The organism is Achromobacter sp. F4_2707 (genome assembly GCF_047501535.1).
Taxonomy (GTDB): domain Bacteria; phylum Pseudomonadota; class Gammaproteobacteria; order Burkholderiales; family Burkholderiaceae_B; genus Yanghanlia.
Genome location: NZ_JAZDRJ010000008.1, coordinates 56,944 through 114,614 on the forward strand (window position 1 = coordinate 56,944; position 57,671 = coordinate 114,614).

Consider the following 57,671-nt stretch of genomic DNA (forward strand, 5'->3'; position numbering starts at 1 on the left):
AGCGGGCCGGAATCCCCGTCCGGGCGCAGGCGCAAATCAGTGCGAAACACTTGGCCGTCGGCATCGAGTTCCGAAAGCAAAGGCATCATGCGCCGGGTCAGGCGAGCATAGAACTCATGATGACTCAAGGGGCGGCGGCCTGCCGTTTCGCCGTCTGCGCCGTAAAGCATGATGAGGTCGATGTCAGAGGAAACGTTAAGTTCTTGCCCGCCAAGCTTACCCATGGCGACCACAATCAGTTCTTGGGGTTTACCAGTTTCAGGGTCATGCGGGATGCCGTAAATATCTGCCAGGTTGCTGAGCGAGCACCGATAAGCCTGTTCCACTGCCAGGTCTGCCAGGGCTGTCATTGCGCCTAAGACCTCTTGAAGTGGCGCTGCACCGGCGATATCGCGCACTGCCAGCGTGTAAAACACTCGCTGGCGCAACTGCCGTAATACCCGCCGCAAAATTTCGGTTTCCATGGTTTGGTCCGGCAGGCCGCCCAACTCAACAAACCATTGTGTCAACCGCCGGGCGTCCACAGGCTGAGCGGCTGCGTGCTCCAGCCATTGGCCGAATTCAGGGTGAGCGTCGATTTTGCGCCGTAACGCGCCTGACCAGGAAAGGGCGGGCTCTAATATAATGGTCTGCGTCATAACGAAGGAAACTGAACCGGAAAGGCGATGCCAGTATCGAAAGATACTGTAAACCAGCCTTCCGCACACCACCGTGCAGAAAATACTACGCCGCCTGTGCAAATGGATCGGTTTTATCGCGCTGGGCTGCTATGTCTTCCTGGGTGTGGCCTTTCTTGGCATTCGTTATTGGGTTCTGCCCAATATTGATCAGTGGCGCGAACCCCTACAGCGTGAAATTTCTGAGCTTCTGCCCGGCCAAGTGGAGCTTGGCCAGATCACGGCCCAATGGCGGGGGCGCCATCCCAGCATCAGTCTGCGCAACACCACTTTACGCGATGAACAGGGCCGGCTGTTACTCAGCGTGCCGACGCTGAACGCAGTCGTGTCGTGGTCCAGCCTGTTCACGCGTTCTCCACGTTTCTTGGAACTCAATGCGGACGGTGTGGCACTGTCTCTGCGCCGCGACACCCAGGATCGTATCTCTCTCATGGGCTATGCGCTGGAGGCTACCGACCAACAGGACACAAGCGAAGAGGCCGGGCTTTTGCATTGGTTGTCTGAACAGCGCCATGTCAGCTTTACCAACGCCCGCATTGTATGGCGAGATGAAATGCGGGCCGCACCCGCCCTGGAGTTGCGTGATGTGGATTTGAGCCTGGGCACCGAGGGGGCGGATTATGTGGTGTCCATCAAAGCGCGCCCGCCGGCCGACCTGGGCACATCATTCATGCTGCTGGGGCGGGCCCAGGTCACGCTGCATGACAACCGCCCGCTGTCACTAGCAGACATCAGCGGCTTGTTTCACATCAACGTGGAGCAGATGCAGCCCGCCGGCTGGCAGCCCTGGCTCGACGTATACAGCCTCTTGGAACAAGGCCGGGTCAGTTGGCGGGGCTGGCAGCAAGTGACGGGCGGGGAATTGGGGCGCCATGTTTCGCAAGTCCTTGTGCAAAATGGTGTGTGGCGATCGGCGTCGGAGTTGGGAGTGGCAGCCGAGTCGACCCGACTCTATGTGGCGGGGGAATGGGCGGCGTTGGAACAGGCGTTTTCTCCCGGATCCGCTCACAGGGAATCACAAACGGCTCTTCCGCATTCACCCGTACGTGTGGCAGTACAGATGAAAGGCCTTCAGGTGGAAGCCGGTGAGGTTTTCGAGTCGCCTTTGCTGTTTGATGAGGTGGCGGTACTTAGCGGCGTACAGCGCGATGCGGCCACGGGCTTGCGGCTGGAATTCGACCATGCTCAAGTGCGCAATGCCGATATGGATCTTGTCGTTCAGGGAAACTGGCAAGAGAAAGGCGGTGATGCGGGCTTGATTGACCTGCAAGGCCGTTTTGAGCGGGCGGAGCTTGCCGCCATCGTTCGCTATTTGCCTGCCGTGGTAAATGATGATGCTCGCATATGGTTGCGTCATGGCTTGTTGGCAGGGCGTTTGCTTGAAGCACCGGTACGCCTGCAAGGAGACATGGCGTATTTCCCTTTTGGAGAACAGCCGGATAGCGGTGATTTCATACTAGGGGGAGCAGTCAAAGGCGCTGTCATTGATTATGCGCCGGCTGCTGTGGTGGGGGAGCCAGGTTGGCCGCGGCTGGAGAACCTAGACGGCTATGCGCAGTTGCATAAGGTTGACCTCACGATACGAGCCGACACCATGCAGATGCGCCCTGGTGGCCAGACGATTCAACTGAGCGACGTAGACGCCCGCATTCCGAATATCGAGTACGACTCCGTGCTGGAGGTGAAGGGTCACGGGCAGGCTGAAGCAGGCGCTTTCTTGGCATTAATGCGGGAATCTCCCTTAGGTGATCTGCTAGACGGTATGTTTGATGCAGCCAGAGGTGAGGGGCAGTGGCAAGTACCGATAGCGCTCACGATTCCATTATTGAACACCGATGACAGCCGGGTGGAGGGCGAGGTGGTGTTCGATCAAGGGGGGCTGGAGCTGGATGATACGTTCCCAGCCCTGTCGGGCCTGACAGGAAGGCTAGCCTTCAGTGAAGAGCACTTGAGCGCGCAAGGTCTCAAGGGGCAGGTGCTGGGAGGGCCGGTGACCATCGGCGGTGGGATAGGCCGGGAGCATAAAGCGCTGCTGTTTGAAGGGCGATTGAGCGCAACGGGCTTGAATGAGTACCTGGACGGCCAATTGAATGGGGTGCTGGAGGGCGCGACCGACTACCGCCTCAGTTTGAAGCGTAGCGCCAAGGGGGCGTATGGCATGGAACTGAAATCAGCGCTCGAAGGCCTGACTATCAACCTGCCCGACCCATTTTTTAAGTCAGGCGAGCGGCGCTGGCCATTGCGGGCGGAATGGGAGCCTGCATCGAGTAAGCGCGATGCCACTTTAAAGGTTGAGCTCGCAGAAAATATTCAAGCTGTGTTTGCGCATAATGAGCAGCACAAGGACAGTTTTTTTCATTCTGCCGCACTAAGCGTGAACGGCAAGGCCGAGCTGCCCGCAAGTGGTCTGGCCGTGGATCTTCAAGCGCCGTTACTTGATCTGGATATCTGGCGCAAGAAAATGGATGGGCTGGGCGCCAACAGCGTGGCCGGCAACCGGCCACTCTTTCCGTCCGTGAGCGATATACGCCTGCAGGCCGATAAAGCACGGGTCTTTAACACAGAGCTCGACCACCTCACCTTTACCGCGCGACGGCCGCAAGGCGACCGCTGGCGGGTGGATGTCAGTTCTACGCAGACGGCAGGCACTTTGTTCTGGCAAGAAAAGCGCGGCCATATACAAGGGAATATCGATGCCCATTTCCAACGCCTGGCAATAGGTGCGGAGCGTTCAGCGCCGACGCTAAAAAAGAACGACAAAGATGCTGTTTCATTCAAATTGGATGATGACATCAAATTTCCCGGGATCCAGTTGAAAATCGACCGCCTGCGCGTGTCCGGGCGCGAGATCGGCTCCTTGTCCGTGGTGGGGGTGAACGAGGCGCAGGGACGGCGCTGGAGGCTGGAGCAGCTTCAGTTATCTGGCCCACATGCGAGTTTGCAAGGCAATGGTATGTGGTTGTTGGATGGCCCTGGACGCGGTCTGACCCTGCAAGCCGAAGCCCTATTTGATGATTTAGGCGCCTATCTTGCGCACATAGGGTTCAACGGTGTGATGGAGGGCGGCCATGGCCATGTGCGAGGTACGGTAAAGTGGCGCGACCTCCCGTGGGGCTTTGAGCTTTCTGGCTTGCAGGGTGATCTCGATGTGGAGTTCTCCAAAGGACGCTTTCTCAGTATGGGCTCTCGTTCCGCGCGTCTGCTGGAGGTGTTGTCACTGCAGTCGGTACAACGCCTGGCCAGTTTCAACTGGAACCCCGCAGGGTTGCTGAAACAAGGCTTTCCCTTTGATACCTTACTCGGGCAGATCAAGCTGGAGAACGGTGTTATGCATAGCGAGAACTATCGCGTCACCGGGCCGGTTGCCACCATCATCATCGCAGGCGACGTCGACCTTCCGCAGGAAGGGCTGGATCTATACGCGATTGTCGTGCCTAATCTGGATGTCAGTGGCGCGGCCATTGCGGCGGGTATTGTGGTCAACCCGCTGGTGGGTGTGGGGGCCTTCCTTACACAATGGTTGCTGAAAAGCCCAATGAGCAAGGCCATGACGATAGAGTATCAAGTCAAGGGAAGTTTTGACGCACCACAGATCGACGTGGTGGATTCAAACGCTGCAGGTAAAGCCGGCAAGGCGCCCTGAAAGGCGCCTTTGCCGCTTCTTAAAGAAGATGGCTCAGTAAACGCCTTGTTGCAGCATGGCGTCAGCCACTTTGACAAAGCCTGCAATGTTGGCGCCATCTAGGTAATTGACTGTCTTGCCTTTGGGGGCGTGATGCAGGCAGTTTTCGTGAATATTGCGCATGATGTTGCGCAACCGTGAATCCACCTGTTCACGTGTCCAGCAAAGTCGTTGTGCGTTCTGGCTCATTTCCAGACCCGAAACCGCCACACCGCCGGCATTGCTCGCTTTACCAGGCGCATACAGAACACCTGCCTCGATAAACGCATGAGCGGCTTCCAGGCTGGTGGGCATATTGGCCCCTTCTGCAACGCAGCGTACACGATTCTTAATGAGCGTACGTGCATCTTCGAGGTCTAGTTCGTTTTGCGTGGCGCAGGGCAGGGCGACATCTACGGGCACGTGCCAGGGCCGCTTGCCGGCTTCGTAAGTGAGCTTGAATTCTTTGGCGTAGTCTTCGATGCGGCCGCGCTCAGTATTCTTGATATGGCATAGAGCAGCCAGCTTGGCGGGAGTGAAGCCCGCCGGATCAATGACCGTACCTTGGGAATCGGAAACCGTAACGACTCTGGCGCCCATATGCATGCATTTTTCAATGGCATATTGAGCGACGTTACCCGAACCCGATACCGCGACTTTCAAGCCTTCCAGAGACTGGGACGACTGCTTGAGCATTTCTTCAGCGAAGTATACGGTGCCGTAGCCGGTTGCTTCGGGGCGAATCAGGCTGCCGCCGAAGGTCAGGCCCTTGCCGGTGAAAACGCTGGCGGCCGAATTGGACAGCTTTTTCATCATGCCGGTCATGAAACCGACTTCGCGTGCACCGACCCCGATATCGCCTGCTGGCACATCTGTGTCGGGGCCAAGATGGCGGTGTAATTCGAGCATCAGGGCCTGACAGAAGCGCATGACTTCGGCATCGGACTTGCCCTTGGGGTCGAAGTCGGAGCCGCCCTTGCCGCCGCCCATGGGCAGGGTGGTGAGGGCGTTTTTAAAGGTTTGCTCGAAAGCCAGGAATTTAAGGATGGAGAGATTGACGGAGGGATGGAAGCGCATACCGCCCTTGTAGGGGCCGATGGCCGAGCTGTGCTGGATGCGGTAGGCGCGATTGACGTTGACTTTACCCTGGTCGTCTACCCAGGTAACGCGAAACTGGATCACCCGTTCGGGTTCAACCAGCCGTTCGAGCAAACCTTGTTCGGCGTACTGAGGGTTGCGTTTTATGAAAGGCCACAGGCTTGCCATGACTTCATGGACTGCCTGCATATATTCAGGTTGATGTGGGTCGCGGGCTTGTATGCCCGTTAGGAATTGATCTAGTTTCGCTAATCCCATGCTTATTTCTTCATCATGTCGAAAAATTCGGCGTTGGTCTTGGTTGCCCGGATCTTATCCAGGATGAATTCCATCGCTTCGACTTCGTCCATGTCGTGAATGAACTTTCGCAAGACCCAGATCTTTTGTAGAAGATCGGGTTTGATGAGCAACTCTTCCCGGCGGGTTCCGGACTTATTAAGGTTGATGGCCGGGTACACGCGCTTCTCGGCCAGGCGGCGCTCCAGGTGCACTTCGCTGTTGCCCGTGCCCTTGAACTCTTCATAAATGACTTCATCCATACGGCTGCCGGTTTCAATCAGGGCGGTGCCGATAATGGTGAGAGAGCCGCCTTCTTCCAGGTTGCGAGCGGCGCCAAAGAAACGCTTGGGGCGTTGTAGGGCATTGGCGTCCACCCCACCTGTGAGAACTTTTCCAGACGCCGGCACGACCGTGTTGTAGGCCCGTGCCAGTCGCGTGATCGAGTCCAGCAGGATCACGACGTCTTTTTTGAGTTCGACCAGCCGCTTGGCTTTCTCAATCACCATTTCAGCCACCTGCACGTGGCGGGTAGCAGGCTCGTCGAAGGTGGATGCAACAACTTCACCACGTACGGTGCGCTGCATTTCTGTCACTTCTTCAGGGCGCTCGTCCACCAGCAGGACAATCATTACAGCGTCCGGATTATTGGTGGTAATGGCATGGGCAATGTGCTGCATCATGACCGTCTTGCCGGACTTGGGGCTGGCTACGATCAGGGCACGCTGGCCTTTGCCAAAGGGCGCGAAGATGTCGAGAATGCGACCAGTGATGTTTTCTTCGCTTTTGATATCGCGTTCGAGCCTGAGTACCTCGTTGGGATGCAACGGTGTGAGGTTCTCGAACATGATGCGGTGTTTGATGGCCTCGGGCTGCATGCCGTTGACCTTGTCCACCTTCACCAATGCAAAATAGCGTTCGCCATCCTTGGGGGTGCGAACTTCACCTTCGATGGAGTCGCCCGTATGCAAGTTGAAGCGGCGGATCTGGGAAGGGGAAATATAGATGTCGTCGGTACTGGCAAGGTACGAAGTTTCGGGGGAACGCAGAAAGCCGAACCCGTCGGGCAGCACTTCCAGAACGCCGTCGCCGAAGATCTGCTCGCCTTGCTTGGCGCGCTTTTTCATGATGGCGAACATGAGTTCTTGTTTACGCAGCCTGCTGGCGTTGTCGATGTCCAGACTGGCCGCCATTTCGAGCAGCTGCGAAACGTGCTGTGCCTTTAATTCATTGAGGTGCATGGATGGTGAAGAGAGGGGGGTGAAGGGTTGTGGTGGTTGGCGAGCCCGGAGAGGGCCCGCGCGACTTAATTACTGGAACAGATGTTCTGTTCCGTGATTTACAGCGATTCGTCCAGGAATGCATTAAGTTGCGATTTGGAGATGGCGCCGACTTTGGTAGCGGCAGCCTTGCCGTCTTTGAAGAGCATCAGTGTCGGAATTCCGCGGATGCCGAACTTAGCGGCGGTATCGGGGTTGTCATCGACATTGAGCTTGGCAATTGTAACACGCCCTTGGTATGCCTTGGCTGCTTCATCAAGCAGCGGTGCAATCATTTTGCAGGGGCCGCACCATTCAGCCCAGTAATCCACCAATACGGGGATGTCTGATTTCAATACATCGGACTCGAATGAACTGTCCGTTACATTTTTAATGGAGTCTGTCATGGCAGGAAGGATTTGTAAGATGAAATAAGAGAGAGGCTTGAGCCTGATAGCAGGCTGGGGAAGCCCACGCACTGGGGCGTGTGATGAGATGGAACTTCCCTGTTTTTTTGCAAGCATACCACTAGCTACGAGGCCTCGCACAACGCGCTTGGCGCGGGAATCGTAAAATACGCCTTTCCCTGACGATCAAATTACGGAATCAAATTGTCCACATCCCGCTACGATGAAGCATCGATCCGGGTGCTAAAAGGCCTGGAACCGGTCCGGCAGCGCCCCGGCATGTATACCCGCACCGAAAATCCGCTGCATATCATTCAGGAAGTCATCGACAACGCTGCTGACGAGGCGCTGGCCGGTTTTGGGCGTTGCGTTAGTGTCACGCTCCATGTTGACGGCAGCGTGTCGATTGAAGATGACGGCCGAGGCATTCCGGTAGGGCTGCACGAACAGGAGCAGGCGCCTGTGGTCGAAGTGGTCTTTACACGTTTGCACGCAGGGGGCAAGTTCGACAAAAAAACGGGGGGTGCTTATGCGTTCTCGGGGGGCCTGCATGGCGTGGGCGTGTCGGTCACGAATGCCTTGTCCCGACGCATGGAAGTGCGGGTGACACGCGATGGCAGCGTTCATGAGATCGTGTTTGCCGGCGGCGAAGTTGAAACTCCCTTGGCTGTGGTGGGCACCGCGCCGCGCCGCGCTTCAGGCACGTGTGTCCGAGTGTGGCCCGATGCACAATATTTCGACTCTCCCGTTATTCCACTGGCTGATCTCATGCACAGCTTGCGCAGCAAGGCCGTGCTGCTCGCTGGTGTGCGTTTTGAGTTCCGCAATGAAAAAACCGGTGATGTTCAGTCGTGGCAGTATGACGACGGCGTGCGCAGTTATCTCGAGCAGGCGCTGGGCGACGCTGAACGCATTGTGCCGGCGTTTGAGGGAAGTCATTATGCTGGCCCCGATGACGAAACCTATTCCGAGGGCGAAGGCGCGCAGTGGGTGGTGGTCTGGACCGCCGACGGCCCGACCGTGCGTGAATCCTATGTCAATCTGATTTCCACAACCGGTGGCGGCACCCACGAGGCGGGGCTGCGCGATGGCTTGTTTAACGCGGTGAAGTCGTTTGCAGAACTTCACAGCCTCATCCCCAAAGGGGTGAAGCTGTTGCCGGAGGATGTGTTTGCGCGGGCCAGCTTTGTGCTGTCGGCCAAGGTGCTGGACCCTCAGTTCCAGGGCCAGATCAAGGAAAAGCTCAATAGCCGCGATGCCGTACGCATGGTCAGTGGCTACGTGAAGAACACGCTGGAGCTCTGGCTGCACGGCCATGTGGAATATGGCCGCAAGCTGGCGGAAAGCGCCATCCGGCAAGCCCAGGCCCGGGCACGTTCGGCGCAGAAGGTTGAAAAGCGTAAAAGCTCTGGGGTGGCCGTTTTGCCCGGCAAGCTGACCGATTGCGAATCCAACGATGTGTCACGCACTGAGCTGTTCTTGGTGGAAGGGGATTCTGCCGGCGGCTCGGCAAAAATGGGGCGCGACAAAGAATTCCAGGCCATTCTGCCGCTGCGCGGCAAGGTGCTGAATTCCTGGGAAGTGGATCGCGACCGGTTGTTCGCCAATACGGAGATTCACGATATCGCCGTAGCGATTGGTGTTGACCCGCATGGGCCTGACGACCACCCTGATCTATCCGGGCTGCGCTATGGCCGCATTTGCATTTTGTCGGATGCCGACGTGGATGGTTCACACATTCAGGTATTGCTGCTTACGCTGTTCTTCCGCCATTTTCCTCGTCTGATTGAGGCTGGCCATGTGTGCGTGGCCCGGCCGCCTTTGTTCCGCGTGGATGTCCCCGCAGCGGGTAAGCGGCCGGCGCGCAAGATCTACTGCTTGGATCAAGCAGAGCTGGACTCTGTCCTTGAAAAATTACGCAGCGATGGCGTGCGTGAAAGCAGTTGGGCCATCAGCCGCTTCAAGGGGTTGGGCGAAATGAGTGCAGAACAGTTGTGGGATACCACCATGAATCCCGATACCCGTCGCCTGCTACCCGTCGCTTACGGCGCACCGGGTCTGGACGCCACCCGCAAGATGTTCGGCATGCTGATGGGTAAAGGCGAATCGGGGCAGAGGCGTCAGTGGCTGGAGAGCAAGGGCAACCTTGCCGATGTCGATGTTTGAAGCGGGCCTGAAGCGGAGAATTTAAATGGATGCAACACAGGCGGGGATGCCCGCCGATGACGAAAACATCACCCTGGCTTTGTACGCCGAGCAGGCTTACTTGGATTACGCTGTATCGGTTGTGCGCGGCCGCGCATTGCCTGATGTGTCAGATGGCCAGAAGCCGGTGCAGCGGCGTATTTTGTACGCCATGCAGGCCATGGGGTTGGGGCCGGGTGCGAAGCCGGTGAAATCCGCTCGCGTGGTGGGCGATGTCTTAGGTAAGTACCACCCGCATGGCGATCAGGCTGCTTACGACGCCATGGTGCGCATGGCGCAAAGCTTTGTACTGCGTTACCCCTTGGTGGACGGCCACGGCAACTTCGGTTCACGCGACGGCGACAACGCGGCGGCCATGCGCTATACCGAAGCCCGGCTCACGCCTTTTGCGCGTGTTCTGCTTGATGAGCTCGACGAAGGCACCGTAGATTTTCTGCCCAACTATGACGGCAGCCAGAAAGAGCCCGCTTTGCTGCCTGCACGTTTGCCCGTGGTGCTGCTGAACGGCGCATCCGGGATTGCCGTGGGCATGGCGACGGAAATCCCCTCGCATAATCTGCGAGAAATCGCTGCAGCCTGCGTTGCCTTAATTCGTAATCCCAAACTGGACGATGACTCGCTGTACGAGTTGGTGCCAGGCCCTGATTTTTCCGGCGGGGGGCAGATTATTTCCTCTCCCGAGGAAATCCGGCAAATATATGAGCAGGGGCGCGGTTCCATTAAAGCCCGGGCGCGCTGGCACTTTGAAGAGCTGGCACGGGGTCAGTGGCAGATGGTGGTCACGGAGCTGCCGCCAGGCACGTCTTCTCAGAAAGTGCTGGAAGAAATTGAGGAACGTACTAACCCCAAGGTGAGGGCAGGCAAGAAAACACTTTCCAATGAGCAACAACAGACCAAAGCCCTGATGCTGAGTTTGCTGGATACGGTGCGTGACGAGTCGGGCAAAGAAGCGGCTGTCCGTTTGGTGTTTGAGCCCAAGAGCAGCCGCATTCCGCGTGACGAACTGGTCACGGCGCTGCTGGCTCAGACCAGCATGGAAACCAGTGTGCCCACCAACTTGGTGTGTATTGCACGCGATGGCCGCCCGGGTCAGACCAGCCTGCGTGGCATGCTTACCGAGTGGCTGTCCTTCCGTGCCGACACAATGACGCGGCGCACCCAGCACCGCTTGGATAAAGTCACCGATCGCATCCACGTTCTAGAAGGCCGCATGGTCGTCTATCTGAATGTTGATGAGGTCATCCAGACGATTCGCGAATCGGATGAGCCGCGTGCGGCGCTGATGGAGCGCTTCAACCTTAGCGAACGCCAAGCCGAAGACATTCTTGAAATGCGCTTGCGGCAACTGGCACGCTTGGAAGGCATCAAGATCGAGCAGGAACTTGAGCGCCAACGTGCTGAACAGAAGAAGTTGCAGGAATTACTCGATAGCCCGGCAGCCTTCAAGCGTTTGATGATTAAAGAAATCGAGGCGGATGCCAAAGAGTTTGGCGACGATCGCCGCACTTTGATTGAAGTTGCCGAGCGCGCTGTGCTTGAAACCAAAGTGGTTGAAGAGCCTGTTACCGTCATCGTTTCTCAAAAGGGCTGGTTGCGCGCCCGCCAAGGCCATGGGCACGATGCGAGCCAGTTTTCTTTCAAGGCAGGGGACAGCCTGTACGACGCCATTGAGTGCCTGAGCACACATGAGTTGGTAGCGTTTTCCAACACGGGGCGCGTATATACCGTGGCGGTGGCGAATCTGCCGTCTGCGCGTGGTGATGGCCAGCCGATTACGTCGATGATAGAAATCGAACCGGGCACGCGCATTGTGCACATGGTGGCCGGGCCTGCGGATAACCGCTACGTGGTGGCGGCCCAGAGCGGCCATGGCTTTATCGTGCGCCATGCGGATCTCACTACCCGGCAGCGGGCGGGTAAACAGTTCTTCTCGCTGGATAAAGGGGGCGTGTGGATGAAGCCCTTGTTGCTGAAACCCGATGACACCCATTTGGCCATGCTGGCTAAACAGGGCCGGTTTCTCATCGTTCCGCTCACCGAGCTCAAGACCATGACAGGTGGGCGGGGTACGCAACTCATGGGGTTAGACGCTGGCGACGCGCTGGCCCAGTGGGTGGCCATCGGCCCTCAGGGCCTGATCGCCCGGGGCATTTACCGCCGGAAGGAAACGGAGCTTGTCCTGGATATGGATGAGCTGGCGGACTACATCGGTAAGCGGGCCCGGAAAGGGCGGGCTTTGTCTCTTAAAATTCCTCAACCTAAACTATTGCGGCGTTCATAAGGGATTCCGGCCTGTGGCCATAAAATACAGGCAAAGAACTTTTACTGGATTTATCTAAGATATGAGTTTCAAGGTCACCGTACTGCCTAGTCAGCACGAATTTACTGTCGAAGACGGTCAGTCTGTGCTCGATGCTGCATTGGCCGCAGGTATTGTCCTGCCATACAGCTGCCGCAATGGCGCATGTTCGACCTGCAAAGGCAGGGTGGTTGAAGGTTCCTACGAAGGGGGGCCGAATACCGCCCAGATAGTCTCTGAAGAGGAGCGTGAACAAGGCTATACCTTGTTCTGCCAAGCCAAGCCGCTGAGCGACCTCACCATTGAAGCTCACGAAGTGCGTATGGCCAGCGATATTCAGATTCGCAAGATGCCTTCGCGCATTGTGGAAATGGAAAAGCTGGCCGATGACGTCATGGTGCTTAAAGTGCAGTTACCGGCGTCCGATCCGTTTCGCTTTTACCCAGGGCAGTATCTGGACTTCATCCTGCGCGACGGGAAACGGCGCAGCTATTCCATGGCGACGCCGCCCAATGAGGCCAACCTGGTGGAATTGCATATTCGCCACACACCAGGCGGCGCCTTTACCGACCACGTGTTTGGCGTTGGCGCGACGCAAATGAAATTGCGCGAGATCCAGCGTGTTGAAGCGCCGTTGGGCTCTTTTTTCCTACGGAAAAGCGATAAACCCGCCGTGTTTCTGGCCAGCGGCACCGGGTTTGCGCCCATCAAAGCCATGATTGAGCACATGATTGCGGTGGGCGACAAGCGACCCGTGCATTTGTACTGGGGCGGGCGGCGTCCGGTAGATCTTTACATGGATGGCCTTGCGCGCGAATGGGAAAACCAGCTGCCGGGCTTTCGATATTTTCCGGTTGTTTCGGAAGCCTTACCAGAGGACAATTGGCAGGGGCGCAGCGGGTTTGTGCACCGGGCTGTCATGGAAGACATTCCGGATCTTTCCGGCCATCAAGTCTATGCTTGCGGTGCACCTGTCATGGTAGACAGCGCTCGCCAGGATTTCACTACGCACTGCAACTTGCCAGAAGAAGAGTTTTATGCCGATGCGTTTACCACGGCTGCACACTCGGTCTGAGGCAGGGCAAGGCAATGATTCCGGCTCGTCCGCGCGGGCCGGAAGACAATGAGGTAATCACATGAAGATCGCGGTACTGGGCAGTGGCATTATTGGGGTTTCGACAGCGTGGTGGCTGAAGCAGGCTGGCCACGATGTTGTGGTGATCGACAGGCAGGCGCAGGCCGGTATGGAAACCAGCCGCGCCAACGGCGGGCAGATATCTGTTTCCTACGCTGAGCCTTGGGCCAACCCCCAAGCGCCTCTGAAATTGCTCAAATGGCTGATGCGCGATGACGCGCCTTTGCTGTTCAGGTTGCAGCCCGATGCTCGCCAATGGCTATGGGGGCTGAAGTTTCTCAGAGAATGCCTGCCCGCTCGCGTTACTCACAACGTCAGTGCTCTGGTGGCCATGGCGGAATACAGCCGCGGTGTTCTGCGAGATATGCGGCGCGAGCTGGGTATCGAGTATCAGCAGCAGGAACGCGGCATCCTCAATTTTTATCGCAGTACGGCTGAATTCGAAAGCTCGCAGAAGCTGGCGGAAATCATGCGCGATCACGGAGTGGATCGCCGCATTGTCAGTACGGACGAAATCGTGTCAATTGAGCCGGCGCTGGCTGCGGCGCGTCATACGATAGTAGGGGGGGATTACACCCCTGAAGATGAGTCTGGCGACGCTTTCGTGTTCACGAGCGAACTGGCTAAAAAAGCAGAAGCGGCTGGGGTGGAGTTCCGTTATCAAACGCAGGTCAGCCGCTTGGTGACTGTGGGTGGGTCGGTAAGCAGTGCCGAACTCATCGGGCCGGATGGCTGCTACGAGTCTTTGCGCGCCGATGCCTATGTAGCGGCTTTGGGCGCCTACACGCCGCAGCTTGTCACGCCGCTAGGTGTGGCGTGCCCGGTTTATCCCGCCAAGGGTTATTCCGCTACGTTTAACATTATTGATGAAGACGCTGCGCCGGTGGTGAGCCTGACTGACAGTGAGCACAAAGTGGTTTACACCCGCCTTGGCAGCAAATTGCGCATGGCAGGCACGGCAGAACTAGCAGGGTACTCCAGAGCACTGAACACAGCACGCTGTGAACAGATGTGGCGATTGGCCCGGGAACTGTTCCCAAGTTCCCTGGATTTTGATAATGTATGCTATTGGTCGGGGTTACGTCCTGCAACGCCCTCCAACGTCCCCCTTATAGGGCGGGCCAAAATTTCCAATCTTTACCTGAATACAGGGCACGGAACGCTTGGGTGGACAATGGGTGTCGGCTCAGGCAAGGCGCTGGCAGATCTCATCGACGGCCGGCGCCCTGAGCCCGAGTTTCCATTTCTGGGTTGAACGAGTTATGAATCGATCAAGGTTTGCACGCACCACTAAGTCGGCGCGCGTTTTCGCGTGGGCGTCCGCCACGGTGGCCACCATGATGGCTTTTGGCGCATCGGCAGCCACCGATATTCGGGTCTGGCACGCTTTGAGCCCGCACAATGCCAAAGTTTTTGAGGAGCAGGTCAAGGCATTCAACCGTTCGCAAGACGATGTCAGAGTCCGCCTCAAGGTGTTCAACTCCACCACTGAGCTCGAGCGCGCCATCGAAAGCGCTGAAAAACGCGACGACAAACCGCATATTGCCCAGCTTGAAGAAAACCGTGCGCCCGAAGCCGGTGCGCGTTCCTTTGTCCAGCCTTTACATGCTTTGCTGGCGCATCATCCCATCCCGAACGCCACCTGGTTTTCGAGTGGCAACAATGCCTTCGCGCGTGACGGCAAAGGCCGGTTGCTGGCTTTCCCGTACATGGCTGAAGTGCCAGTCATGTATTACAACATCGACGCCTTCAAGCGGGCGGGTCTTGATCCCAAACCGGAGCGTTCCTGGAGCGGTTTGCAAGATCAATTGGTCACGCTGGCAAATAATGGTTCGCGCCGTTGCCCGCTCACCAGCGATCAACCCGTTTCTATCAACCTTGAGAACCTGGCCGCCGTCAATAAGCAGCCCTATACCTCTGAAGGCAATGGCTTGAAAGGGCGCGGTACGCCCGCCTTCATGTTCGATGTTATGTATGTCAGGCATCTGTCCATGATGATCAGCTGGGTTCGTTCCGAACTCATGGTCAAGCCCGAATTCAACGAAGTCGCTACACAGCGTTTCGCTAATGGCGAATGCGCCGTGCTGCTGTCGGTTTCGGGAAATCTGGGCGAGTTCCGTGCTGCATCTAAACTGGATTTCGGGGTGACGGGCCTGCCGTACTACCCTGAAGTGACTTCACAGCCGGGCAACCCCTTCATGTCGGGTTCGGCCCTGTGGGTGATTGCGGGTCAGTCCAAAGAAGCCGACAAGGCCAGCGCATCCTTCCTGGCGTTTCTGGCAGACCCCAAACGGGCGGCCAAGTGGCACCAGGAAACCGGCTATCTTCCTCTGACCAAACAGGCTCTGGAAGAAACCGGCAGTACTTATTACAAGAATCTTGATCAATGGTCGACCATGGTAGCTGCGCACGCAGACTCCGCTGATGACACAGCACGCGGTTTCCGTGTCAAGAATTACCTGGAAATCCGCGATATGTTCCACCAGCAACTGACGCAGGCGCTTGCAGGCAACCAGCCGGCTATGACTACGCTTAAAACCGCCAGCACGGAAGCAGGCAAAATCATGAAGCGCTAAAAACACTGGAGCGAGCAACGTACCCCATCGCCCACCAGTCAGCAGATTTGTTGGCGTTGCGATAGTCGTGCTTATCTTCTTGAAACCCGGAATCACAGATCACTGATTCCGGGTTTTTCTTTTTTCCAGGTGGACGAATCCGCCCATCTGATCAAAAAATCTGTTCGTATATCTCGGTCTGGCGGCTCTGAACAGCCATTGGCATGATTTCGTCGTATGCCGGTTTTGGCTGTTATCACAAACTTTCATACAGATGCCAGGCCATGATTCTCGTCCGTCTTCTTATTCCGTTTTTTTTCATTCTGTCCGGCTGTGCGGGGCCGGAAGCGGGTTATGGGCCGGTCGGCTGGCCCTGGCCATTTTCTCCTCCTGGCCAGTCCGGCCGTTCTGCACCCATGGGAGCCGGCGGAGGCTATGCGCAATTCAGTTTTGATTGGCAACTGACAGGCGACCCTGAAATCATGCCGGTGCAAGTATTTGATGACGGCACATCGATGTGGCTGCAGTTTCAGCCCGAAGGCGCTTGGCCGGCCGTATTTGATGCCACCGCCGCCGGGTGGCGGCCGCTGACCTATCGGCGCGAGCCGCCCTATATGGTGGTTGACGGTGTTTATGAGCACCTGGAGTTACGCGGAGGGCATTTACGTGGCAGCATCAGCAGGAAGGGAAAAACCGTATCTACAGCTATGCCTTCCGCTGTGGCGGCTTCTTCAGCAATGCCGCCGCCGATGGCAGCGCAGCCTAGCGAGGCTGGCTACGCGGGGCAGCATTTCTCTGTGCCAGACTCGGAACAGACCTCCAGGTCTAGCAAAGAGGATGGGCAGGGCCTAGCTCACAGCCTAGCGATGACCATCCCCAAGGCGGTTGAAGTTAGCTCCTCGCCTGCTGACGGAACGGAACTTTACCCGGATTGGGCGGCGGTACCCGGTACCGAGGTCTCGACGGTCGCACAGGCCGCACAGGTTGCAGACGGGGCTGCCAGCTATTTGGGTGCGCCAATTCATCGCTACACCGTCAGCCCTGCCGATCAAACCATCAGGCAAGCCCTCGGGCGCTGGGCCGAGGGAGCCGGCTGGACATTCACGTCTGAGCACTGGGCGGTCGATGTGGATATCCCCCTGGTGGGAGCAGCCAGTTTTGAAACCGATTTCAAATCGGCGGTGCGCGAGCTGTTGGCTGCCACTGAGCTGGGTGATCGCCCATTGCAGCCGTGTTTCTATTCCAACCGTGTTTTGCGGGTAGTCCCCTACGCACAGGCATGTGATCGCCGTTCCGGCCGGGGGGCAGTGTCATGAACAACCACTGTAAAACAGGGCTGTCGCGTGTTGTGGTGCTGGCCGCGCTGGCAGGCTCATCGTCTGGGTGTGCATTGAATGAGCGCATGATAGAAATCGGCCAGGCCATCAAGGCGGCTGGGGAACGCATTGAAGCGGCGCACGAAAGCTTTACCGCTGCATCCGAGGCGCAACGCCATCGTGCCGCCCAAGATGTGGATCAGCCCTGGCTGGCAGGAAAATCACAGCCTTTGGCCCGTGAGGTCACCCTGCCAATGGCTTTGCGGGCCAATGTAGACACAACTTTACTGTTTGTTGGCGGCCCCGCGCCCCTGCCCGTTCTGGCGCAGCGCATCACCCGGGCAACGGGCATTCCTGTACACGTGCGGCCTGAAAGCCTGCTGCCGCTCGAAGCTTTCGTTTCGCGGCTGGGCCTGGGCGCAGGAGTGCAGCCTGCTTATTTAGCTGATAGCACCGTGAGTCTTGATGGGGGGCCCGAGCCCTTGGCGCATACGCTTGACCGTATTGGTGCTCGTTTGGGTGTCAGGTGGCGTTACCAAGATGAACGCATAGAGTTCTACCGAACCGAAACGCGTGCTTTTGATGTTCGCTTACTGACTTTGCAGGCCGCCGCAGATGCTTCTCTGGGTTTGCAGGAGACTTCCTCCCGTGAAGGTTTTTCAAGTACATCCCGCACTGAGCTGACTTTGCTCCGGCATGATCCGCTCGCATCTGTCAAAGCTCGGGTTGAGCCATTCCTATCGCGCGCTGGTTCGGTGGTGGCAGAGCCCGGAGCGTCAGCCATGCTGGTGGTCACAGACACTCCTGAAGTGTTGCGTGACGTGGCCGCATTTATTGAGCGTGAGAATCGCGCCCTGACACGCCGAGTACGCCTGCTGTTCGAAGAGCTTACCGTGCTGATCGAGGATGGCGCTGAAGCCGGAATTGATTGGAATATTGTGTTTACGGGCGCTCGGGCTGCTGCGGCTACGAGTATGGCGGGTGTGTCGTCGCCAGATGCGGGTGCACTCAGCGTGGGGGTGACAGATGGCCGCTTTCTCGGCAGCGAGCTTCTGGTTAAAGCTTTGGGTAAGGTGGGGCATGTGGTGCGACGCAACAGCCTGCCGGTGCTGACATTGAATCGTCGTCCCGTTACGCATGCGGTCCGTACCACTTTTTCTTATATAGACAAAGTAGAGACTGTTACCCAGCACACCAACTTTGATACTGCATTACCTTCCGTGTCGGTCAGTCAGCGCGAGGAAACCGTGGGTTCGCTGATTACTCTCATGCCTGACGCACAGGAAGATGGCCAGGTACTCCTGTCGGTGGCGTATGACAACACAGTGGCACAACCCTTGAAGTCTGTGACTTTCGGAGACGGTGACAACCCGCTGCAATTACAGCAGATCACGATTGACGGTAACGGCACGGTACAGCAGGTAGCGCTCATGCCTGGGCAGCCCCTGGTGATTTCCGGCTTTGACCGCAGCCGCCAGGAAACTGAAGCGCGACGACTGAACCCTGGTCTGCCGCTCGCCCTAGGGGGTAGCGATCGTGCGGGCAGCCAGCGGCTGACCACCATCATGGTGGTTACCGCTCATGTGGAAGAAGGGTTCTAAAGTTATGGGAGGATCTTCTCGCACAACGCTTGAGCGCCATGGAGTCAGCCTGGCTTTTGGTCTGGAATGGTTCCCCTTATTGGGTAATCACCCGCAGAATCAGGCGCGCGCGCTGGCGCGACGCCAAGGCGCCAGTCATTACGTAGTGGCGGCGGGGGCAGCGGCTTCGGCCGGGCTGTGGCGCGCAAGCTCCAAGATTCGTGGTTCACAACGCTGTTGTAGTGCTGCCGCAGTGTTGGCGGGCCTGCACCCTCGCGGAACCGTTGCCTTCATTCTTCCGTTGTCAGTCAACAGGCAATGGGTGGTAGCTGTGCATGAGGGCGCAGTCATGACGCGCACTGACCAGTTGTATGACGACCAGGCCGGCGCGCATCAGGCGCTTCAATTATTGCGGCAGGCTCACCCTGGCCTGATGGTGCATGATGAAAACCAAACGCAATCCGGGCTATTGGACACGCTTTTCAAAGCGGCCCAAGAAGGGGGCGAACTGGTGCGCAGCCGGCGGCTGTCGCCCAAGGGCTCAGCAGGCCTGTTACTGATCGGCCTGCTGGCGCTGGTTGCTGTGTGGCGCCCAGGCAGTGATTGGCCGGGCCGCAGGCAGCCCGGCGCTGATGCCCATACTGTCGACCCTCATCAAGCATGGCAGGAAGCCATGGCGTCCACGGCGCAGCGTCATCTTGTGCATGGGGTGGGCGGCTTGCAGACGCTGCTCAATGCTTTATATACGGTACCCGCTTATCTGTCTGGTTGGCTGCTCACACAAGTGGAATGCTGGCCTCAGGACACCGACTGGCAATGTCGGGCAAATTACCGGCGTGATGAAGCAGGGGATAATCAGAGCTTGCAGGATGCCGCTCTGCCAGGTTGGACGCTGTCGTTCGACCCCATGCAAGGCGCTGTGGCCGCCTGGTCTGTTCCCATGCAGGCCTTGCCGCTGGGAGTTGTGCGGTTACAAGGCTCACGTCATAACGAAATTCACCTTGTCAGCGCTGTGCAGGCCATGCTGCCCGCATTTTCAGAGTTTCGTCTCGAGGCGCCCGAACCCTTGCCGGTGGCCGCACCGCTGGATGCGCAGCAACGCCCAGTTCCGCGCTCGCCCGGCATCGTCGGTTATCAGAGACGATCAATTCATTTGCAGGCGCCGCTGCGCTCGCTCAGCCTGCTGTTGCCGGAAACTCAGCACATGAGTTGGCAGCGAGTCGTGTTGCAGGTGGCAGTGATGGATCATCCTTCATTGCGGGCCAGTGGCTTGAGTATTTCATTGTCCGGAGTGCTCTATGAAATCGATACCCCCCATTCTGTTGTGCCTTCCTTTGTTAATCGTGGCCTCGATGGCGCGGGCAGCTGATCCGGTGGGTGCGCAGGAGCATGCTTTTATTACCGTGCGTGAACTGATGCGCCTAGAAGGAGAACAGGCGCTGGCGGCAGCGCGTCAGCGGCGGGGCCAAGGGGCAATTGGCGAAAACAGTGCGCCCATGGGGACAGCCGTTATCAGTGGCGTCTCAGAAGGCGGGGATGCGCTTCAGTTGATTGGCATTTACGGCGTGGGCAAGCGTTTGTTTGCGGAAGTGCGCAGTGGCTCGCAAGCCTGGGTGTTCATGAAAGGGCAAAGCCTTCCTGTTGGGCATACCGCAGGTGCGGCAACCTACCAGCTTCGAGAAGTGGCGGGCGCTTGTGTGCGGCTGGAGCACCAGGGAGTGGAAACCGTTCTGTGTCTGCCGCGAGGGGGGAAGCAATAATGTTGAAGCGATTAGCAGGGTGGCGGTCAGCCGCGTATCGGGATACGACTTCGGTGCTGAGTGTTCGCGACGTCTGCGAGCTGCCTCGTTATGCGGCAGCCAGCGCTGGCACCTTACCCGATACGGAAGCTTTGTTGAATCTCAAGCCGGCGCTCCGGCGTTCATTAAGTACCCAGTTTGGTGTAGAAGGATTGGCTGCGCGCTTGTGTCCGGTCGAGCTGGAAGATGGTTCTGCGGCCATCTTTGCGCTGGCCGAGCATGTTGGAAGTGATCAGGCCGATGAGCTGGCGCGGCGCCTCAAACAGGCGGGCTATCTCATGGCGGAACCTGCCAGGTATGTGTTGAATGCCAGCCTGTTGCTGGCGGTGGCTCGTGATGCGTTTCGTACTTCAGCTGGCTTGGTGGAGGCTGTGGATGGGCGGGGTGCGTTGGCTGAGGCCTTTCACGAATTGGTCGAATGGGGTGTGGTGAACCGCGCCAGCGATCTGCATTTGAATGTCAATCTGCGCGAGCCGGAATCCGAGGTGAAGTACACCTTGTGTGGCCGCTACGTGGCGCCCGAGTGTTTCCGACGCATGCCGACACGCATGTTAATGGAAATGCTAGCAGTTGCTTGGATGGATATTTCCGGTGGAAACGGCGCCGTATTTGATCCGGGCATTGAGCAACAAGGCAGTCTTTCACGTACTTATGCTGGTCGTGAAGTTATGTTGCGCTGGGCTTCAATGGCCTCTGAAACAGGGCCCAGCGTGTGCTTGCGCCTGCTGGAAAAGAACCTGCTAGCCAATATTCCCCCGCTTGAGTCTTTGGGCTACCCACCCGCGCAGATTGCGTTGCTGGAACAGGCTTTGTGCTCAGGAGGCGGGGCGGTAGTGTTTGCCGGCACAGTGGGGTCGGGGAAGTCTACAACGCTGGCTTCTCTGATTGCGCGACTGCCGGCGGACCGCAAGGTCGTCACAATAGAAGACCCTGTGGAATACACCATTCCTGGTGCCATACAGAACTCCATAGCCAGACGGCTGGACACTGACGCTCATGCGGCGTTTGCCACCAAACTGCGGGCGCTCAAGCGATCTGCCATGAGTGATGTGCTGCTGGGGGAAGTCCGCGATCGGGAAACAGGACTGGCTTTTATGGATCTGGCCGGTTCGGGCGTCAATCTCTACACCACGGTGCATGCACCTTCGGCAGTTTTTATCCCTGAACGTCTGGCATCTGATTTCATCGGTGTCTCACGCGACTTCCTCGCCATGCCGGGCACACTGAAGCTTCTGGTGTGGCAGGCCTTGCTTCCCAAATTGTGCGATTGCGCCATGCCTATGTTGCCTGCGGTGCGCCGCAACCCTCGTCTTCAACAGCGTTTGGAATTCTTGAGCGTTGTTTTTCCAGGGCCTGTAGAAGGGTTGCGCCTGCGCAACCCGCATGGCTGTCCGGCTTGTCGCGTACAAGGGCTGTCTGAGCTCTATGGTTATCAAGGCCGTTCGGTGGCGGCGGAAATGATTGAGCCGCGTTCGCATCCCCAATGGCTGGAATGGGTGAGGGAGCGTGGTCGAGGAGGGTTTCCTGTGCCTGTACGCAGTGCCATGGCCAGCGCTATGGACGCCGCCTACAGGGGTTGGTTTGATCCGGCAGACATCGAACAGCATTTCCATCCGTTTTCGGTCGAGGCGCGGCTGCGCGCCGGCGCCAACCTTGCGTCCGGCGCCGTTGCCGCCGGAGGTGTAGCGGCGGGGCAGGCATGAGAGCACTACAAAGTAAGCGAGGGGCGGCTCCACGTCGGCAACCTGGTTCGCACAGGGCTTCACTTTTCTGGCAGGACCTTCAGCTTGCGCTGGATGCATGGCGTTTTAATCAAGGCAGGCGAGCGTACTACGACTACCTGGCGGCCTTGTTGCGCGGAGCAGCCGGAGCACGCACGCTTAAACAAATATTTGCGGCTGACGCGCGGCGCTACGGTGTTGATACCCCACGCGGGCGTTTATCACACCGCTGGCTCAGCCTGTTTCAGGCCGCCGGCGGAGATCTCTACGCGACTTGGTCCGGTGTGTTCCCGGTGACTGAGCTGGCGGTATTGCGCAGTGCCCAAGAACAGGGCAACGAGACTTTGATCGACACTCTGGGGGAACTGTCTCGAGTGTTGAAAGTGTTGGAATCGGCTAGAGCGATTCTGCGGGCCTCGTTGCTGACCGCCGTTGTCGCAGTCATGGTGATGGTGGCGACTCTCTTGGCCGTTCCTGGATTTACAGTGCCGCGCCTGCGAACCAGCTTCGAAGTCATCCCTCCTGAATACTACGGGGGCGCTATCCGTTCGTTGTTCGAGTTCTCCAACATGATTGAGCGGGTATGGCCTTGGGTGCTTCCCGCGTTGGTGCTGGCTTTGTGGTTGCTGCTGCAATCGTTTGGCAAATACGTTGGTTACTTGCGCCGGTATATGGATGCGCTAGGCCCTTGGCGCGTCTACAGGCAGGTGCATGCGCTGCGCTTTCTCGCTTTGTTGGCCGTTGCTCTGGGGCGTGGAGGTCACGGATCTACGCGTTTACGCATGGCGCTGTCGGTCCAGGTGCTTGGGGCTACGCCCTGGATGTCTATGCATGTGGAGTCCATGTTGAGCCGGATTGATTCCGGCAGGACAGGCGCGTCAGTTTTTGACACAGGCTTGCTTGACCCGCCTCAGCTTTGGTTCCTTGATGACATGGTTGCGGCGGCAGGCTTGGTTGAAGGCCTGCGGCATTGCAGCGCCTGGGTAGAAAACCATGTTCTGGGAACAATCGCCAGGCAGGCGGGGGTCATGCGGTGGTGTCTGCTGCTTTCCGCCGTGGCAGGGGTGTTGTCGGTGGCATTGTGGCACTACGCCGCAATTGATGATTTGCGTCGTGGGCTGGCTCTGTTCCATGCCAGTCAGTAGATCTTCCTAACAACCAGAAGGAGTGTTCTATGTTTATACAAAGTGTATTTAATGAGGGGCGTCGGCAAGAAGGCCCGATGAACAAGCCCGAGCACGATAAAGCCTGTCATGAGCAAGCAGGGTTTTCGCTGGTGGAAATCTCCGTTGTCATGGCGATTGTGTTGTTGCTGGCCATCATCGCCATTCCAACCGTCAGAAGCTATGTGATTGAAAGTAAGGTTCCCAGAGTGGGCGAAGAGTTGGCCCGTTTTGTACTCCATGCCAAAGTCAACGCTTCCGACGGCAGCGCTACGCCGTACAGCAGCATAGGTACGGCTAACCTGGCCAATATGCTGCGGGATTCCGGCATTTTTTCTATTACCGGCAGCGGTGGCGCTGCTACGGTGCGGCACGGCCTGGGCTCCAGTGGTGAAGTCAGCGTTGCGCAGGCGGATGCCGGGGCGGCTTTCACCCTGACACTGTCTGATGTTCACCACGCGGCTTGTCCGTCCATCGCATCCGTTCTGCAGCGTCTGGCCGACAGCGTCACCTTGACGCCTCAAGGCGGGGCGATGGCGGTGATCAAGGACGCCGGTACGTATTACAGCGCGGTGGAAACCGAATTGCGCTGTAGTCAGGGCGATAGCAACACCTTTGTCTTTAAAGTGAGCTGATGTCATGTGGCGCCAATGTGGTGGCGAGCATCAACAAGGCTATGCCTTGATAGAACTCGCTCTGGCCTTATTGATCGCGGCCTTGCTGGCTGCCTGGGGCACTCAGGCTCTAGTGAATCGGTTGAATGATGCACAAGCTCATGCCGCTGCCGTCTGGATGGAAACGGTACACAAGGCGGTAATGGCATATGTGCGGCTGCATGGTCCAGAAATCCAGGCAGCCGCCACTACCGATGCACTGGCCGCGCACGGCTATCAGGATTGGCGCCGGCCCTCACTAGCTGAACTGACACAAACAGGTTTGCTGGCATCGGGCCTGCCGCATACAACGCGGCTCACTGGTGCTGCGCGTGTGAATGTCTGGCGCCGCGGAGAATGCCCGGCCGATCCGTGTATTGTCGAAGCCTTGATCCATGGAGACCGGCCTGTATTGAGCACCGCGACAGGCGCTCCCGATGCAGCGATGATGGCTCAATGGCTGCTGGCGACGCAAGGCAAGGGTGGGGCGGTTCATGATAATGAGCCCAGTCGTATTCGAGGAGCCACCTTCGCATTCGACAGCCCCTTGCCGGATGGTGTGGAACTCCCTCCCGGCACCGTCGGCATGGCGGTGACAGCCGAACAGCAAGCACTGTGGAGTTTTCTGCGAGTGGGTGACCGCCGCGACCCGGATTTTCAAGGGGGCTTATCGGTGGCCGGGACAGTGCGTGCCGACGCAGATGCCAGCGTAGCAGGCCAGCTTGTCATAGGGGCTGAAGTCTATGAAGGTGATACCTGCATGCCTGACAAGGCCATTGCCCACAATGTGCAGGGTGGGCTGCTGGTTTGTCAGTGGGGCCGGTGGCGCTCGACCGGTAGGGCGGGCGGCGGCTTTAGCTATAACAGCCTTTATAAGTGCAAGACCCCAGAAGGGATCAGTACGGCAAACCCCGTAACAGGGGACTGTTCGTGCCCTTGGTACGCCGCTGCATTGCGCATCTACGACAGTGGGCCACAACCCACGGGGCAGGGGAGACAGACCGCCTTCCTGTGTGTCGGGTGATCATGCGTATAATGAACGGTTACGTATGGATCAAGCGCAACGCTGCAATGAAGACCTCTGAAATACGCCAGAAATTTTTGTCTTTTTTTGAGTCGAAAGGGCACCAGATCGTTCCCTCTTCTTCACTCGTGCCGGGTAATGACCCGACCTTGCTGTTTACCAATGCAGGCATGGTGCAGTTCAAGGATGTTTTCACAGGAGCGGAAACCCGCCCCTATATGCGCGCCACGACCTCCCAGCGTTGCGTCCGTGCAGGTGGCAAACACAATGACCTTGAAAACGTTGGCTACACGGCGCGTCATCACACGTTTTTCGAGATGCTGGGCAACTTCAGCTTCGGCGATTACTTCAAACGTGAAGCCATTCAGTATGCTTGGGAACTCCTTACCCAAGTCTACAAGTTACCCTCCGAAAAACTCTGGGTAACGGTCTACCACGAAGACGACGAAGCCTACGATATCTGGGCCAAAGAGATAGGCGTGCCTGAGTCCCGCATCATCCGTATCGGCGATAACAAGGGTGGGCGCTACGCCTCTGACAACTTCTGGCAGATGGCTGATACCGGCCCTTGCGGCCCCTGTTCGGAAATTTTCTACGATCACGGCCCGGATGTTTGGGGTGGCCCACCGGGTTCGCCTGAAGAAGACGGCGATCGCTATATCGAAGTCTGGAATCTGGTCTTCATGCAGTTCAACCGCGACGCCAGTGGCCATATGGAACCGCTGCCCCGGCCTTGCGTTGACACGGGCATGGGCTTGGAGCGTATTGCCGCTGTATTGCAGCATGTCCATTCCAATTACGAGATCGACCTCTTTCGCAACTTGATCGCTGCAGCAGCGCGTGAAACCGGCACGACCAATCTCCAGGAAAACTCCCTGAAGGTGATTGCCGATCATATCCGCGCCTGCGGGTTTCTCATTGTGGATGGGGTGATCCCCAGCAATGAAGGTCGTGGCTATGTGTTGCGCCGAATTGTGCGCCGCGCGTTGCGGCATGGTCACAAGCTCGGTCAACCGCGCCCCTTCTTCCACCGCTTGGTTGCAGACCTGGTGGCCGAGATGGGCGAGGCGTACCCTGAGCTGGCCAAACAGCAGGCGCGCGTTGAACAGGTGTTGCGTCAGGAAGAAGAACGCTTTATTGAAACGCTTGAGCACGGCATGAGGATTCTCGAGTCCGCTCTGGCCGACGTTCCGGAGCAGGGCGTTCTCGACGGCCAGACACTGTTCACGCTGTACGACACCTATGGTTTCCCGCTAGACCTGACAGCTGATATCTGCCGTGAGCGCAATATTGGCATCGACCAGGAAGGCTTTGACGCCGCCATGCAAAAACAGCGCGAACAGGCGCGTGCTGCCGGCAAGTTCAAGGCAACTGACGGCCTGAGCTACCAGGGTGACGAAACCCGTTTTCAGGGCTATGAAACCCTTCAGGCAGATGGCCGTGTCACGGCTTTGTATGTCAATGGGACTTCCGTTGAGGCGGTTCAGGCGGGGCAGCAGGCTATTGTGGTGCTTGATACCACCCCCTTTTATGCAGAATCCGGCGGCCAGGTAGGCGACAACGGTGTGTTGTCCGCTGCCGGCATGCGCTTCCAGGTGGAAGACACGCAAAAAATTCAAGCCAATGTATTTGGTCATCACGGTCAACTGCAGGAAGGCGAACTGCGTGTCGGCGATACGGTTCAAGCCCAGGTAGATGCCGTGCATCGCCGCGATACCGTGCGCAACCACTCAGCGACCCACCTTATGCACAAAGCTTTGCGCGAGGTGCTGGGCAGCCATGTGCAACAGCGTGGTTCCCTGGTTGATGCCGAGAAAACGCGCTTCGACTTTGCTCATGACGCGCCCATGACGCACGATCAAATCGCTGCGGTTGAACGGATTGTCAATGACGAAATCCTTCAAAACCGTGCGACTCAGGCCCAATACATGGGCTACGACGAAGCTGTACAAGGCGGTGCTGTGGCGCTGTTCGGCGAAAAGTACGGCGACGAAGTCCGCGTGCTGGATATCGGCTCTTCGCGTGAGCTGTGCGGGGGAACGCACGTAGAACGTACGGGCGACATTGGCCTGTTCAAAATCGTTTCCGAAGGTGGCGTGGCAGCGGGGGTAAGGCGCGTCGAAGCCATAACCGGCGCAAATGCACTTGCCTGGGTTCAACAGGTCAACGACACCTTGTTGCAGGCTGCGGCATCCGTCAAATCGCAACCTGCTGAACTGGTGGATCGCATCGGCCTGTTGCAATCGCAGCTAAGATCCCTGGAACGAGAACTTGAGCAGCTCAAAAGCAAACAGGCGGCTTCCGTTGGCAGCAATCTGGCTGACCAAGCGGTGGCTCTGGGCGATGGGGCCAAGCTTCTGGTTGCTACAGTAAGCGGTACAGAGCCCAAGGCGCTGCGCGGTATGGTCGATCAACTGAAAGACAAGCTCAAGTCGGCGGTGGTGCTGCTGGCCACGGCCAGCGACGACAAAATCAGCTTAGTCGCTGGCGTCACCCCCGATCTTGTCGACCGTGTAAAAGCGGGCGAACTCGTTGGCATGGTTGCCGGCCAGGTGGGCGGCAAGGGCGGCGGGCGCCCCGATATGGCCATGGGCGGCGGCAGTGATGTTGCGGCGCTGGCAGCAGCCACAGCAAGTGTTGAGGCCTGGGTACGTGAGCGGCTCGGGCAGCAGGTTCAGGCATGACAGCGCAATCCGGTACGAGTGGCGATTTGCCCGTCGCTGCAACTGAAGTCGATGCATCGGGCCTGAAATGCCCGCTGCCCATTTTGCGCGCCAAAAAGGCGCTTGCGCAAATGGAATCCGGCGCGGTGCTGAAGGTGATTACCACCGACCCTCATGCCGAACGCGATTTTCAGGCGTTTTGCAAGCAAACCGGCAACGAGTTGCTGGCTCAAGCCGGGCAGGGTGATGCTGTCTGGCACTTTTTGCGGCGCCGTTAGGCGCTGCGCAACAGCCCGGGCGGCCCGGGCTGTTGTAAGTTTTTAAATCGACATGGCTTTACATTGCTTGCCCCGTTGCTTACGGGCCGAGATCAATGTTAGAATGCTCTGTTTTTCATAACCCCTATTCAAAGGATTACCATGGTTGTAATTCGTCTGGCCCGCGGCGGCTCGAAAAAGCGCCCTTTCTACAATGTTGTTGCAGCCGATTCGCGTAATCGCCGTGATGGCCGTTTCATCGAGCGCCTGGGCTTTTACAACCCCGTAGGCAAGGAAGGCGTAGAAAATCTGCGTCTGGCACAAGATCGTGTCAACTACTGGATCGAAAACGGCGCTCAGCTGTCGCCTGCCGTTGCACGTCTGGTCAAAGAGTACAACGCTGCCCAAACTGCAGCCTGATTTCTTGCTCGCACTGGGCAAGTATGTCACGTTCTGAAGACGGCGCTACGGCAGTTGTTCCGCAAGACCTGGTTGAGCTCGGTCGCATATCCGGGGCTTACGGGGTAAGGGGTTGGGTCAAAATCCAGCCCCATGTGGCAGGCTCGGCGGTTTTGCTGAAATCCCGCACTTGGTGGTTGCGTCGCCCCGTTTCGCCTGCTCAAACGGTTGATGCCTCTTCGGCTTGGCCGGTTGAGGTGACCAAAAGTCGTACTCAGGGCAGCACCATTGTGGGCAGCTTGCAAGGTATAGCGGATCGCACACAGGCGGAAAAACTGCGTGGGTGTACGGTCTGGGTGCCAAGGTCGGCATTTCCCGCTGCGGCCGACAACGAATACTACTGGGTCGATCTCATCGGCTGCGTGATTTACGGCGAACAAGACGGTGTCGGCGCTTTGCTGGGCACTGTAGACGCCGTAATGGACAACGGCGCCCATTCGGTATTGCGGGTCAGGCGGCAGACGCTTGACGAGCAGGGTGAGGTTCAGCCCATGCTGGATGCAAAAGGCAGGCAGCTTGAAACGCTTGTGCCTTTTGTGGAAGCTCATGTCCATACGGTTGATCTCGCCAACCGTCGCCTCGATAGTAACTGGCCGGTCGACTTCTGATCCCCAGTTTTGGGGCATCCATGCGCATCGATATCATTTCCCTGTTTCCTGAAATGTTTTCCGTCGTCGGAGAGCTTGGCGTGACAGGGCGCGCTCAGCGACTAGGCCTGTGGTCCATGCATGTCTGGAATCCACGCGACTACACTCACGATGTGCATCGCACGGTGGACGACCGCCCCTACGGAGGCGGGCCGGGCATGGTGATGCTGGCAGAGCCTCTGGAAAAAGCGCTTGATAATGCTCTGGCGGCCAGAGCGTCGGCCGGCGCTATTTCCGTAGCGAGCAGCCACTCTCAGCAGGTTTCGCACACCGAAACCGGGACAGACACCCCAGTCATCCTAATGAGCCCGGCAGGGCAGCGCTTTGATCAGCATATGGCACAGCAACTGGCCGATAGTCCGGGGGCTGTGTTTGTCTGTGGGCGTTACGAAGGCCTGGACCAACGTTTTATCGACCGCCGCGTCACGCATGAAATCTCTCTCGGTGATTTTGTGCTTTCAGGCGGAGAAATTGCTGCGATGGCTTGCATCGACGCTGCTGTGCGACTGTTGCCTGGCGCGCTGAACGACGACGACTCTGCCCGGCAAGACTCGTTTAATGAAGCGACCAGCGGCTTGCTGGACAGCCCTCATTACACCCGCCCGGAAGTCCATCATGGCCTGGAGGTGCCGGGTATTCTGCGTTCCGGCCATCATGCCAATATCTCGGCTTGGCGCCGTGAGCAATCTCTTGCACTGACCGCCGCGCGCCGTCCTGATCTGATTGAGCAGGCGCGCCGTGCAGGCCGCCTGAGTAAAAAGGATGAAGCCTTCCTGCGTTCGCTAGGGGCGGATAAGAGCGAGTAAAAAAAGAGCGTCCAAAGACGCTCTTGTTGTTGTGCGCCCAGCATGGGCGCACTCCTGCGGGTGCAAGTCCCGCCATGAGTTGATCACAGCGAATGAAGTGAAGCGCAACTGCGTGAGGGCGACTGAGCGTGGGAAGGAAGCGTGGAGCATAAGCTGCGAGCCGAGGAACACGAATCGGATAGAAGGCGTTGCCAAGCAGGGCGAGCGGGCAACAAACCGTGAAGCTCTCGTGATCAAGGTGAGGTGGCGTAAATCCGGCGGTTGTGCAGTGAAGGAGTGTGTTCTTACCTGGGGAACCCTCGCCTTGAGCCTGAAAGGGTAACGGTGTCGAGCCGGAGCGAGGACTCAGCAGAGGTCATAGTAGTCGTCGAACGCGCGTGCCGGGAAGGCTGAGGGCGAGACGGCGAAGGACCGAACGAGAAGGAGTATGTCTCGACATGACGATGCAACTCGTACTGCCTCAGATGTCCACGTCAGTGGAGCGGGTGGGCGTAGCCAACGGTGAAGCCGTGGGTGAGCCTGCTAGCGAGGAAATGAATGGCCCGCGTCATGGCAATGAGCGTACAGGGTCAGCGCTGCTGCGAGTGGCGTTGACGAGAGAGAACCTGCAAGCCGCATTCAAACGAGTACGAGCCAATAAGGGTGCCGCTGGAGTGGACGGTTTGGACATTGACCAGACTTCCCGCTACTTGGTGACAGCCTGGCCTGGCATTCGCGAAGAATTGCTTGCAGGGACGTACCGGCCCAGCCCGGTACGACGGGTGATGATTCCGAAGCCTGACGGCAGCCAGCGCGAGCTGGGTATCCCGACGGTGACGGATCGACTGATCCAGCAGGCACTGCTGCAAGTGCTGCAGCCCCTGCTTGACCCCACCTTCAGCGAGCATAGCTACGGCTTCCGGCCCGGGCGTCGTGCGCATGATGCGGTACTTGCCGCGCAGTCGTACGTGCAATCCGGTCGCGGTATCGTGGTGGATGTGGACTTAGAAAAGTTCTTCGACCGGGTCAACCACGACATTCTGATCGACCGCTTACAGAAACGCATTCCTGATGCCGGAGTCATCCGGCTGATTCGAGCGTACCTGAACTGCGGCATTCTGGATGGCGGTGTGACCATTGAACGGTATGAGGGCACGCCGCAAGGCGGGCCGCTCTCGCCGTTGCTGGCCAACGTAATGCTTGATGAGGTGGATAAGGAACTGGAGCGCCGGGGCCATTGCTTCGTCCGTTACGCCGATGACTGCAACGTGTATGTTCACAGTCTGCGGGCGGGCGAACGGGTGATGGGACTCTTGCGGCGGCTATACGCTCGACTGCGGTTGAAGGTCAATGAGACCAAAAGCGCCGTCGCCAGTGTGTTTACCGATCGCAAATTCCTTGGCTACAGCTTCTGGTTGTCCCAGGGTCAAGTTAAGCGGGCAGTGGCCTTCAAGGCCCAAGCCACGTTTAGGCAACGTGTCCGGCAACTGACACGTCGCTCGGGCGGGCGCAGCCTGCAGCAGGTTGTGGACAGACTGCGTTCCTACATGTTGGGGTGGAAAGGCTACTTCCGGTTGTCGCAAACTCCGGGAGTCTGGCGAACGCTGGACGAATGGATACGCCACCGACTCAGGGCAATCCAGCTTAAGCAATGGAGACGCAGTGCCACGATCTACCGTGAGCTACGGGCCTTGGGTGCGCCGCAGTGGGTGGCTCAGAAGGTCGCGGGAAACTCGCGGTGCTGGTGGCGCAACAGCGCGAAGGCACTTAATGGTGTCCTAACACTGGCCTACTTCGACCGCCTGGGGCTGCCTCGACTCTCCTGACCTCAACTTCTCGAACCGCCCGGTGCGGACCCGCATGCCGGGTGGTGTGGCAGGGGCGCAGTTCAGATGAACTGCCCCCTATGCCGGTTCCCTGTTTTGAAACCCTGCGCCCGGAAAAAGGCGCAGGGTTTATTCGTCAGGTCAGGCTGTTGGAAGTTTTTCCAGTTGCTCACGCACCTTGGCGAGGGTTTCGCCAAATTGTGCGACGCGGGTTTTTTCCTGTTCCACGACCTTGGCGGGAGCGCGCTGTACAAAGCTTTCGTTCGATAGCTTTGCCTGGGCCTTGGCGATCTCGCCTTCCAGGCGCTGGATTTCTTTGTTCAGGCGAGCGCGTTCAGCCTCAACGTCGATCTCTACATGCAACATGAGCTCTGTCGTGCCCACGATCTGTACAGGCGCGCCCAGTTGCGGCAGGGCATCGACGATTTCAATTTCTGAAAGTTTGGCCAGCGCCTTCAGGTATTCGCTATTGCAGCCCAGCACTTCCTTGTCGCCGCGTGCGATCAGCGGTACGCGTTGTGCGGGGGAGAGATTCATTTCGCCACGCAGCGCCCGAACGGCTTCAACCTGAGCCTTGAGTTCCGCAACCTGTGCTTCGGCGGTGGCGTCGATGGCCTCGGGGTTGCTGCGGGGATAGGGCTGAACACTGATGCTGGTGTTTTCGTTTGCGGCACGTTTGCCGGCGACGATCGACACTTTCTGCCAGAGTTCTTCCGTGATGAAGGGAATAATGGGGTGCGCCAAGCGCAATACCGCCTCCAGTACACGGATCAGCGTACGGCGGGTACCCAGCTGTTGTGCAGGGTTGCCTTGCTGCAGCTGCACCTTAGCCAGTTCCACATACCAGTCGCAGTATTCGTCCCATGCAAAGTGGTAGATAGCGTTGGCGATGTTGTCGAAACGGAAGTCCTCAAAGCCGCGCTCGACATCCGCCTCAAGGCGTTGCAATTGACTGATGATCCAGCGGTCGGCGAAGGATGTCTCGGCCGTCACCGTTACGCCGTCAATGACCAGCGTTTCTTCTGTTAGGGCATGGCCTTCGGTGTTCATCAAAACGTAGCGGGTAGCGTTCCACAGCTTATTGCAGAAGTTGCGGTAGCCTTCGCAGCGCTTGAGGTCGAAGTTAATGTTGCGCCCCAGGGTGGCGTAAGCAGCCATGGTAAAGCGCAAAGCGTCGGTGCCGTAGGCGGGAATGCCGTCGGGGTAGTCCTTGCGGGTTCGCTTACGAATGCTTTCCGCTTGCTTGGGGTTCATCAGGCCGGTGGTGCGCTTTGTGAGAAGCGTGTCGATATCAATGCCATCGATGAGGTCGACCGGGTCAATGGTGTTGCCCCTGGATTTGCTCATCTTCTTGCCTTCCATATCGCATACCAAGCCGTGCACATAGACATCGCGGAAGGGAACTTTGCCAGTCATGTGCATGCTCATCATGACCATGCGGGCAACCCAGAAGAAGATGATGTCAAAGCCGGTGACTAGAACGCTGGAAGGCAAGTAGCGTTCTAGTTCGGCGGTGTTCTCAGGCCAGCCAAGATCGGTGAACGGTACCAAGGCCGAAGAAAACCAGGTATCGAGAACATCCTCGTCGCGGCGCAGTGGCCCGGTCACACCTGCAGCAGCGGCTTTCTCAAGGGCTTCTGCCTCGTTCCGAGCGACAAAAATGCGACCATCTTCAGCATACCAAGCCGGAATTTGGTGACCCCACCATAATTGGCGGGAAATACACCAATCCTGAATATTGTTCAGCCACTGGTTGTAGGTGTTGGTCCAGTTTTCGGGGTGGAAACGAATGCGGCCGTCGGCTACGACTTCAAGCGCAACGTCCGTAATGCTTTTCCCGGGATGGAGCGAACCCTCGGGGGCGGGTTTGCTCATGGCGACAAACCACTGGTCGGTCAGCATGGGCTCAATCACCGTGTTGGTACGGTCGCCGCGCGGCACCATGAGCTTGTGGGGCTTGACGCTTTGCAGCAAGCCTTGTGCTTCTAGATCTGCAACGATTTTCTTGCGGGCCTCGAAGCGGTCCAGGCCCTGGTAGGCGGCGGGCGCATTCTCGTTAATGCGTGCGTCCAGGGTAAGAATGTTGATGTTTTCCAGATTGTGGCGCTGGCCGACCGCGTTGTCATTGAAGTCGTGCGCAGGCGTGACTTTCACCACGCCGGTGCCGAACTCGCGGTCAACGTAGTCGTCTGCAATGATGGGGATTTCGCAGTTAACCAGCGGCAATACGACGGTTTTGCCGATAAGGTGAGCATAGCGCTCGTCTTCCGGGTGCACCATGACGGCGACGTCACCCAGCATGGTTTCGGGGCGGGTGGTGGCAACAACCAATGCATCCAGCCCGCCTTCGGGCTGGCTGAGTGGGTAGCGGATTTCCCACATGTGGCCGTCTTCTTCCTCGCTCACAACTTCCAGGTCGGATACCGCCGTGCCCAAAACAGGGTCCCAATTGACAAGCCGTTTTCCACGGTAGATCAGGCCCTGTTCGTAGAGACGGGTGAAAACTTCCGCGACGCCGCGCGACAGGTTTTCATCCATGGTGAAGTATTCCATGCTCCAGTCGCAGGAAGCGCCCAGGCGCCGGAACTGACTGGTGATCGCGCCGCCGGATTTTTCTTTCCATTCCCAGACCTTTTCCACGAATTTTTCGCGGCCAAGGTCGTGGCGAGTAATGTTCTGCGCGTCAAGCTGGCGCTCAACCACGATTTGTGTGGCAATGCCTGCGTGATCGGTGCCGGGTATCAATGCTGTGTCGTCGCCGCGCATGCGGTGGTAACGCGCCAGGCCGTCCATGATGGTCTGATTGAAGGCATGCCCCATGTGCAGGGTGCCGGTGACGTTGGGCGGCGGAAACTGTATGGCGAAAGGGCGGCTGTCGTGGCCGGGCAAGGGCTCGACATGGCGTCCTGCCTGGAAATAGCCGCTTTTTTCCCAGTGCGCATACCAGCGCGATTCAATTTCCTGGGGTTCAAAACTCTTGGAAAGAAGGTCGGAAGAAGTCTGTTCTGATTGGGTGGTCATGGTTTAATGATGGCTGGCGCAGTCGCGACTGCAGGAGACGGTCGCCTTTTTGTGCATTTAAGCATTCTATGCGTCGGAAACCGTCTATTTTATGATGGAGTGGCGCGCCCGGGGCGTGTTAAAATGCCCGGTTATCGTGAAAAGGCCCGAAGTGATTGTTTTCATTCAGGAATCCGCTTTTATCACGAATCCTTCGCAGCTTTGCAACCCATTAGATCAACAGTAACGGAATTTAAATGGCTATTGAACGCACCCTTTCCATCATCAAGCCCGATGCAGTCGCTAAAAACGTGATCGGCCAGATCGTCAGCCGCTTTGAACAGGCTGGCCTGACCATCGCTGCTGCGCGCCTGATGCAGCTTTCGCGTGCCGATGCTGAGCGTTTCTATGCAGTTCACAAAGAGCGTCCTTTCTTCAAGGATCTGGTCGATTTCATGGTTTCCGGTCCTGTGTTCGTGCAAGTGCTGGAAGGTGAGAACGCCATCGCCAAGAATCGCGAACTCATGGGCGCCACCGACCCCAAGAAGGCTGAGCCCGGCACCATTCGCGCCGACTTCGCCGACAGCATCGACGCCAATGCCGTGCACGGCTCCGACGCCCCTGAAACCGCTGCGGTGGAAATTGCTTTCTTCTTCCCTGAAAGCAACATCCACAGCCGCTAATACGGCTAAGCGCCGAAACTGCTTGCCGCTTTGAACGATATGCCTACCGTTATCGCCCGCCACAATTTGTTGGGAATGGACACCGCTGCGCTGACAGAACTCGTCGCGCAGTGGGGCGGCAAGCCGTTTCGCGCCAAGCAGCTCCAGCGCTGGGTACACCAGCGCGGCGTCAGCAATTTTGACGATATGACGGATCTCGCCCGCGACTTTCGTCAAACATTGCACAAACACTGCGAAGTTTCCGTCCCGCCCGTATCCACTGAACACCATTCCGCCGATGGCACGCGCAAATGGTTGTTTGATGTCGGAATGGGCAACGCCGTGGAAGCGGTTTTTATTCCTGAAGACGATCGCGGTACGCTTTGTATTTCCAGTCAGGCCGGCTGCACCGTGGCCTGCCCATTCTGTTCCACCGGTTACCAAGGCTTTAATCGCAATCTCACAACGGCGGAAATCATCGGCCAGTTGTGGCATGCGCGTCGTGAGCTGCAACGCGATATCACCGCAGCACGCCTGCCGGGCAGCGAGCCAGCAGCGCCTGAGCGCGTGGTTAGTAATGTGGTCATGATGGGCATGGGCGAGCCTTTGCTGAATTACGACCAAGTGCTGGCAGCCCTGCGTTTGATGCTGGACGATAACGCTTATGGTTTGTCTCGCCGTCGTGTAACGGTTTCCACATCGGGCGTTGTTCCCATCATGGATAGGCTGGCACGCGACTGTCCTGTTGCGCTGGCCGTGTCTTTGCACGCGCCTAACGATGAACTGCGCGATCGCCTAGTACCGCTGAACCGGAAACACCCATTGCGCGAACTGCTCGATGCCTGCAATCGCTATCTTGAGCATGCGCCGCGCGACTTCATTACATTCGAATACATCATGCTCGATGGCATCAACGATGCCGACGAGCATGCCAGGCAGCTGATAGAGATAGCGCGCCAAGTACGCTGCAAGTTCAACCTGATTCCATTCAACCCCTTTCCTCAGTCGGGCCTGAAGCGTTCGTCGCAGGCCAGGGTGCGGCTGTTCGCTCAGATCCTCATGGATGCCGGGGTAGTGACCACCGTGCGCAAGACACGCGGCGACGACATCGCAGCGGCTTGTGGTCAGTTGGCCGGCGACGTCAAGGACAGAACCCGCATCGAACAGCGCTTGCCTAATCGGGCCGCCATAGACATCACCCAGGAGCATGGATGACTGATCCCTTGCTGAAAGAAGAAAAACAACACGATGTCCCTCTTACAGCGGCGCTTCATGAGTCGGCGGGTGTCGGGATAACGCTGCGCACCTTGCGCGAATCGCAACGCATCTCGCTGAACGAGGCCTCGCAACGCCTGAAATTTTCAGTTCGCCAGATCGAGGCGTTGGAAGCAGAGGTATGGGACAACCTGCCCTCAGGGGTGTCGCTAAGGGGGTTCGTGCGCAACTACGCCCGCTACCTCGGCGCCGATGTTGATTCCATATTGGTTCTGCTGGACAATCAGGTCGGGCCAACCGCCCCTCCCAGCGTCATAACGGCGCCAGGCGTAGCGGCGCCTTCGGTGGCGGGCGATGCCGAATTGCCCACCACGGCCGAGACGCCTCAGCGTTCTTGGGGGTGGTTCTTCATTATTGTGGCCATTTTGGTTATTGCGGCCTTTTACGCCGTTGACCGGGGCTGGGTGCCTGAATCATGGCTGATTTTCGATTGGCTCAAGACCATTGCCAACAATGAATGACACTGAAAGCCGGGAAGCTCTGCCTTCCTCCGTGGGCGCCGCAGACAAGCGGCTGACGCGCCGTGCCGCCGTCCGTTGGGGCGAGCGGGTGGTGCATATTGGCGGCGATGCGCCGGTGGTGGTGCAGTCCATGACCAACACCGATACCGCTGACGCCATAGCCACCGCCATACAGGTTAAAGAACTGGTCACAGCGGGTTCCGAAATTGTGCGTATCACCGTGAATACGCCTGAAGCCGCCGAGGCAGTGCCTGCTATTCGTGAACAGTTAGACCGCATGGGCGTCGATACGCCCTTAGTCGGTGACTTTCACTTCAATGGCCACAAGCTACTGACACAATTCCCGGAATGCGCCCAGGCGCTTTCCAAATATCGCATCAACCCAGGCAATGTGGGTGGGGGCAAGCGGCGCGAAGATAACTTCGCTCAGATGATAGAGGTCGCCTGCCGCCACCAAAAGCCCGTGCGTATCGGGGTGAACTGGGGCAGCTTGGATCACGAGCTAATGGCCCGCATGATGGATGAAAACAGCCGCAGGGCCCAGCCATGGGAAGCGGCCGCCGTCATGCGTGAGGCCCTGGTGACATCGGCCATTGATAACGCCCGTCGGGCTGAAGCGCTCGGGCTGGCGCCCGACGCCATCATTCTGTCCTGCAAGGTCAGCCACGTACAAGATCTCATCACGGTGTATCGCGATCTTTCCGCTCGCTGCGATTACCCGCTGCACTTGGGGCTGACCGAGGCAGGCATGGGCAGCAAAGGGATTGTGGCCTCGACGGCTGCATTGGCTGTGCTGCTACAAGAAGGCATTGGCGACACCATTCGTATATCGCTCACGCCGGAACCCGGTGGCGATCGTACTCGCGAAGTCATCGTGGCTCAGGAGATCCTGCAAAGCATGGGTCTGCGGGCCTTTACGCCCATGGTGGTGGCGTGCCCGGGTTGTGGTCGTACCAGCAGCACATTCTTCCAGGAATTGGCCGACAGTATTCAATCGTATTTGCGTCGCCAGATGCCTGTTTGGAAGGGCCGCTACCCTGGTGTGGAAAGCATGAACGTAGCCGTCATGGGCTGCGTTGTGAATGGCCCGGGAGAAAGCCGCCATGCCGATATCGGTATCAGTCTGCCCGGCACGGGTGAAGTGCCTGCCGCACCGGTGTTTATTGACGGTGAGCGCAGCGTTACCCTCAAAGGCGACACCATCGCCCAAGAATTCCAGCAGATTGTCGAGGAATACGTCGAGCGCCGTTACGGCCTTGGCGCTACCGTTGAGAACCAAGCAGATTCATGACCCAGCAGTTTGAAAAAGTACGTGCCCTGACGGGCATGAAGGACATCCTGCCCCACGAAAGTGCGGCTTGGGAAACCCTCGAAGCCATTGTGCGTGATTGGTTGGCATCCTACGGCTATCGCAATATGCGCACGCCTGTTCTGGAACAGACCCGTCTTTTCGCTCGCGGCATTGGTGAAGTCACTGATATTGTCGAGAAAGAGATGTACTCCTTTCGCGATGCGCTCAATGACGAGCAACTGACTATGCGGCCCGAGTTCACGGCCGGCATGGTGCGCGCCACCATCGAACATAATCTGCTCTACGATCGCCCTCAGCGCGTGTACTGCATGGGGCCGGTGTTCCGGCACGAGCGCCCGCAGCGTGGTCGCTACCGGCAGTTTCATCAGATTGACGTTGAAGCGCTGGGCTTTGCCGGGCCGGATGTGGATGCCGAGCTCATCATCATGCTGGCGCGCCTCTGGAAGCGTTTGGGTTTGCAAGACATCCGTCTGGAGCTCAACTCACTAGGCCAGCAGGAAGAACGCGCGGCGCATCGCCAAGCCTTGGTAGAACACCTTGAAAAGCATATTGATGTGCTTGATGAAGAGGCGAAGCGGCGCATGTACACCAATCCGTTGCGTGTGCTCGACACCAAGAATCCGGCCATGCAGGACATGGCCAACCAAGCGCCGCGACTGTTCGATTTCCTCGGGCCGGAATCTCTGGCGCATTTTGAAGGGGTCTGCGCGCGCTTAAAGGATGCAGGCATTGAGTACACGCTTAACCCGCGTCTGGTTCGTGGTCTGGATTACTACAACCTGACTGTGTTTGAGTGGGTGACTGATCGTCTTGGGGCGCAAGGCACCGTATGCGGCGGAGGTCGCTACGACGGCTTACTGGAGCTTCTTGGCGGCAAGCCCGCACCGGCAGTGGGCTTTGCCATCGGGATGGAGCGCCTGTTGGATCTCTGGCAGCAGTCCGAGGCTGAAATCAAGGCGTCTGAGTGCGATATTTATGTCATTCACCAGGGCGACGAGGCTCAGCGCCGCGCCGCTTTGCTGGCAGAAACTCTGCGTGATGAAGGTTACCGCGTGTTGGTGCATGCCGGCTCAACAGGTTTTAAATCTCAATTTAAACGGGCGGATGCCAGCGGCGCTTCGGTGGCGTTGATCATCGGTCCGGACGAACTGGCAGCTGGTCATGCCAGCGTCAAATGGCTGCGTCAGCAAGAAGGCGACACACGTGCTCAGCAAGAGATGCTGGCGTTTGACGCGATCGCCGCAACACTCAAGACGAGGATGTAAATGGCATACGATCTAGAAGAACAGGAAAAACTCGATGCGCTGCGGGCCTGGTGGGAGCGTCATGGCACCACAGTCGCCGTGGCCGTATTTGTCATCGTTGCAGCCATAGTCGGCTGGCGAGGCTGGCAATGGTACCAAGGGCATCAGGCCAACCAGGCTATGGGGTACTTTGAAGCCTTGCAGGCAGCAGCCACTCAAGGTGGTGATGACTCCGTCGCCCGTATTCAGGCCGCTAGCGACACCCTGCGCAATAAATTTGCCGATTCTGGTTATAGCTCGCGAGGTGCGCTTGTAGCAGCTGCGGCGTTAGCTGAGAAAGGGCAGCTCGATGCCGCGCGTGAGCAATTGCAATGGCTGGCGCAGCGCGGCAAAGAGCCCGCGTTGGCTGCGCTGGCCAAGCTGCGTCTGGCAGGCTTGCTGCTTGAGCAGCAGCAGTACGATCAGGCGCTTGCACAACTGGCTGAAACACCAGCAGGTTTTGAAGGTCTTTACGCTGATCGCCGTGGCGATGTGCTGCTGGCTCAGGGTAAGATCGAAGAGGCGCGCGCCGAATGGCAGCGCGCTTTGAATGCGTTCGGCGCTGATCCGATCGCCCAAATTGTCCAACTCAAGATCGATGCCATCGCCGGAGCCTGACATCCATGCAGCCAGTCGTATCTCGCCGTGCCCTTCGCAATACCATTTTGGCCCTGGGGCTGCTCGCGTTGGGCGGTTGCTCCATGTTCTCGAGCAGTGATCCACGCTATGAGCCGGCCGAACTCACACAATATGAAGCCCGGGTCGGCGCCAATGTGCGCTGGTCAGCAGCCATAGGCAGTGGCAGCGGTTATGGTTTTGCGCCCGCCGTGCAGGGCGAGGCGGTGTATGCCGCCACACCGAATGCTCTGGCCAAGGTCGATCTGGTCTCCGGTAGAGTGCTGTGGCGAACCAGCCCGGGTATCACCCTGACCGCAGGCCCAGGTTCGGATGGCCGTACAACGGCGGTTGTGGCTCACGATGGTCATGTCATTGCTTACGATGACAGCGGTAAGGAAAAATGGCGGTCTCGCGCCAGCAGCGCCGTATTCGTGCCGCCGGTGGTGGGCAATGGCGTGGTGGTCGTGCGGAGCACTGATTACCGCATCCAGGCATTTGATGCTGAAACAGGCGAATACCGCTGGGATGTTCAACGCCCCGGTCCGGCGCTGGCGCTCAAGACAAGCATGCAGATGCGGGCCATTGATGGCGTTATTATTTCCGGGCTGCCCAACGGTCGGCTTATCATCATTGATGCCGACAGCGGGGCGGTGCAATGGGAGGCGCCCGTATCGGTTTCTCGCGGCGCGACCGATCTCGAACGCATTAGCGATGTGGTCGGGGCTCCGCAAATGGCGGGTTCGCTGCTGTGCGGCGTCACCTACCAGGGGCGTATCAGCTGCTTTGACCTCAGCCAAGGCGGGCGCCCGGCATGGGATATTCCCTTTTCCAGTCATTCCGGCATGACGAACGACGGCCGCTACGGCTACGTTGTTGATCAGCGCGATGATGTGCATTCCATTGATTTCGCAGACGGTTCCAAAGTCTGGGTTCAAGATGCATTGCGCAACCGCAAGCTGGCAACTCCAGCCGTGACGCCTGCTGCCGTAGCGGTGGCCGACCTGGAAGGCTATGTGCACTTTTTGTCGCGTAGTAATGGCGACTTGTTGGGGCGTCTGAACGTCGGCGGCGGCACCGTACTTTCTCCGTTGGTTGGCACACCGGCCGGTGTGTTGGTCCAGACGGGTAATGGCAACCTAGTTTTGGTTGGTGTGAATTGAGCAAATCCAGTTTCAAGCCTGTTGTCGCGCTCGTAGGGCGCGCTAACGTTGGCAAATCCACCCTGTTCAACCGTATTACGCGCTCGCGTGCGGCATTGGTTGCCGACTTCTCGGGCCTGACTCGGGACCGCCACTATGGCGAGGGCAGGGTGGGCAAACATCCTTTTATCGCCGTTGATACCGGTGGCTTTGAGCCGGTCGCAAAGGACGGCATTCTGCGTGAAATGGCGCGTCAGACGCATCAGGCCATTGCCGAAGCGGATGTCGTGATCTTTCTGGTGGACGCCCGCGCAGGTGTGAACGCGCACGATCACGAAATTGCGCAATTACTGCGTAAATCGGGCCAGAGAGTTTTCCTGGCAGTGAACAAGGCTGAAGGCATGCGGCACACAGCGCCGCTGGCGGAATTCCATGAGCTGGGCTTGGGTGAGCCGCGCGCCATATCGGCCTCGCACGGCGATGGCGTGGTCGAGCTCATCGAAGAAGCGCTGTCGTTCATGGATGAATATCCTGACGACGACACGCAGGAAGTCGCTGTCGAACAGTGGGATGATACAGAACCTGTCGAAGGCGGCGACGTGGAAGCGGCCGCCGCCCAGGACGACCTTACCGACGAACAAGCGCCCCAGGTGCAGCACCGTATCAAACTGGCCATTGTCGGGAGGCCCAATGTGGGCAAGTCGACGCTGATCAATGCGTTGCTCGGTGAAGAGCGTGTCATTGCCTTCGACATGCCGGGCACAACCCGCGATGCGATTGAAATTGAGTTCGAACGTGGCGGCAAGGCCTATACCCTGATCGACACGGCTGGGCTACGCCGCCGTGGGAAAGTGTTTGAAACCATCGAGAAATTCTCTGTCATCAAGACATTGCAGGCCATTGAGGCGTGCAATGTCGTGTTGTTATTGGTGGATGCACAGTCGGAAATTTCCGACCAAGATGCCCATATTGCAGGCTTCATCCTGGAAACGGGCCGAGCGCTAGTCGTCGCCATCAATAAGTGGGATGGCCTCGATGCCGATAAACGCGAGTGGATACGGCGCGAATTCGATCGCAAACTGCGTTTTCTCTCGTTCGCCCGCGTACATACTATTTCGGCGCTTAAAGGGCAGGGCCTGAAGGCAGTCATGAAATCTGTCGATGACGCGCATGCCGCAGCGTATCGGAAACTGTCCACGCCGCGCCTGACACGTACCCTGCATGCCGCCGTCGAACAGCAGCCACCGCCTCGCAAGGGCATTTTCCGCCCCAAGATGCGCTATGCCCACCAAGGCGGGCAGAACCCGCCGCTTATCGTCGTGCACGGCAGCGGGCTGGACGCGGTGCCAGAATCTTATCGGCGCTATCTGGAATCCCGTTTCCGTACTGCCTTCCAGTTGGAGGGCACGCCCCTGCGCATTGAATTCAAATCGTCGCACAACCCTTACGTGCAAGGAAAATCGTGAGTCGCTACTGGAGTCAACACGTTGCCGGCCTGACCCCCTACACGCCGGGCGAACAGCCGAAAATCGAGCGTTTGCTCAAGCTCAACACCAACGAACATCCTTATGGTCCATCGCCGCGAGCGTTGGAGGCCATTCGCAATGGTGCCGGTGACGAGCTGCGGTTGTACCCTGATAACGAATCTACTGCGCTGCGCAAGGCGGTTGCCGAATACTACGGGGTGGCGCCGGAACAGGTCATGCCTGGAAATGGCTCGGATGAAGTGCTGGCTCATGTCTTCAATGCCTTGTTCCGCCATGGTGACCGCCCCTTGCTGATGCCGGACATTACTTACAGCTTCTACAAAACCTATTGCAAGCTGTTCGACATACCGGCTAAGCTGGTTCCGCTGGCCGATGATTTTTCTATCTGCCCCGACGATTACCTAAATTTGTCAGAACAACCGGCGGGCATTATTTTCGCCAACCCCAACGCCCCCACGGGCATGGCGCTGGAACTTGAGCAGATAGAACGCATCGCCAGGGGCAACCCCGATGTTGCAGTGGTTGTCGATGAGGCCTACGTGGATTTCGGTGCGAAAACTGCGATCTCGTTGATAGACCGCTGCCCCAATATTGTTGTCATTCATACGTTTTCCAAATCCAGGGCGCTGGCCGGAATGAGGGTCGGGTACGGCGTGGCCTCACGCGAAATTGTCGAGGGCCTGCTACGGGTGAAGGACAGCTTTAATTCCTACCCCCTGGACAAGCTAGCAATTGCTGCGGCCGTAGCGTCCATGGAAGATCGCGATTATTTCGCAGCTCAAACGCAAAAAGTTGTGCAGGCACGAGAATACCTGAGCAAAGAACTTGAAACTATTGGTTTCAAGGTTCTTCCGTCAAAGGCCAATTTTGTCTTTGCGAGCCACCCTGGGCATGATGCGGCCAAGCTGGCAGCCGAACTGCGTAAGCAAGGTGTTTTGGTCAGGCACTTTCAGGCGCCGCGTATTGACCAGTTCTTGCGTATTACTGTGGGGACGCGGGAAGATTGCGAGCGGCTTTGTAATACCTTGTCCGAAATCACGCAGTAAACACACTAAAATTAATAGTGCGCAGTGGGCCGCAGCGTGCAATATTGGGGAAAACCCTGTAAAGTAAGCGTTTACGCCTTTCTCTTATAACAACATAACCGGAGCCTCGCCAATGAGCAATAAAGGGCAAACATTACAAGATCCGTTTCTCAATGCTTTACGTAAGGACCACGTGCCCGTTTCGATTTACCTCGTCAATGGCATTAAGTTGCAAGGTCAGGTTGAATCTTTTGACCAGTACGTCGTGCTCCTACGCAACACCGTTACGCAAATGGTATACAAACACGCCATTTCGACAGTCGTGCCGTCGCGCCCTGTCAATTTTCAAGTAGATGCTGCGACTGAATAAGCGTACGTTGACAGCCATCATTCATACAGCGCAGCCTGTTGCGGGTTCTTTCGCAATGGGCGGCGCTTCGTTCCGCTCATGAAGGCCCTGATTATCACGGTCGATATGGGCGAGCCCGACTACGAAGCCCATTCCGAAGAATTCCACATGCTGGCCGAAGGCGCCGGTGCGGAAATCGTCGAGACTTTGCGGGTCAAGCGCGGCAAGCCCGATGCCGCTCATTTCATCGGTTCCGGCAAGCTTGAAGAAGCGGGTCAGCTGGTGGCAGCTACCGACCCAGATGTGGTGCTGTTCGACCAGGCTTTATCGCCCGCTCAGCAGCGCAACCTCGAAAGAGTGCTGAACCGCCGTGTGGTGGATCGCGTCGCGCTCATTCTGGATATTTTTGCCCTGCGCGCCAAAAGCCATGAGGGAAAGCTGCAGGTGGAATTGGCTCAGTTGCAGCATTTATCCACCCGTCTTACCCGCCTCTGGACTCACTTGGAGCGCCAGCAGGGGGGGATAGGCATGCGCGGCCCCGGTGAATCGCAACTTGAAATGGACCGCCGTATGATCGGCGCAAAGGTCAAGGTTTTGCGTGAACGCTTGGCTAAGGTGCAGCGCCAGCGCTCCACGCAGCGCCGTTCGCGGGCACGAGGAGCGACGTTTTCAGTTTCGCTTGTCGGCTACACCAACGCCGGAAAATCCACCTTGTTCAATGCGCTCACCCGGGCGGGGGCTTATGCGGCTGATCAGCTGTTTGCCACGTTGGACACAACGACACGCCGCATCTGGATAGAAGGCGCGGGTCAGATCGTGGTGTCCGACACCGTAGGGTTTATTCGTGATCTTCCGCCAACCCTGATAGCAGCCTTCCGGGCCACACTGGAAGAAACCGTCCATGCCGATCTGCTGTTGCACGTCGTTGATGCGGCCAGCCCGCAGCGAGATGAGCAGGTAATGGAGGTCGATAAGGTTCTTGAAGATATCGGTGCTCACGAGATTCCACGCATTCTTGTCTATAACAAAATAGATGCGGCGGGTTACGAACCTCGGGTCGAGCGCGATGAACATGGTACGATTGCACGAGTTTTTGTAAGTGCTTTACAGCGCACTGGTTTGGACGGGCTGCGAGCTGCGGTCGCCGAATCAGCTCAAATCGCGGGAAACAATGCGTTCAATATCGAAAATATTCAACCTGAATGATCCAGGCTGGGGGCGAGGCGGCCGTAATGATGGCGGCCGTAATCAAGATGACTCTTCGCGTAGGCCTCAGAATGATGGGCCGCCCGATCTCGACGAGGTTTGGAAAGATTTCAATAACCGCCTAGGTTCGCTGTTTGGCAACAAGCGTGGCGGAGGCGGCCCGCGTGGGCCGCGTCCCGGGGGCTCCGGTGGAGGCGTGCCTTCCTTGCCTTCGGCGTCGCCTAAGCTATTGGCCGGGCTTGCCTTGGCGGGCGTGGTGATCTGGGGCTTAAGCGGCTTTATGATCGTGCAGGAAGGCCAAGTAGCCGTGGTGACGCGCTTTGGCGAGTACAAAAAGACGTTGCCACCCGGCTTGCAATGGCGCATACCGTATCCGATTGAAGATCACCAAATGGTGAACATCGCGCAATTGCGTACGTTTGAAGTCGGCTTTCGTGGAACGGCGCGTAATAAGGTGTTGCCGGAATCCCTCATGCTGACCACCGATGAAAACATCGTCGACGTTCAGTATGTGGTGCAGTACCGCTTGAATCCGGACGGTGCGCCCGATTATCTCTTCCGCACTGCAATGCCAGACGAGTCCGTGCGTCAGGCAGCAGAAACGGCGATGCGTGAAATCGTCGGCAGGAAAACCATGGACTTCGTTCTTTACGAAGGCCGTACAGAAGTAGCCACCGAAGTGCAATCGCTGGCTCAATCGATACTTGATCGTTACCAGACGGGTATCCAGATCAGCACGGTCGCTATCCAGAACGTCCAGCCGCCCGAGCAGGTGCAGGCGGCGTTCGATGACGCCGTTAAGGCTGGGCAGGATCGCGAACGTCAGATCAACGAAGGCAATGCTTACGCGAACCAGGTTCTGCCCCAGGCGGAAGGTCAGGTCGCACGTATGCTGCAAGATGCCGAGGGTTACAAGGCCAAGGTCATCGGGGACGCCCAGGGTGATACCGCACGCTTCACCAGCATTGAAGCGGAGTTCGCCAAGGCGCCGGATGTCACGCGTCAGCGCATGTATCTGGCTACGATGGAACAGATCCTTGAGTCCAGCGCTAAGGTCATGGTCGATGCCGATTCCAGCAACAATATGCTGTACTTGCCGCTGGATAAAATCATGAGCGAAACCGCTCGCGACTACCGTGCTCCATCGGGCAGCAGTTCGGTCGAGGCAACCACGGGCGCTGCAGCAGCGTCAACCACCTCGTCGCGTCCCGCAACCACGCCATCCAGCAGCGTTCCCACGAACAATAATGCTGCGGCGCGTAGCGCGCTGGTAAGCCCGTATTCCCGCTAGGAGGAACATGATGCAACGTTTATTTCCTGCACTGGTGGGCCTTGTCATAGCGCTTACCGTGCTGTCATCTTGTATGTTTGTCGTGCGTGAGCGCGATGCTGTGCTGCTTTTTGCCCTGGGTGAGGTCCGCAAGACAATTGTCGAACCCGGCCTTTATTTCAAACTGCCGCCTCCCTTCCAGACGGTTACCCGGCTGGATAAGCGGCTGCAGACCATCGAAACGAACGACCCAGAGCGTATTCAGACGTCTGAAAAGAAGAACCTGCTGATCGATTCTTTCGTGAAGTGGCGCATTGACGATCCCCGCTTGTTTTATGTGACTTTCGGTGTCAATGAGCGTGCGGCGGTCGAGCGTCTTCAGGCACAGATCCGCGATGCGCTGAACGCTTCCGTCAACGTGCGTACGGTACAGGCGGTGGTGTCTACCGAGCGAGACGCCATCATGCGCGAAATTCTGAGCAATGTGCAGGCACGGGCGAAGCCGTTGGGGGTGGATGTTGTCGACGTGCGCCTGCGTCGCATTGAATTCGCTCCGGAGATTTCCGAATCCGTCTATCGTCGTATGGAAGCCGAGCGTAAACAGGAAGCCAACCGCTTGCGCGCTTCGGGTGCTGCAGATGGTGAGCGCATCCGTGCTCAAGCAGACCGGCAGCGCCAGGAAATGTTAGCCACCGCCTATGCTCAGGCGCAAGCCATCATGGGTGAGGGCGACGGAGAAGCGGCTGGGATTTACGCCGGTGCGTATGGCAAGAATCCGCAATTCTATGACTTCTACCGGAGTCTGGAAGCTTACGGTAAATCATTCGGTGGTCAGGGTGATACCTTGGTCATCAGCCCAAAGTCCGATTTCTTCAAGTTCTGGGGAGCGGCCGAGGGTGAAAACGCATCACAGCAAAGCCGTAGCGCTGCACCCGCTGTTCAGTAGAAGGGAAGGCTTTTGCATGAAACGCACCATGGTTTACAATAACGTGTAAGTTTCGATTACTCTTATCCGCGAGCGACTTGCGGGCTTACGCCCCAGGTCGCTTTTTGTTTGGCAAACACTTGTCCAATCACCAACAGGACTCATGATGACCAAATGGCTGCTGCCGGAAAGCCTGGCAGACATCCTCCCCGCAGAAGCCCGGCGCATAGAAGAGCTGCGGCGCAAGTTATTGGATCTCTACCGGGTTTACGGCTTCGAGCTGGTAATGCCGCCGCTGGTGGAATACCTGGACTCCCTGCTGACTGGTCATGGCTATGGCCTGTCGCTGCGCACTAATAAGCTGGTCGATCAGCTCTCCGGCCGCACCTTGGGAGTGCGAGCCGATATGACACCACAGGTGGCGCGTATTGATGCCCACTTGCTGAACCGTGAAGGTGTCACCCGTCTGTGCTATTGCGGTTCGGTACTGCATACCAAACCCATGGGCTTGTTCTCTGATCGTGAGCTACTGCAGATTGGCGCCGAAATCTTCGGTCACGCTGGGGTCGAGGCCGATATCCAGGTGATCGAACTGGCGCTTGAAAGCGTCCGGTCGGCTGGAGTGGCTAGGCCGCGCCTTGATCTTAACCACCCGGGTGTCATGAACGCCATTGTCACTGCAGACCCTGCGCTGGTTGATAAGGCCGATGACATTGCCGATTTGTTGGCAGCAAAAGACGTCCCCGGTTTGCAAGCGCTGGGCGCCACCCTTGAAGGTCTGCGTCCAGGCAGCCTGCAAGCGTTAGTTGATCTGGCCGATCTCTATGGTGGGCCTGAAGTCCTGCAGCGGGCACGCGAGTTATTGCCAAAGCTGCCTGCAGTCGGGCGTGCGCTCGACGACCTTGAGCGTTTGGCGGGCTTTTTAGCCAATTACGATATAAGCTTCGATTTCGCCGATGTGCGTTCTGGCTACGGTTATCACTCCGGCGTTGTGTTTGCGGTCTATGCTGACGGCTGGCGCGATGCGCTGGTGCGCGGTGGCCGTTACGACGGCGTCGGCAAGGCTTTTGGGCGCGCGCGACCCGCTACCGGCTTCAGCCTGGATCTTCGTGCGCTTTCTGGCGGCCTAGCACCCGCCATGCCAGCCAAAGCGGTACGTGCCCCCTGGGGAAATGAACCGGCATTGGCGGCAGCGCTGCGCGAGTTGCGCAGTGCAGGCAACATCGTTGTACAGATCATGCCCGGGCAACAGCAAAGCCTGGACGAGTTCGTGTTTGATCGCGAACTGGTGCAGGAGGGCAATGAATGGAAGGTGAGGGCGATTCAGTAGCGCGCAGTCTGGCGCTGTTCTTTCGCGTGGGTTTTCACTTTGCCGTGTCTGTCGCATGACAGGGCGGCACATCTTAATTTAATAGATGAAATGAGCAAGAATATCGTGGTGATCGGCACCCAGTGGGGTGACGAAGGCAAGGGCAAGATTGTTGACTGGCTGGCGGAATCCGCCCAGGGCGTCGTGCGCTTCCAGGGTGGCCACAATGCAGGCCACACTCTCTGGATAAACGGCAACAAGACAATTCTGCGTCTGATTCCCTCGGGCATCATGCACGATCATGTCACCTGCTATATCGGCAATGGCGTGGTGCTGTCCCCGGAAGCGCTTCTGCAGGAAATCGGTGAACTCGAAAAAGCCGGTCTTGATGTGCGCTCACGCTTACGCATTGCCAGCGCTTGTCCGCTGATTCTGCCTTACCACGTAGCGCTTGATCAGGCGCGCGAAGCTCGCAAAGGCGATGGCAAAATCGGTACGACGGGCAGGGGTATTGGCCCAACCTACGAAGACAAAATTGGTCGCCGGGCGCTGCGAATCCAAGATCTCTACGATCCCGCTGCCTTTGACGCCAAGCTTGAGGAAGTGCTGGATTTCCATAATTTCGTGCTAACGAAATACTTGGGTGCTACAGCAGTTTCATTTGACGAAGTCCGCGATCAGGCTATGGCTATCGCCCCTGAGTTGCAGCCCATGGTGGCCGATGTCTCGCATGAGCTGCACCGCGCCAGCAAGGCGGGTGGGCGCCTGTTATTCGAGGGTGCGCAAGGCGCCTTGCTGGATATCGATCACGGTACCTATCCTTTTGTGACTAGCAGCAACTGCGTGGCTGGCGCTGCGTCGGCTGGTGCGGGCGTGGGGCCGCAGATGCTCGATTACGTGTTGGGTATTGCCAAGGCATACACCACTCGCGTGGGTTCCGGTCCGTTCCCAACAGAGCTGGATTGCGATATTGGCCTGCGGCTGGCTACGGTTGGCAAGGAGTTCGGTTCTGTTACCGGTCGTCCGCGCCGCTGCGGCTGGTTCGACGGCGCTGCCATGAAGCGTTCTGTCATGGTGAATGGCATTAATGGCCTGTGTGTTACCAAGCTCGATGTTCTGGATGGCCTGGAAACGCTTCAGATTGGCGTAGGCTATCGCTATCGCGGCGAATTCCTGGATGTCCTGCCATATGGGGCCGACGCTGTCATGGAGGCCGAGCCGGTGTTTGAAGAACTGCCCGGTTGGACGGAAACCACAGCAGGCATAACGGAATACGATAAGCTGCCTGTGAATGCGCGCCGCTATCTGGAGCGCATTGCGGAGGTCTGCGATGTCGCCATTGACATGATTTCCACTGGTCCAGACCGTATGGAAACCATTATGCTTAACCAGTCCTTCAAGGCTTGATAGAAGGGGAACGCGCCATGGTGCTACCTGCAAATACCGATCGCGATCACTGGGTTTCGTGGGCCCAGTACAACGAACTGATCGAGCGCCTGGCGCTCATCGTTCATGAGTCCGGCTGGAAATTTGACAAAATCCTATGTCTGGCTCGTGGCGGCGTAAGGGTGGGGGATGTGCTTTCCCGCATTTACGACGTTCCGCTGGGCATTCTCGCCACCAGCAGTTACCGCGAAGCAGCGGGCACTGTGCAAGGCAAAATGGATATCGCGCAGTACATCACCATCACACGTGGTACGCTGGATGGAAAAGTCCTGTTGGTCGACGACATGGTCGATACTGGCATGACTTTCGGCCGGGTGCGCGATCACCTGCTGAACCAGTTCCCCGATATCGAGGAAATACGCACGGCTGTGTTGTGGTGGAAAGGCCACTCAAAGGTCACACCTGACTATCACGTTGAGCACTTGCCGACCAACCCTTGGATTCATCAGCCCTTCGAGGATTACGACAGCATTCGTCCACATCAGCTCGAAGCCTGGATGCGCAAAGGTAAGCGTTGATGCCTGCCTGTCAGGTAAGCATTGACGTTCTATGCAAATTCGCGCTAGAATTTATAGTTATCTCATCAACTCATTACTAGATAAGTTTTTTATCTATAGCTTAAGGCCCGGGAATACATGCCTATCGTTCGTCTGAAGGAAAACGAGCCGTTTGAAGCCGCACTGCGTCGCTTCAAGCGCACTATCGAAAAAAACGGTCTTCTGACCGAGTTGCGTTCGCGCGAGTACTACGAAAAACCCACTGCAGAGCGCAAGCGTAAGCACGCCGCCGCAGTGAAGCGTCACTACAAGCGCATCCGCAGCCAGCAGCTGCCTCCGCGTCTGTATTGATTGATACCAGAATCCTTCATACAGGATCTGCTCGCCCGAGTAGACGTTGTCGATGTCGTAGGGCGATATGTGCAGTTGCGCAAGGGTGGGGCCAATCTGCTTGGCCTCTGCCCCTTCCATAAAGAAAAATCCCCATCGTTCACGGTTAGCCCGACAAAACAGTTCTATCACTGTTTTGGCTGCGGTGCGCACGGAACCGCCATTTCCTTTTTAATCGAGCATACCGGGGCTAGTTTCCCCGAAGCGGTACGCACGCTTGCCGCCGGTGTCGGTATGACCGTACCTGAAGTGGAACGGTCGCCAAGGCAGCGCCAGCTTGATCGACAGCGAAAACAGGAAGTCTCGCGCCACGAACAGGTGTTGGAAAGTGCTCGTCAGCACTATTTAAACAGCTTAAAGCGTTCTTCCAGAGCGATTGAGTACCTGAAAGGGCGAGGCTTAAGTGGGGAAGTCGCAGCACGATTCGGGTTGGGATGGTCGGGTGAAGACCGGCGCGGCTTGACCGCAGTGTTTCCTGACTACGAAGACCCGCTGCTGGTGGAATGCGGTCTGGTTATTGAAGCCGAAGACGGGCGGCGCTACGATCGCTTTCGGGAACGTATTATGTTCCCTATCCGCAATGGGCGGGGCAAGCTCATAGGGTTTGGCGGCCGGATTATTGGCAAAGGCGAACCCAAGTACCTGAACTCGCCTGAAACTCCGCTGTTTTCCAAAGGGCGCGAGCTTTACGGCTTGTGGGAATCGCGAGCCGGCGTGCGGCGTGAAGGTTGTGTGCTGGTGGTCGAAGGCTATATGGATGTCGTGGGCCTGGCTCAACATGGCCTGGATAATGCCGTGGCAACTTTGGGTACGGCGACGACGCCGGAACATGTGCAGAAGTTACTGCGCGCCAGCAATAAAGTGGTGTTCAGTTACGATGGCGACCAAGCCGGTGCACGCGCCGCTTGGCGGGCGCTGCAGGCGTGCTTGCCCCAGATGCGCGACGATGTGTCCGTGCGTTTTCTGTTTTTGCCCGCCGAGCATGACCCAGATTCCTACATCAAGGCGTTTGGTGAGCAGGCCTTCAGGGCGTCCCTGGATGAAGCTGTATCGCTATCGCGTTTTATGCTGGACGAACTCGGGCGGCGGCATAGGCTGGATGAAGCCGAAGGCCGCGCTGCCTGTGTGCACGAAGCGCTGCCTTTGCTGGCCAGCATGCCGCAAAACGCCTATCGTTTGCAGGTGGAGCGGGAGTTTGCTCAACTGGTGTTGCTGACACCTGAAGAACTCAGTGGGTTGTTGGAGCGTGCGCGTGTTACCGGCAGGTCGGTGGAACCGGCGCGCGGTCAGACACAGAGAAGCAGCCATCGTTTTGTGCCCGCCACAGCGGAACAGCAAGCCGCAAGGGGTGGGGCGAGTCAACCAGACGTGGTCTGGGACGACGCTGGCTCACCACCCTGGGCAGATATTCCTGCTGATGAAGGTTATGCAGATATGGGTGCGCCGGAACTTGGCGCACCTACGACAAGCAGGCGAGGGGCGCGGCAGCAGCCTGCCGGAACCCGCCATAGTGTGACCCCGATGGCAAAGCAATTGCTGCGCCTTTTGGTGGCCCATCCGCAACTCGTTGAAGGGTTAGGTGACCAACAGCTTGAAATTTTGGGGCATGGCCCCCATCTGAAGTTAGTGCGCGAATTGATCGCGCTCGTCGTTGCCAGCGGCGCTCGCCACGCAGGAGCGCTGTTGCAAGCGGCAGAACCGGGCTCTGATCTGGAGCAGGTGCTGTCCGGGCTCGGGCCACAAGTGCTGGCCGAAGAAGATTTGCCTGATCCACAGGCTGAATGGAATGACGCCCTGAGACGCATCGAACTTGACATGATCAAAGCGGAACAAACGGCGCTGGTGTTGGCTGGATTGAAGGAAGCAGCTCAACAACAACGCTATCAGGAGCTCAACCGCCGTCGCGTTCTTCTAGAAACTGGCGGCGCGGGTAAAGTGTTGTAAAATTGAACGTTTCTGCAACGCAATCGCATATATATGCGTTGTGTACTCTTCCTTCCCATCCGAAGCAGCGAGTTGTGGCCTCGTGCTCTTCCAGTGTTTTTGCGTCTACGGAATGCGACTATGACAAAAGTTACCCGTGTTTCCCCTGATGTGGCCGATGATGCCACAAACAAAACCAAGACTGTGGCGGCGACCCGCGATGGCGATTCGCTCGCAGTGAAGGTCGGGGAAGACGTCGAGGGCGGCGCGGCCAAGACTGCCGCAAAGAAAACCGCCGCGAAAAAGACTGCAGCGAAGAAAACGGCGGCCAAAAAGACGGCAGCCAAGAAAACGGCTGCAAAGAAAACTGCCGCTAAAAAGACGGCTGCAAAGAAAACCGCCGCCAAGAAAACCGCAGCAAAGAAGGCGACTACCGTTCGTGCGACTAAGTCCACCGGGCGTCGCCCAGGTCGTCCAGCCAAGAATGCCAATCAGGCCGACGACTTCGTCGACGATACCGATGGCGAGGAAATTCCAGAACTCAAGCCGTTGCCCAAGCGTGGCAGCAAGCGTGGCAAGGGTGAGAAAGACGCGCCTGCGCGTAGCCAGCTCACGCCCGAAGAACAGGAAGCACGCCGCAACCGGCTTAAGGTTCTGATCAAGCTGGGTAAAGACCGCGGCTACCTGACTTACGGTGAAATTAACGATCACCTGCCGGACGATCTTGTCGATGCGGAAGCCATTGACGGCATCATCAGCACCTTCAGCGATATGGGAATTTCGGTCTACGACCAAGCTCCTGACGCCGACACCCTGCTGATGAGCGATTCCACGCCCGTGGCCGCCAGCGATGACGACGTTGAAGACGAAGCAGAAGCCGCGCTGACCACCGTTGATTCCGACTTCGGCCGCACGACAGACCCTGTTCGCATGTACATGCGTGAAATGGGGACGGTCGAGTTGCTGACTCGCGAAGGTGAAATTGAAATCGCCAAGCGTATTGAAGACGGTCTCAAGCACATGGTGATGGCAATTGCCGCGTGCCCGACCACAGTGGCAGAAATTCTCGACCACGCTAATCGTGTGCGCGAAGAGACCATGAAGATCGACGAGTTCGTCGATGGTCTGGTCGATGAGGATGGCGAAGATTATGCAGGCGCTGGCGTCACCAGCGACGACGATGACGACGGCCCAGCCGGTGGCATGAGCAGCAAGCAGGTCGAGTATCTGCGCAAAAAGGCCATGAAGAAGTTCGACATCGTCCAGGAATGGTTCGATAAGATGCGCACCGCCTTCGAAGAAGAAGGATATGCGTCGCCTGCCTATCAAGAAGCTCAGGAAGCCATTCTGAACGAATTGATGGGTGTGCGCTTTACCGCCAAGATGGTGGAACGCCTGGCTGACGCCATGCGTGTGCAGGTTGCCGAAGTGCGCACTCACGAACGCGCCATCATGCAAACGTGTGTCACACGCGCCGGCATGCCGCGTTCCTATTTCATCAAGAACTTCCCTGGCAACGAAACCAATCTCGAGTGGGTCATTAAAGAAGTCGAGGCGGGTCATCCGTATTCCGAGACCCTGGAACGCTACGTTCCTGACGTTCAGGAAATCCAGAAAAAACTGATCGAACTGCAGCGTGCTGTCGTGTTGCCGCTTAAAGACCTCAAGGAAGTTAATAAGCGCATGGCAACGGGCGAAGCCAAGGCTCGCAAGGCCAAGCGCGAGATGACCGAAGCCAACCTGCGTTTGGTGATCTCCATTGCGAAGAAGTACACCAACCGTGGCTTGCAGTTCCTGGATCTCATCCAAGAAGGCAATATCGGCCTCATGAAGGCCGTGGATAAGTTCGAGTACCGTCGTGGTTATAAGTTCTCGACCTATGCCACATGGTGGATCCGTCAGGCCATTACGCGTTCTATCGCCGACCAGGCACGCACCATCCGGATTCCGGTTCACATGATCGAAACGATCAATAAAATGAACCGCATCAACCGTCAGATCTTGCAAGAGACCGGCGCTGAACCGGATCCCGCAACCCTGGCGCAGAAGATGGATATGCCTGAAGAAAAGGTACGGAAAATCCTCAAGATCGCCAAGGAACCCATTTCCATGGAAACCCCCATTGGCGACGATGATGATTCCCACCTGGGCGATTTCATCGAAGACGTTGGCACATTGTCGCCAGCCGAATCGGCCTTGCACGGTTCCATGCGCGATGTGGTCAAGGAAGTCCTTGATTCGCTCACCCCGCGTGAAGCCAAGGTGCTGCGTATGCGCTTCGGTATCGAAATGAGCACCGACCAAACCCTGGAGGAAGTCGGTAAGCAATTCGACGTCACTCGCGAACGCATTCGCCAGATAGAAGCCAAGGCACTGCGCAAACTGCGCCATCCCAGCCGAGCTGACAAGCTCAAGAGTTTCCTGGAAGGGCAGTAATAAAAAAGGCGTCAGCAAAAATCTGACGCCTTTTTTAATGGGGTCTGTCCCGGTTTTTTAAAAAAACCGGGACAGACCCCGTTTTTATTTCACTTCCGTGGCAAGGGTGCGGTAAGCTTTGCTTGCGCTGCAATTGGGGGCGGTGGCGACCACCGGGGCGCGCTGTACGCCCATGCGTTCCACATCCGATGAAAACGGGATGATGGTTTTTAAGAAGCGCTTTTTGTGGGTGGATGTCATTTCGGCCATGGTTTCGCCATGCAGCTTCTTAACGGTTTGAGCCATGGAGAAAAAGCCTCGCAGTTTTTTCGTGTCGAGCTTGTTCGCCTTGAAAAAATCCAGCAGTTGTTCAAAGGTCCGCTGCGACAAAGTGGTGGGAATGACCGGAACGAGAACCAAGTCAGAGCAGCGGAAGACGTTTTCTGACAAGATGGAAATACTGGGCGGGCAATCCAGGAGGATGTAGTCGTATTCTTTCTCGACCGCTTTAAGAGCCTTTTTCAGGCGTGAGCGACTATTGCGCATGCGCGACAGGAAGATATCGAATTCGCGAAAATCCATGTTGGCGGGCAAGATGTCGAGGTTGTCATAATCGCTGCCGCGAATGGCATCTGTGAACTTTTTGACATCCTTGAAAAATGCCGTGTCTGTCAGCTTCTTAGATGGCTTCACACGGAAATAAAAGCTAGACGCGCCCTGAGGATCGAGATCGCACAACAAGACACGCGAACCTTCGGCAGCCAGCGTATAAGCCAGATTGACAGCCACCGCTGTCTTGCCAACACCGCCCTTGTTCGAGTAGCAGGCAATGATCTTCATGTGTTGTCCTTGCGGGGTTGAAAGAGATCGCTGAATGTTTGTTGTACGTCCGGCCTGTTGAAACGCGCCAAGCTGGCCAGCGCCTTAGTGCGTTCTTCGAGTTGGCGGCCATGCAATACTGCGATCAGGGCGCCTACACTTTGAGCAATAGCCAGGTCGGGCCCGTCTTTGCCGCCCGTTTTTTGCAGAAACGCGTGCAAGCTTTCTTGCTGAACGGAGTAATCGTTGAAAAGGCCAAGGTTATCTTGTAATCGCTTCAAGGGCTTCAGCAGTTTGTTCAAGGCGGGTTTGGAGAAAACCGGGCTGAAGAACTCAATAAGATAGCGCAGCTTTTTGCAGCGGATGCGCAAGTCATGAACTTGTTCGTCTGGGGTGTCTGGGCCAATCAGCAGAGCCGCTTTGTGTACCTTACGGTAATGCTGCCAGATGCGTTCGCAGGCATAGTCGTGCGCCGATTGGCCGGCGTTGGGGCCGCCGACGAGGTCTTTGCGCTGTTTGAACAGCTTGGACAGGCGGTTGACCTCGCGTTTGTATGCGGCGCTGCGTAGATGCCGTGATAGTTTTTCTTGTTCGGCGGCTCTTTCTGCACTGATTAAGTCGAGTAGGGCATCCAACCCGCCGTGCAGGCTTTCCGGTAGGAAATCGTGATAACTGTCGCGTTCCAGCAGATAAACGTCTAGGTCGCGCAAGCGGCCGGTGGGTGCGGCCAGAGCGGAAAACCGGGTTTTTAGGTCGGCGGTCTGGCTCTGGTCGTAGACCCCTTTGAACAAGCTGAGAACCGATCTTATTTTGCGCAACTGAATGCGGTAATCATGCAAAAACTCTGTATCGTGGTCGGCAATAATTCCTGCTTCGTTGGCCCGCATAATGGGCAGGCAACTGGCAATAATTTTGTTCGCGGCATCGAAGGCTGTCTCGCTGTCGGTGATGGCGATATCCGGTTTAGGGTCGTACGATGCCAAGGTGGGAAACAGCTGCTTGTACAGGGCTGCGCAGCTAACCGGTGTGCAGCCGATGCGTTCTATGTGAGCACGCAGTTGCTGCAGTGATTTTCCATAGCCTCTGATACTTTGCAGTTCCACCAAGCTGAGCTTGCGGCCTGACTCGCTTGCAAAACTCATCAGGCGTGCGCGGCAGTGTGTTTTTCCTTCGCCATCAACGAAAGCAAGGTGGATTTGCTGCCGGGTGCCGCTACCAACGGGCAGTAGTTTTCGTAAGGGCGAAAGCGCAGACAAGGCCTGTTTAAGGGGGCCGTCGGTAAATTCATTGATAAACCGAGGCTCACCTATGGCCGCCTGGGAAAGCCGCGGCCCATCATCGCGTAGCAGTTCGAAATGGCCGTCGATTTCCAGCAACAGACAGCCCGAATGACGC

Annotated in this window: 46 protein-coding genes (2 of these 46 only partly in view); 39 read left to right on the forward strand and 7 right to left on the reverse strand. The window is 57.5% G+C overall.

All coding sequences use genetic code 11. The features are described 5' to 3' along the window. On the reverse strand, positions 1 to 638 hold the 5' portion of the coding sequence (gene glnE / locus VRY85_RS09285; protein ID WP_414598309.1) for a bifunctional [glutamate--ammonia ligase]-adenylyl-L-tyrosine phosphorylase/[glutamate--ammonia-ligase] adenylyltransferase. Its footprint begins 2,158 nt before the window's first position; 638 of the gene's 2,796 nt are visible here — the first part of the coding sequence; the start codon lies at positions 636 to 638; the stop codon falls past the left edge of the window. A 73-nt stretch (positions 639 to 711) separates the two neighbouring features. On the opposite strand from glnE, the gene VRY85_RS09290 reads away from it, so the two are divergent. Beyond that, positions 712 to 4,320, forward strand: a complete 3,609-nt coding sequence (locus VRY85_RS09290) for a YhdP family protein (RefSeq protein ID WP_414598310.1) — start codon at positions 712 to 714, stop codon at positions 4,318 to 4,320. A 33-nt stretch (positions 4,321 to 4,353) separates the two neighbouring features. On the opposite strand, the gene gdhA is transcribed toward VRY85_RS09290, so the two are convergent. The 3 genes from gdhA to trxA form a co-directional block, all read right to left on the reverse strand. Beyond that, positions 4,354 to 5,694, reverse strand: a complete 1,341-nt coding sequence (gene gdhA, locus VRY85_RS09295; RefSeq protein WP_414598311.1) for an NADP-specific glutamate dehydrogenase — start codon at positions 5,692 to 5,694, stop codon at positions 4,354 to 4,356. Between the two features lie 2 nt (positions 5,695 to 5,696). Continuing rightward, entirely contained in the window at positions 5,697 to 6,953 is a 1,257-nt protein-coding gene (gene rho / locus VRY85_RS09300; RefSeq protein ID WP_414598312.1) for a transcription termination factor Rho, read from the reverse strand. Between the two features lie 98 nt (positions 6,954 to 7,051). After that, positions 7,052 to 7,378, reverse strand: a complete 327-nt coding sequence (gene trxA / locus VRY85_RS09305) for a thioredoxin TrxA (protein WP_414598415.1) — start codon at positions 7,376 to 7,378, stop codon at positions 7,052 to 7,054. 204 nt (positions 7,379 to 7,582) lie between these two features. On the opposite strand from trxA, the gene VRY85_RS09310 reads away from it, so the two are divergent. The 19 genes from VRY85_RS09310 (at position 7,583) to ltrA (ending at position 31,465) form a co-directional block, all read left to right on the forward strand. After that, positions 7,583 to 9,544 carry a DNA topoisomerase IV subunit B gene (locus tag VRY85_RS09310; RefSeq protein ID WP_414598313.1) on the forward strand — a complete coding sequence of 654 codons (1,962 nt, stop codon included), beginning with the start codon at positions 7,583 to 7,585 and terminating at the stop codon, positions 9,542 to 9,544. A 25-nt stretch (positions 9,545 to 9,569) separates the two neighbouring features. Next, a complete protein-coding gene (parC, locus tag VRY85_RS09315) occupies positions 9,570 to 11,864 on the forward strand; it encodes a DNA topoisomerase IV subunit A (protein WP_414598314.1) in 2,295 nt (764 codons plus the stop codon). A 61-nt stretch (positions 11,865 to 11,925) separates the two neighbouring features. After that, a complete protein-coding gene (locus VRY85_RS09320; RefSeq protein ID WP_414598315.1) occupies positions 11,926 to 12,957 on the forward strand; it encodes a CDP-6-deoxy-delta-3,4-glucoseen reductase in 1,032 nt (343 codons plus the stop codon). A gap of 61 nt (positions 12,958 to 13,018) precedes the next feature. Further along, a complete protein-coding gene (locus VRY85_RS09325; protein WP_414598316.1) occupies positions 13,019 to 14,272 on the forward strand; it encodes a D-amino acid dehydrogenase in 1,254 nt (417 codons plus the stop codon). A 7-nt stretch (positions 14,273 to 14,279) separates the two neighbouring features. Continuing rightward, entirely contained in the window at positions 14,280 to 15,593 is a 1,314-nt protein-coding gene (locus tag VRY85_RS09330) for an extracellular solute-binding protein (RefSeq protein WP_414598317.1), read from the forward strand. A gap of 263 nt (positions 15,594 to 15,856) precedes the next feature. After that, on the forward strand, positions 15,857 to 16,888 hold the full coding sequence (locus tag VRY85_RS09335) for a TcpQ domain-containing protein (RefSeq protein ID WP_414598318.1): 1,032 nt from the start codon (positions 15,857 to 15,859) through the stop codon (positions 16,886 to 16,888). After that, the gene (locus VRY85_RS09340; RefSeq protein WP_414598319.1) at positions 16,885 to 18,489 is read left to right on the forward strand and encodes a hypothetical protein; all 1,605 of its coding nucleotides are present in this window, start codon (positions 16,885 to 16,887) and stop codon (positions 18,487 to 18,489) included. The genes VRY85_RS09335 and VRY85_RS09340 overlap by 4 nt, the downstream gene beginning before the upstream one ends. 4 nt (positions 18,490 to 18,493) lie before the next feature. Beyond that, entirely contained in the window at positions 18,494 to 19,837 is a 1,344-nt protein-coding gene (locus tag VRY85_RS09345; RefSeq protein ID WP_414598320.1) for a hypothetical protein, read from the forward strand. Then, a complete protein-coding gene (locus VRY85_RS09350) occupies positions 19,767 to 20,228 on the forward strand; it encodes a hypothetical protein (RefSeq protein WP_414598321.1) in 462 nt (153 codons plus the stop codon). Before VRY85_RS09345 ends, VRY85_RS09350 begins: the two co-directional genes overlap by 71 nt. After that, positions 20,228 to 21,970 carry a GspE/PulE family protein gene (locus VRY85_RS09355; RefSeq protein WP_414598322.1) on the forward strand — a complete coding sequence of 581 codons (1,743 nt, stop codon included), beginning with the start codon at positions 20,228 to 20,230 and terminating at the stop codon, positions 21,968 to 21,970. Before VRY85_RS09350 ends, VRY85_RS09355 begins: the two co-directional genes overlap by 1 nt. Next, entirely contained in the window at positions 21,967 to 23,133 is a 1,167-nt protein-coding gene (locus VRY85_RS09360) for a hypothetical protein (protein WP_414598323.1), read from the forward strand. The genes VRY85_RS09355 and VRY85_RS09360 overlap by 4 nt, the downstream gene beginning before the upstream one ends. A gap of 29 nt (positions 23,134 to 23,162) precedes the next feature. Continuing rightward, positions 23,163 to 23,786 carry a pilin gene (locus VRY85_RS09365; RefSeq protein WP_414598324.1) on the forward strand — a complete coding sequence of 208 codons (624 nt, stop codon included), beginning with the start codon at positions 23,163 to 23,165 and terminating at the stop codon, positions 23,784 to 23,786. 4 nt (positions 23,787 to 23,790) lie between these two features. After that, positions 23,791 to 24,828, forward strand: coding sequence for a prepilin-type N-terminal cleavage/methylation domain-containing protein (locus tag VRY85_RS09370; protein ID WP_414598325.1), 1,038 nt, complete (start codon positions 23,791 to 23,793; stop codon positions 24,826 to 24,828). 47 nt (positions 24,829 to 24,875) lie between these two features. Further along, on the forward strand, positions 24,876 to 27,512 hold the full coding sequence (gene alaS, locus VRY85_RS09375) for an alanine--tRNA ligase (RefSeq protein ID WP_414598326.1): 2,637 nt from the start codon (positions 24,876 to 24,878) through the stop codon (positions 27,510 to 27,512). Then, positions 27,509 to 27,769 carry a sulfurtransferase TusA family protein gene (locus tag VRY85_RS09380; protein ID WP_414598327.1) on the forward strand — a complete coding sequence of 87 codons (261 nt, stop codon included), beginning with the start codon at positions 27,509 to 27,511 and terminating at the stop codon, positions 27,767 to 27,769. Before alaS ends, VRY85_RS09380 begins: the two co-directional genes overlap by 4 nt. A gap of 141 nt (positions 27,770 to 27,910) precedes the next feature. Continuing rightward, positions 27,911 to 28,168 carry a 30S ribosomal protein S16 gene (gene rpsP / locus VRY85_RS09385; RefSeq protein ID WP_414598328.1) on the forward strand — a complete coding sequence of 86 codons (258 nt, stop codon included), beginning with the start codon at positions 27,911 to 27,913 and terminating at the stop codon, positions 28,166 to 28,168. Positions 28,169 to 28,191: 23 nt separating this feature from the next. After that, on the forward strand, positions 28,192 to 28,815 hold the full coding sequence (rimM, locus tag VRY85_RS09390) for a ribosome maturation factor RimM (RefSeq protein WP_414598329.1): 624 nt from the start codon (positions 28,192 to 28,194) through the stop codon (positions 28,813 to 28,815). A 20-nt stretch (positions 28,816 to 28,835) separates the two neighbouring features. Beyond that, positions 28,836 to 29,660, forward strand: coding sequence for a tRNA (guanosine(37)-N1)-methyltransferase TrmD (trmD, locus tag VRY85_RS09395; RefSeq protein WP_414598330.1), 825 nt, complete (start codon positions 28,836 to 28,838; stop codon positions 29,658 to 29,660). Between the two features lie 443 nt (positions 29,661 to 30,103). Then, a complete protein-coding gene (ltrA, locus tag VRY85_RS09400; RefSeq protein WP_414598416.1) occupies positions 30,104 to 31,465 on the forward strand; it encodes a group II intron reverse transcriptase/maturase in 1,362 nt (453 codons plus the stop codon). A 141-nt stretch (positions 31,466 to 31,606) separates the two neighbouring features. Here ltrA and VRY85_RS09405 read toward each other — a convergent pair whose 3' ends face one another. After that, positions 31,607 to 34,486: a valine--tRNA ligase gene (locus tag VRY85_RS09405; RefSeq protein ID WP_414598331.1), complete on the reverse strand. Its 2,880-nt coding sequence runs from the start codon at positions 34,484 to 34,486 to the stop codon at positions 31,607 to 31,609. A gap of 236 nt (positions 34,487 to 34,722) precedes the next feature. On the opposite strand from VRY85_RS09405, the gene ndk reads away from it, so the two are divergent. The 19 genes from ndk to rpoD all read left to right on the forward strand — a co-directional run bounded on the left by ndk (position 34,723) and on the right by rpoD (position 55,478). Next, a complete protein-coding gene (gene ndk, locus VRY85_RS09410; protein ID WP_414598332.1) occupies positions 34,723 to 35,148 on the forward strand; it encodes a nucleoside-diphosphate kinase in 426 nt (141 codons plus the stop codon). Between the two features lie 39 nt (positions 35,149 to 35,187). Beyond that, a complete protein-coding gene (gene rlmN / locus VRY85_RS09415) occupies positions 35,188 to 36,342 on the forward strand; it encodes a 23S rRNA (adenine(2503)-C(2))-methyltransferase RlmN (RefSeq protein ID WP_414598333.1) in 1,155 nt (384 codons plus the stop codon). Further along, positions 36,339 to 36,863: a helix-turn-helix domain-containing protein gene (locus VRY85_RS09420; protein ID WP_414598334.1), complete on the forward strand. Its 525-nt coding sequence runs from the start codon at positions 36,339 to 36,341 to the stop codon at positions 36,861 to 36,863. The genes rlmN and VRY85_RS09420 overlap by 4 nt, the downstream gene beginning before the upstream one ends. Continuing rightward, positions 36,856 to 38,154, forward strand: a complete 1,299-nt coding sequence (gene ispG / locus VRY85_RS09425) for a flavodoxin-dependent (E)-4-hydroxy-3-methylbut-2-enyl-diphosphate synthase (RefSeq protein ID WP_414598335.1) — start codon at positions 36,856 to 36,858, stop codon at positions 38,152 to 38,154. Before VRY85_RS09420 ends, ispG begins: the two co-directional genes overlap by 8 nt. Continuing rightward, positions 38,151 to 39,440 carry a histidine--tRNA ligase gene (hisS, locus tag VRY85_RS09430; protein ID WP_414598336.1) on the forward strand — a complete coding sequence of 430 codons (1,290 nt, stop codon included), beginning with the start codon at positions 38,151 to 38,153 and terminating at the stop codon, positions 39,438 to 39,440. The genes ispG and hisS overlap by 4 nt, the downstream gene beginning before the upstream one ends. After that, entirely contained in the window at positions 39,441 to 40,076 is a 636-nt protein-coding gene (locus tag VRY85_RS09435; RefSeq protein ID WP_414598337.1) for a YfgM family protein, read from the forward strand. Between the two features lie 5 nt (positions 40,077 to 40,081). Continuing rightward, complete coding sequence (gene bamB, locus VRY85_RS09440) at positions 40,082 to 41,236, forward strand: outer membrane protein assembly factor BamB (RefSeq protein WP_414598338.1); 1,155 nt, start codon at positions 40,082 to 40,084, stop codon at positions 41,234 to 41,236. Next, positions 41,233 to 42,681 carry a ribosome biogenesis GTPase Der gene (gene der / locus VRY85_RS09445; protein ID WP_414598339.1) on the forward strand — a complete coding sequence of 483 codons (1,449 nt, stop codon included), beginning with the start codon at positions 41,233 to 41,235 and terminating at the stop codon, positions 42,679 to 42,681. The genes bamB and der overlap by 4 nt, the downstream gene beginning before the upstream one ends. Further along, entirely contained in the window at positions 42,678 to 43,748 is a 1,071-nt protein-coding gene (gene hisC, locus VRY85_RS09450) for a histidinol-phosphate transaminase (RefSeq protein ID WP_414598340.1), read from the forward strand. Before der ends, hisC begins: the two co-directional genes overlap by 4 nt. 112 nt (positions 43,749 to 43,860) lie before the next feature. Next, entirely contained in the window at positions 43,861 to 44,097 is a 237-nt protein-coding gene (hfq, locus tag VRY85_RS09455; protein ID WP_414598341.1) for an RNA chaperone Hfq, read from the forward strand. Positions 44,098 to 44,175: 78 nt separating this feature from the next. Beyond that, positions 44,176 to 45,282 (forward strand): GTPase HflX, encoded by a 1,107-nt coding sequence (gene hflX / locus VRY85_RS09460; RefSeq protein ID WP_414598342.1) that lies wholly within the window; start codon positions 44,176 to 44,178, stop codon positions 45,280 to 45,282. Next, positions 45,248 to 46,573 carry an FtsH protease activity modulator HflK gene (gene hflK, locus VRY85_RS09465; protein WP_414598343.1) on the forward strand — a complete coding sequence of 442 codons (1,326 nt, stop codon included), beginning with the start codon at positions 45,248 to 45,250 and terminating at the stop codon, positions 46,571 to 46,573. Before hflX ends, hflK begins: the two co-directional genes overlap by 35 nt. Positions 46,574 to 46,583: 10 nt before the next feature. Then, positions 46,584 to 47,498, forward strand: coding sequence for a protease modulator HflC (hflC, locus tag VRY85_RS09470; RefSeq protein WP_414598417.1), 915 nt, complete (start codon positions 46,584 to 46,586; stop codon positions 47,496 to 47,498). Between the two features lie 145 nt (positions 47,499 to 47,643). Continuing rightward, the gene (locus tag VRY85_RS09475; RefSeq protein WP_414598418.1) at positions 47,644 to 48,807 is read left to right on the forward strand and encodes an ATP phosphoribosyltransferase regulatory subunit; all 1,164 of its coding nucleotides are present in this window, start codon (positions 47,644 to 47,646) and stop codon (positions 48,805 to 48,807) included. 90 nt (positions 48,808 to 48,897) lie between these two features. Further along, a complete protein-coding gene (locus VRY85_RS09480) occupies positions 48,898 to 50,193 on the forward strand; it encodes an adenylosuccinate synthase (RefSeq protein ID WP_414598344.1) in 1,296 nt (431 codons plus the stop codon). A 17-nt stretch (positions 50,194 to 50,210) separates the two neighbouring features. Beyond that, a complete protein-coding gene (locus VRY85_RS09485; RefSeq protein WP_414598345.1) occupies positions 50,211 to 50,750 on the forward strand; it encodes a phosphoribosyltransferase in 540 nt (179 codons plus the stop codon). Positions 50,751 to 50,867: 117 nt separating this feature from the next. After that, entirely contained in the window at positions 50,868 to 51,080 is a 213-nt protein-coding gene (rpsU, locus tag VRY85_RS09490) for a 30S ribosomal protein S21 (protein ID WP_165279597.1), read from the forward strand. Then, entirely contained in the window at positions 51,081 to 53,063 is a 1,983-nt protein-coding gene (gene dnaG / locus VRY85_RS09495) for a DNA primase (protein ID WP_414598346.1), read from the forward strand. 120 nt (positions 53,064 to 53,183) lie between these two features. Next, positions 53,184 to 55,478: an RNA polymerase sigma factor RpoD gene (rpoD, locus tag VRY85_RS09500; RefSeq protein ID WP_414598347.1), complete on the forward strand. Its 2,295-nt coding sequence runs from the start codon at positions 53,184 to 53,186 to the stop codon at positions 55,476 to 55,478. 84 nt (positions 55,479 to 55,562) lie between these two features. On the opposite strand, the gene VRY85_RS09505 is transcribed toward rpoD, so the two are convergent. Together VRY85_RS09505 and VRY85_RS09510 are read right to left on the reverse strand one after the other, a co-directional pair. Continuing rightward, positions 55,563 to 56,297: a ParA family protein gene (locus VRY85_RS09505; protein ID WP_414598348.1), complete on the reverse strand. Its 735-nt coding sequence runs from the start codon at positions 56,295 to 56,297 to the stop codon at positions 55,563 to 55,565. Then, on the reverse strand, positions 56,294 to 57,671 hold the 3' portion of the coding sequence (locus VRY85_RS09510; RefSeq protein WP_414598349.1) for a CHAD domain-containing protein. It continues 149 nt past the right edge of the window; only the last 1,378 of its 1,527 coding nucleotides appear in the window; its start codon lies off the right edge, out of view; its stop codon occupies positions 56,294 to 56,296. Before VRY85_RS09510 ends, VRY85_RS09505 begins: the two co-directional genes overlap by 4 nt.

Bases quoted from the DNA above. Each gene is read 5' to 3' on its own strand.
- VRY85_RS09365 (WP_414598324.1), top strand. From the start codon at position 23,163: ATGTTTATACAAAGTGTATTTAATGAGGGGCGTCGGCAAGAAGGCCCG.
- VRY85_RS09380 (WP_414598327.1), top strand. From the start codon at position 27,509: ATGACAGCGCAATCCGGTACGAGTGGCGATTTGCCCGTCGCTGCAACT.
- VRY85_RS09360 (WP_414598323.1), top strand. From the start codon at position 21,967: ATGAGAGCACTACAAAGTAAGCGAGGGGCGGCTCCACGTCGGCAACCT.
- hflC (WP_414598417.1), top strand. From the start codon at position 46,584: ATGCAACGTTTATTTCCTGCACTGGTGGGCCTTGTCATAGCGCTTACC.
- rpsU (WP_165279597.1), top strand. From the start codon at position 50,868: ATGCCTATCGTTCGTCTGAAGGAAAACGAGCCGTTTGAAGCCGCACTG.
- rpsP (WP_414598328.1), top strand. From the start codon at position 27,911: ATGGTTGTAATTCGTCTGGCCCGCGGCGGCTCGAAAAAGCGCCCTTTC.
- ltrA (WP_414598416.1), top strand. From the start codon at position 30,104: ATGCAACTCGTACTGCCTCAGATGTCCACGTCAGTGGAGCGGGTGGGC.
- hflK (WP_414598343.1), top strand. From the start codon at position 45,248: ATGCGTTCAATATCGAAAATATTCAACCTGAATGATCCAGGCTGGGGG.
- VRY85_RS09320 (WP_414598315.1), top strand. From the start codon at position 11,926: ATGAGTTTCAAGGTCACCGTACTGCCTAGTCAGCACGAATTTACTGTC.
- VRY85_RS09480 (WP_414598344.1), top strand. From the start codon at position 48,898: ATGAGCAAGAATATCGTGGTGATCGGCACCCAGTGGGGTGACGAAGGC.
- rlmN (WP_414598333.1), top strand. From the start codon at position 35,188: ATGCCTACCGTTATCGCCCGCCACAATTTGTTGGGAATGGACACCGCT.
- hfq (WP_414598341.1), top strand. From the start codon at position 43,861: ATGAGCAATAAAGGGCAAACATTACAAGATCCGTTTCTCAATGCTTTA.
- VRY85_RS09435 (WP_414598337.1), top strand. From the start codon at position 39,441: ATGGCATACGATCTAGAAGAACAGGAAAAACTCGATGCGCTGCGGGCC.
- VRY85_RS09345 (WP_414598320.1), top strand. From the start codon at position 18,494: ATGGGAGGATCTTCTCGCACAACGCTTGAGCGCCATGGAGTCAGCCTG.
- alaS (WP_414598326.1), top strand. From the start codon at position 24,876: ATGAAGACCTCTGAAATACGCCAGAAATTTTTGTCTTTTTTTGAGTCG.
- ndk (WP_414598332.1), top strand. From the start codon at position 34,723: ATGGCTATTGAACGCACCCTTTCCATCATCAAGCCCGATGCAGTCGCT.
- hisS (WP_414598336.1), top strand. From the start codon at position 38,151: ATGACCCAGCAGTTTGAAAAAGTACGTGCCCTGACGGGCATGAAGGAC.
- VRY85_RS09475 (WP_414598418.1), top strand. From the start codon at position 47,644: ATGACCAAATGGCTGCTGCCGGAAAGCCTGGCAGACATCCTCCCCGCA.
- VRY85_RS09325 (WP_414598316.1), top strand. From the start codon at position 13,019: ATGAAGATCGCGGTACTGGGCAGTGGCATTATTGGGGTTTCGACAGCG.
- bamB (WP_414598338.1), top strand. From the start codon at position 40,082: ATGCAGCCAGTCGTATCTCGCCGTGCCCTTCGCAATACCATTTTGGCC.
- VRY85_RS09335 (WP_414598318.1), top strand. From the start codon at position 15,857: ATGATTCTCGTCCGTCTTCTTATTCCGTTTTTTTTCATTCTGTCCGGC.
- gdhA (WP_414598311.1), bottom strand. From the start codon at position 5,694: ATGGGATTAGCGAAACTAGATCAATTCCTAACGGGCATACAAGCCCGC.
- rpoD (WP_414598347.1), top strand. From the start codon at position 53,184: ATGACAAAAGTTACCCGTGTTTCCCCTGATGTGGCCGATGATGCCACA.
- VRY85_RS09420 (WP_414598334.1), top strand. From the start codon at position 36,339: ATGACTGATCCCTTGCTGAAAGAAGAAAAACAACACGATGTCCCTCTT.
- VRY85_RS09485 (WP_414598345.1), top strand. From the start codon at position 50,211: ATGGTGCTACCTGCAAATACCGATCGCGATCACTGGGTTTCGTGGGCC.
- VRY85_RS09405 (WP_414598331.1), bottom strand. From the start codon at position 34,486: ATGACCACCCAATCAGAACAGACTTCTTCCGACCTTCTTTCCAAGAGT.
- trxA (WP_414598415.1), bottom strand. From the start codon at position 7,378: ATGACAGACTCCATTAAAAATGTAACGGACAGTTCATTCGAGTCCGAT.
- rho (WP_414598312.1), bottom strand. From the start codon at position 6,953: ATGCACCTCAATGAATTAAAGGCACAGCACGTTTCGCAGCTGCTCGAA.
- VRY85_RS09370 (WP_414598325.1), top strand. From the start codon at position 23,791: ATGTGGCGCCAATGTGGTGGCGAGCATCAACAAGGCTATGCCTTGATA.
- trmD (WP_414598330.1), top strand. From the start codon at position 28,836: ATGCGCATCGATATCATTTCCCTGTTTCCTGAAATGTTTTCCGTCGTC.
- VRY85_RS09350 (WP_414598321.1), top strand. From the start codon at position 19,767: ATGAAATCGATACCCCCCATTCTGTTGTGCCTTCCTTTGTTAATCGTG.
- VRY85_RS09340 (WP_414598319.1), top strand. From the start codon at position 16,885: ATGAACAACCACTGTAAAACAGGGCTGTCGCGTGTTGTGGTGCTGGCC.
- VRY85_RS09330 (WP_414598317.1), top strand. From the start codon at position 14,280: ATGAATCGATCAAGGTTTGCACGCACCACTAAGTCGGCGCGCGTTTTC.
- ispG (WP_414598335.1), top strand. From the start codon at position 36,856: ATGAATGACACTGAAAGCCGGGAAGCTCTGCCTTCCTCCGTGGGCGCC.
- parC (WP_414598314.1), top strand. From the start codon at position 9,570: ATGGATGCAACACAGGCGGGGATGCCCGCCGATGACGAAAACATCACC.
- hflX (WP_414598342.1), top strand. From the start codon at position 44,176: ATGAAGGCCCTGATTATCACGGTCGATATGGGCGAGCCCGACTACGAA.
- VRY85_RS09355 (WP_414598322.1), top strand. From the start codon at position 20,228: ATGTTGAAGCGATTAGCAGGGTGGCGGTCAGCCGCGTATCGGGATACG.
- VRY85_RS09505 (WP_414598348.1), bottom strand. From the start codon at position 56,297: ATGAAGATCATTGCCTGCTACTCGAACAAGGGCGGTGTTGGCAAGACA.
- rimM (WP_414598329.1), top strand. From the start codon at position 28,192: ATGTCACGTTCTGAAGACGGCGCTACGGCAGTTGTTCCGCAAGACCTG.